The sequence below is a fragment of the Cupriavidus sp. 291-E7 genome (genome assembly GCF_057798835.1).
In genome coordinates this window covers 226391-282868 of sequence record NZ_JBYOJV010000002.1, presented here as the reverse complement: position 1 = coordinate 282868, position 56478 = coordinate 226391, and the positions used below count along the sequence as shown (strand labels likewise).

At 63.7% G+C, this 56478-nt stretch carries 55 protein-coding genes, 2 tRNA genes and 1 riboswitch (2 of these 58 only partly in view); of the genes, 32 read left to right on the top strand and 25 right to left on the bottom strand.

The window, feature by feature from the left end:
• The 12 genes from AC3FLX_RS04220 to ybgC form a co-directional block, all read right to left on the bottom strand.
• On the bottom strand, positions 1 to 1602 hold the 5' portion of the coding sequence (locus AC3FLX_RS04220; protein ID WP_488694152.1) for a diguanylate cyclase domain-containing protein. The gene continues 411 nt to the left of window position 1, outside the view; 1602 of the gene's 2013 nt are visible here — the first part of the coding sequence; its start codon is at positions 1600 to 1602; its stop codon lies beyond the left edge, outside the window.
• A gap of 126 nt (positions 1603 to 1728) precedes the next feature.
• Positions 1729 to 2622: a hypothetical protein gene (locus tag AC3FLX_RS04215; protein WP_488694150.1), complete on the bottom strand. Its 894-nt coding sequence runs from the start codon at positions 2620 to 2622 to the stop codon at positions 1729 to 1731.
• Positions 2623 to 2808: 186 nt separating this feature from the next.
• Positions 2809 to 2884: transfer RNA gene (locus tag AC3FLX_RS04210), tRNA-Lys, on the bottom strand.
• A gap of 60 nt (positions 2885 to 2944) precedes the next feature.
• Positions 2945 to 4060, bottom strand: a complete 1116-nt coding sequence (locus tag AC3FLX_RS04205; protein WP_488694148.1) for a YeeE/YedE family protein — start codon at positions 4058 to 4060, stop codon at positions 2945 to 2947.
• Between the two features lie 93 nt (positions 4061 to 4153).
• Complete coding sequence (queC, locus tag AC3FLX_RS04200; protein WP_488694147.1) at positions 4154 to 4837, bottom strand: 7-cyano-7-deazaguanine synthase QueC; 684 nt, start codon at positions 4835 to 4837, stop codon at positions 4154 to 4156.
• A 195-nt stretch (positions 4838 to 5032) separates the two neighbouring features.
• Positions 5033 to 5788, bottom strand: coding sequence for a tol-pal system protein YbgF (ybgF, locus tag AC3FLX_RS04195; protein WP_488694145.1), 756 nt, complete (start codon positions 5786 to 5788; stop codon positions 5033 to 5035).
• Positions 5789 to 5806: 18 nt separating this feature from the next.
• A complete protein-coding gene (pal, locus tag AC3FLX_RS04190; protein ID WP_488694143.1) occupies positions 5807 to 6316 on the bottom strand; it encodes a peptidoglycan-associated lipoprotein Pal in 510 nt (169 codons plus the stop codon).
• Between the two features lie 20 nt (positions 6317 to 6336).
• Complete coding sequence (gene tolB, locus AC3FLX_RS04185) at positions 6337 to 7677, bottom strand: Tol-Pal system beta propeller repeat protein TolB (protein ID WP_488694142.1); 1341 nt, start codon at positions 7675 to 7677, stop codon at positions 6337 to 6339.
• A 212-nt stretch (positions 7678 to 7889) separates the two neighbouring features.
• Positions 7890 to 8969 carry a cell envelope integrity protein TolA gene (gene tolA / locus AC3FLX_RS04180; RefSeq protein WP_488694140.1) on the bottom strand — a complete coding sequence of 360 codons (1080 nt, stop codon included), beginning with the start codon at positions 8967 to 8969 and terminating at the stop codon, positions 7890 to 7892.
• Positions 8970 to 8987: 18 nt separating this feature from the next.
• Positions 8988 to 9425: a protein TolR gene (tolR, locus tag AC3FLX_RS04175; RefSeq protein WP_488694138.1), complete on the bottom strand. Its 438-nt coding sequence runs from the start codon at positions 9423 to 9425 to the stop codon at positions 8988 to 8990.
• Between the two features lie 20 nt (positions 9426 to 9445).
• Entirely contained in the window at positions 9446 to 10129 is a 684-nt protein-coding gene (gene tolQ / locus AC3FLX_RS04170) for a protein TolQ (RefSeq protein WP_066731701.1), read from the bottom strand.
• On the bottom strand, positions 10126 to 10530 hold the full coding sequence (ybgC, locus tag AC3FLX_RS04165) for a tol-pal system-associated acyl-CoA thioesterase (RefSeq protein WP_488694136.1): 405 nt from the start codon (positions 10528 to 10530) through the stop codon (positions 10126 to 10128). The genes tolQ and ybgC overlap by 4 nt, the downstream gene beginning before the upstream one ends.
• Positions 10531 to 10697: 167 nt before the next feature.
• Positions 10698 to 10801, top strand: a riboswitch (ZMP/ZTP riboswitch).
• A gap of 180 nt (positions 10802 to 10981) precedes the next feature.
• Here ybgC and glyA point away from each other — a divergent pair.
• From glyA to AC3FLX_RS04085, 16 genes are all read left to right on the top strand, one after another.
• Positions 10982 to 12229: a serine hydroxymethyltransferase gene (gene glyA, locus AC3FLX_RS04160; protein WP_488694135.1), complete on the top strand. Its 1248-nt coding sequence runs from the start codon at positions 10982 to 10984 to the stop codon at positions 12227 to 12229.
• A gap of 159 nt (positions 12230 to 12388) precedes the next feature.
• Positions 12389 to 12856 (top strand): transcriptional regulator NrdR, encoded by a 468-nt coding sequence (gene nrdR, locus AC3FLX_RS04155; RefSeq protein WP_488694708.1) that lies wholly within the window; start codon positions 12389 to 12391, stop codon positions 12854 to 12856.
• A gap of 210 nt (positions 12857 to 13066) precedes the next feature.
• The gene (gene pilV / locus AC3FLX_RS04150) at positions 13067 to 13684 is read left to right on the top strand and encodes a type IV pilus modification protein PilV (protein ID WP_488694134.1); all 618 of its coding nucleotides are present in this window, start codon (positions 13067 to 13069) and stop codon (positions 13682 to 13684) included.
• Positions 13681 to 14619, top strand: a complete 939-nt coding sequence (locus tag AC3FLX_RS04145) for a PilW family protein (RefSeq protein WP_488694133.1) — start codon at positions 13681 to 13683, stop codon at positions 14617 to 14619. Before pilV ends, AC3FLX_RS04145 begins: the two co-directional genes overlap by 4 nt.
• On the top strand, positions 14616 to 15236 hold the full coding sequence (locus AC3FLX_RS04140; protein ID WP_488694131.1) for a pilus assembly PilX family protein: 621 nt from the start codon (positions 14616 to 14618) through the stop codon (positions 15234 to 15236). The genes AC3FLX_RS04145 and AC3FLX_RS04140 overlap by 4 nt, the downstream gene beginning before the upstream one ends.
• 42 nt (positions 15237 to 15278) lie before the next feature.
• On the top strand, positions 15279 to 19136 hold the full coding sequence (locus tag AC3FLX_RS04135; protein WP_488694130.1) for a pilus assembly protein: 3858 nt from the start codon (positions 15279 to 15281) through the stop codon (positions 19134 to 19136).
• A 14-nt stretch (positions 19137 to 19150) separates the two neighbouring features.
• Positions 19151 to 19606 (top strand): type IV pilin protein, encoded by a 456-nt coding sequence (locus AC3FLX_RS04130; protein WP_488694128.1) that lies wholly within the window; start codon positions 19151 to 19153, stop codon positions 19604 to 19606.
• 5 nt (positions 19607 to 19611) lie between these two features.
• Positions 19612 to 20157, top strand: a complete 546-nt coding sequence (locus AC3FLX_RS04125; RefSeq protein ID WP_488694126.1) for a GspH/FimT family pseudopilin — start codon at positions 19612 to 19614, stop codon at positions 20155 to 20157.
• A gap of 134 nt (positions 20158 to 20291) precedes the next feature.
• Entirely contained in the window at positions 20292 to 20708 is a 417-nt protein-coding gene (locus AC3FLX_RS04120; protein WP_488694124.1) for a hypothetical protein, read from the top strand.
• Positions 20705 to 21631 carry a PilW family protein gene (locus tag AC3FLX_RS04115; RefSeq protein ID WP_488694122.1) on the top strand — a complete coding sequence of 309 codons (927 nt, stop codon included), beginning with the start codon at positions 20705 to 20707 and terminating at the stop codon, positions 21629 to 21631. The genes AC3FLX_RS04120 and AC3FLX_RS04115 overlap by 4 nt, the downstream gene beginning before the upstream one ends.
• Positions 21625 to 22176: a pilus assembly PilX family protein gene (locus AC3FLX_RS04110; protein WP_488694120.1), complete on the top strand. Its 552-nt coding sequence runs from the start codon at positions 21625 to 21627 to the stop codon at positions 22174 to 22176. Before AC3FLX_RS04115 ends, AC3FLX_RS04110 begins: the two co-directional genes overlap by 7 nt.
• A 57-nt stretch (positions 22177 to 22233) precedes the next feature.
• Entirely contained in the window at positions 22234 to 24003 is a 1770-nt protein-coding gene (locus AC3FLX_RS04105) for a pilus assembly protein (RefSeq protein WP_488694119.1), read from the top strand.
• Positions 24000 to 24464, top strand: a complete 465-nt coding sequence (locus AC3FLX_RS04100; RefSeq protein WP_488694118.1) for a prepilin-type N-terminal cleavage/methylation domain-containing protein — start codon at positions 24000 to 24002, stop codon at positions 24462 to 24464. The genes AC3FLX_RS04105 and AC3FLX_RS04100 overlap by 4 nt, the downstream gene beginning before the upstream one ends.
• A 7-nt stretch (positions 24465 to 24471) precedes the next feature.
• A complete protein-coding gene (locus AC3FLX_RS04095) occupies positions 24472 to 25002 on the top strand; it encodes a GspH/FimT family pseudopilin (protein ID WP_488694116.1) in 531 nt (176 codons plus the stop codon).
• A 92-nt stretch (positions 25003 to 25094) separates the two neighbouring features.
• Positions 25095 to 26216: a bifunctional diaminohydroxyphosphoribosylaminopyrimidine deaminase/5-amino-6-(5-phosphoribosylamino)uracil reductase RibD gene (ribD, locus tag AC3FLX_RS04090; RefSeq protein ID WP_488694115.1), complete on the top strand. Its 1122-nt coding sequence runs from the start codon at positions 25095 to 25097 to the stop codon at positions 26214 to 26216.
• A 72-nt stretch (positions 26217 to 26288) separates the two neighbouring features.
• Positions 26289 to 26915, top strand: coding sequence for a riboflavin synthase (locus tag AC3FLX_RS04085; RefSeq protein ID WP_488694113.1), 627 nt, complete (start codon positions 26289 to 26291; stop codon positions 26913 to 26915).
• Between the two features lie 70 nt (positions 26916 to 26985).
• Here the strand turns inward: AC3FLX_RS04085 and AC3FLX_RS04080 are convergent, their stop codons facing one another.
• The 3 genes from AC3FLX_RS04080 to AC3FLX_RS04070 form a co-directional block, all read right to left on the bottom strand.
• Positions 26986 to 27840, bottom strand: coding sequence for an alpha/beta hydrolase family protein (locus AC3FLX_RS04080; RefSeq protein WP_488694112.1), 855 nt, complete (start codon positions 27838 to 27840; stop codon positions 26986 to 26988).
• Positions 27841 to 27939: 99 nt separating this feature from the next.
• Positions 27940 to 28128, bottom strand: coding sequence for a YjfB family protein (locus tag AC3FLX_RS04075; protein WP_488694110.1), 189 nt, complete (start codon positions 28126 to 28128; stop codon positions 27940 to 27942).
• 116 nt (positions 28129 to 28244) lie between these two features.
• A complete protein-coding gene (locus AC3FLX_RS04070; protein ID WP_488694108.1) occupies positions 28245 to 29276 on the bottom strand; it encodes a CaiB/BaiF CoA transferase family protein in 1032 nt (343 codons plus the stop codon).
• 259 nt (positions 29277 to 29535) lie between these two features.
• On the opposite strand from AC3FLX_RS04070, the gene ribBA reads away from it, so the two are divergent.
• From ribBA to AC3FLX_RS04050, 4 genes are all read left to right on the top strand, one after another.
• Positions 29536 to 30651, top strand: coding sequence for a bifunctional 3,4-dihydroxy-2-butanone-4-phosphate synthase/GTP cyclohydrolase II (gene ribBA, locus AC3FLX_RS04065; RefSeq protein ID WP_488694106.1), 1116 nt, complete (start codon positions 29536 to 29538; stop codon positions 30649 to 30651).
• 82 nt (positions 30652 to 30733) lie between these two features.
• Entirely contained in the window at positions 30734 to 31243 is a 510-nt protein-coding gene (ribH, locus tag AC3FLX_RS04060; RefSeq protein WP_488694706.1) for a 6,7-dimethyl-8-ribityllumazine synthase, read from the top strand.
• Positions 31236 to 31751: a transcription antitermination factor NusB gene (gene nusB, locus AC3FLX_RS04055; protein WP_488694704.1), complete on the top strand. Its 516-nt coding sequence runs from the start codon at positions 31236 to 31238 to the stop codon at positions 31749 to 31751. Before ribH ends, nusB begins: the two co-directional genes overlap by 8 nt.
• Before the next feature lie 120 nt (positions 31752 to 31871).
• On the top strand, positions 31872 to 33053 hold the full coding sequence (locus AC3FLX_RS04050) for a pyridoxal phosphate-dependent aminotransferase (protein ID WP_488694104.1): 1182 nt from the start codon (positions 31872 to 31874) through the stop codon (positions 33051 to 33053).
• Between the two features lie 96 nt (positions 33054 to 33149).
• Here AC3FLX_RS04050 and AC3FLX_RS04045 read toward each other — a convergent pair whose 3' ends face one another.
• The gene (locus tag AC3FLX_RS04045; RefSeq protein WP_488694102.1) at positions 33150 to 34235 is read right to left on the bottom strand and encodes a lytic transglycosylase domain-containing protein; all 1086 of its coding nucleotides are present in this window, start codon (positions 34233 to 34235) and stop codon (positions 33150 to 33152) included.
• A gap of 645 nt (positions 34236 to 34880) precedes the next feature.
• Here AC3FLX_RS04045 and ubiD point away from each other — a divergent pair.
• Together ubiD and AC3FLX_RS04035 are read left to right on the top strand one after the other, a co-directional pair.
• On the top strand, positions 34881 to 36398 hold the full coding sequence (gene ubiD / locus AC3FLX_RS04040; protein ID WP_488694100.1) for a 4-hydroxy-3-polyprenylbenzoate decarboxylase: 1518 nt from the start codon (positions 34881 to 34883) through the stop codon (positions 36396 to 36398).
• Between the two features lie 89 nt (positions 36399 to 36487).
• The gene (locus AC3FLX_RS04035; protein ID WP_488694098.1) at positions 36488 to 38488 is read left to right on the top strand and encodes an acetoacetate--CoA ligase; all 2001 of its coding nucleotides are present in this window, start codon (positions 36488 to 36490) and stop codon (positions 38486 to 38488) included.
• Between the two features lie 27 nt (positions 38489 to 38515).
• Here the strand turns inward: AC3FLX_RS04035 and AC3FLX_RS04030 are convergent, their stop codons facing one another.
• Positions 38516 to 39172 (bottom strand): glutathione S-transferase family protein, encoded by a 657-nt coding sequence (locus AC3FLX_RS04030; RefSeq protein WP_488694096.1) that lies wholly within the window; start codon positions 39170 to 39172, stop codon positions 38516 to 38518.
• 286 nt (positions 39173 to 39458) lie between these two features.
• On the opposite strand from AC3FLX_RS04030, the gene AC3FLX_RS04025 reads away from it, so the two are divergent.
• The gene (locus AC3FLX_RS04025; protein ID WP_488694094.1) at positions 39459 to 40685 is read left to right on the top strand and encodes a polyhydroxyalkanoate depolymerase; all 1227 of its coding nucleotides are present in this window, start codon (positions 39459 to 39461) and stop codon (positions 40683 to 40685) included.
• Positions 40686 to 40747: 62 nt separating this feature from the next.
• A complete protein-coding gene (locus AC3FLX_RS04020) occupies positions 40748 to 41641 on the top strand; it encodes an aldose epimerase family protein (protein ID WP_488694092.1) in 894 nt (297 codons plus the stop codon).
• A gap of 40 nt (positions 41642 to 41681) precedes the next feature.
• On the opposite strand, the gene AC3FLX_RS04015 is transcribed toward AC3FLX_RS04020, so the two are convergent.
• Positions 41682 to 42251 (bottom strand): DUF5594 family protein, encoded by a 570-nt coding sequence (locus AC3FLX_RS04015; RefSeq protein ID WP_488694090.1) that lies wholly within the window; start codon positions 42249 to 42251, stop codon positions 41682 to 41684.
• 70 nt (positions 42252 to 42321) lie between these two features.
• Between AC3FLX_RS04015 and AC3FLX_RS04010 the strand changes: the two genes are divergently transcribed.
• Positions 42322 to 42396: transfer RNA gene (locus tag AC3FLX_RS04010), tRNA-Gly, on the top strand.
• Between the two features lie 74 nt (positions 42397 to 42470).
• A complete protein-coding gene (gene trmB / locus AC3FLX_RS04005; protein ID WP_488694089.1) occupies positions 42471 to 43262 on the top strand; it encodes a tRNA (guanosine(46)-N7)-methyltransferase TrmB in 792 nt (263 codons plus the stop codon).
• Between the two features lie 59 nt (positions 43263 to 43321).
• Here trmB and AC3FLX_RS04000 read toward each other — a convergent pair whose 3' ends face one another.
• The 3 genes from AC3FLX_RS04000 to AC3FLX_RS03990 form a co-directional block, all read right to left on the bottom strand.
• Positions 43322 to 44203, bottom strand: coding sequence for an undecaprenyl-diphosphate phosphatase (locus tag AC3FLX_RS04000; protein WP_488694087.1), 882 nt, complete (start codon positions 44201 to 44203; stop codon positions 43322 to 43324).
• 79 nt (positions 44204 to 44282) lie between these two features.
• Entirely contained in the window at positions 44283 to 44849 is a 567-nt protein-coding gene (locus AC3FLX_RS03995) for a DUF1439 domain-containing protein (protein WP_488694085.1), read from the bottom strand.
• Between the two features lie 25 nt (positions 44850 to 44874).
• Entirely contained in the window at positions 44875 to 45162 is a 288-nt protein-coding gene (locus AC3FLX_RS03990; RefSeq protein ID WP_488694083.1) for a YkgJ family cysteine cluster protein, read from the bottom strand.
• A 197-nt stretch (positions 45163 to 45359) separates the two neighbouring features.
• Here AC3FLX_RS03990 and AC3FLX_RS03985 point away from each other — a divergent pair, with 197 nt between their 5' ends.
• The 4 genes from AC3FLX_RS03985 (at position 45360) to AC3FLX_RS03970 (ending at position 49107) form a co-directional block, all read left to right on the top strand.
• The gene (locus AC3FLX_RS03985) at positions 45360 to 46223 is read left to right on the top strand and encodes a TetR/AcrR family transcriptional regulator (protein ID WP_488694081.1); all 864 of its coding nucleotides are present in this window, start codon (positions 45360 to 45362) and stop codon (positions 46221 to 46223) included.
• A 239-nt stretch (positions 46224 to 46462) separates the two neighbouring features.
• The gene (locus AC3FLX_RS03980; protein WP_488694079.1) at positions 46463 to 47116 is read left to right on the top strand and encodes a protein-L-isoaspartate O-methyltransferase family protein; all 654 of its coding nucleotides are present in this window, start codon (positions 46463 to 46465) and stop codon (positions 47114 to 47116) included.
• A gap of 13 nt (positions 47117 to 47129) precedes the next feature.
• Positions 47130 to 47453, top strand: a complete 324-nt coding sequence (locus tag AC3FLX_RS03975; protein WP_488694077.1) for a rhodanese-like domain-containing protein — start codon at positions 47130 to 47132, stop codon at positions 47451 to 47453.
• A gap of 172 nt (positions 47454 to 47625) precedes the next feature.
• Positions 47626 to 49107: a TolC family outer membrane protein gene (locus AC3FLX_RS03970; protein WP_488694075.1), complete on the top strand. Its 1482-nt coding sequence runs from the start codon at positions 47626 to 47628 to the stop codon at positions 49105 to 49107.
• A gap of 24 nt (positions 49108 to 49131) precedes the next feature.
• On the opposite strand, the gene AC3FLX_RS03965 is transcribed toward AC3FLX_RS03970, so the two are convergent.
• The 4 genes from AC3FLX_RS03965 to AC3FLX_RS03950 all read right to left on the bottom strand — a co-directional run bounded on the left by AC3FLX_RS03965 (position 49132) and on the right by AC3FLX_RS03950 (position 53854).
• Positions 49132 to 49959, bottom strand: coding sequence for a DUF4377 domain-containing protein (locus tag AC3FLX_RS03965; protein ID WP_488694073.1), 828 nt, complete (start codon positions 49957 to 49959; stop codon positions 49132 to 49134).
• Between the two features lie 163 nt (positions 49960 to 50122).
• The gene (gene waaA, locus AC3FLX_RS03960) at positions 50123 to 51397 is read right to left on the bottom strand and encodes a lipid IV(A) 3-deoxy-D-manno-octulosonic acid transferase (protein ID WP_488694071.1); all 1275 of its coding nucleotides are present in this window, start codon (positions 51395 to 51397) and stop codon (positions 50123 to 50125) included.
• Entirely contained in the window at positions 51397 to 52488 is a 1092-nt protein-coding gene (gene waaC, locus AC3FLX_RS03955) for a lipopolysaccharide heptosyltransferase I (RefSeq protein WP_488694070.1), read from the bottom strand. The genes waaA and waaC overlap by 1 nt, the downstream gene beginning before the upstream one ends.
• Positions 52469 to 53854, bottom strand: coding sequence for a phosphomannomutase/phosphoglucomutase (locus AC3FLX_RS03950; RefSeq protein WP_488694068.1), 1386 nt, complete (start codon positions 53852 to 53854; stop codon positions 52469 to 52471). The genes waaC and AC3FLX_RS03950 overlap by 20 nt, the downstream gene beginning before the upstream one ends.
• Positions 53855 to 54280: 426 nt before the next feature.
• On the opposite strand from AC3FLX_RS03950, the gene AC3FLX_RS03945 reads away from it, so the two are divergent.
• Complete coding sequence (locus tag AC3FLX_RS03945; protein WP_488694066.1) at positions 54281 to 55600, top strand: sugar transferase; 1320 nt, start codon at positions 54281 to 54283, stop codon at positions 55598 to 55600.
• A 65-nt stretch (positions 55601 to 55665) separates the two neighbouring features.
• On the top strand, positions 55666 to 56478 hold the 5' portion of the coding sequence (locus AC3FLX_RS03940) for a glycosyltransferase (protein ID WP_488694064.1). The gene runs 288 nt beyond the window's last position; only the first 813 of its 1101 coding nucleotides appear in the window; the start codon lies at positions 55666 to 55668; its stop codon lies off the right edge, out of view.

The window sequence follows — 56478 nt, the reverse complement described above, 5'->3', positions numbered from 1 at the left end:
CGCCCGCGACACCGTCGCGCCCAGGCGCCGCTCGAATTCCAGCCGATTGACCAGTCCGGTCAGCGGATCGTGGCTCGCTTCGTAAGCCAGTTGCGCGGCATGGGCACGCTCCAGGCTGACGTCATGAAGCACGACGACGACGCCCATCGCCTGGCCACCCTTGTCACGAATCAACGCCACGGATGGCTTGACCACCAGCGTCGCACCCCCCAAGTCTGGCTCCCGGCGCATCAGAAGCATGACTACCTGGCTCGGGCAGTTGCCCGCCAGCGCACGCGGCACCAGGTCGGTCACCGGCTCGCGCGTGGCTTCGTCATGCAGCCGGCAGACCTGTTGCAGGAAACAGCCGGCGGCTTCCGCATCGTTCCACCCTGTCATGGACTCCGCCACCGGGTTGAGCGATTGGATGCGACCCCAGACGTCGGTGGTAATGACCGCGTCGCCAATCGCCTGCAGCGTGACCTGGGCGCGCTCCTTTTCAGCGAACAGCTGCGCCTCGAAGCGTTTGCGGTCGGAGATATCGCTGAGCGAGCCGGCCATGCGCATCGCCTTGCCAACCGCGCTGCGCACCATGCGTCCTCTTGCCCTGACCCAGACATAGCCGCCGCTCTTGCGACGCAGCCGCATCTCCACGTCATACGGCGTGCCCTTGCGCACGTGACCGACCAGACGTCGATCGAATTCGGAGACATCCGCCGGATGCATCAACGCCAGCAGCGTTTCGCGCGCGTGCGGCAGCTCGTTCGGCCCGTAGCCAAGCATCTCGGCGCAGCGGGGCGAGAAGTAAAGCTCGCCACGATGTGGATGCCAGTCCCATAGGCCATCAGTGCTGCCGGCCACCGCCAGTTGCAGACGCTCCTCGCTGATCGCCAGCGCCTGACGCAGTTGGCGGTGTCGGCGCATCATCCGGGTGGACATCCATGTGCCACAGCCCAGCAGCAGCAGGGGCAGCGCCGCCGCGCACCACATCAGCAGCATGCGCACCCGCCGCGAGGCCTTGCCCAGGGCGTTGGAGAACGCTTCTTCCATCGGCGTCAGCAAGGCATCGATATCGGCGACATCGCGCTGCAGCGGTGCAACGCAGGCGGCATCGCAACCATGTTCGCCCACGCGTTCGCGCAGGCGTCGCGCCAGGACATCGAGTCGCGCGATTTCCGCATCGGCGGCGGCCCAGATCGAAATTGCCTCATCGATCTCCGGTACCTGACGGAAATAGCGATAGAGGCGAATCATGGCCGGAATGTCGTCGGGATGATTGCCGCCGATCAGCAGCCCTTCCACGGCACGGGCGCGATCGTAGTCGGGCTTTTCGAGTTCGATGCGCGCCCGATGGTCGCCCAACGGAACGGCGATGGCCGCCAGATAGTCCTGGAAATCGGCATCGCGCCGACTTTCGGCATAGCGCAGCAGGTGCAGCACGGCGGCCTTCTGCCCCTTGGTCCAGCGACTTTCGCCGGCCACGAAACCGCGCGCGGCGGACAGCACGTCCACACTGGCGATGCAAAACAACGCCAACATCAGAACCACCGGGACAAACGGCCAGACGACACGCAGTACGTGCTCATTGGCCGGCAGGCTACCGCCACCACCAGCTTGCTGCATCTGAGACTTCCCGCGCCGGGTATTGCCCGGCTTTGTCGATGAATGCACCAAGGCCGTCCTGTTCGGGCAGCCTTGTCTGGTTGCATTGTCAATGAGGCGTTGCGGGGTGTCTCTAACTCAGACTGGTTAATTGATTCCTGGCAGATGCACGCCCCAACCGCCTAGCAGAACGACCAGCAACACACCGTTCAGCAAGGCCAGTCCGACAAGGACGAAAGCCAGCAGCGGCAAGGTTTTCAGCCATGACAACCCGGCCGATGCGGAGGCAAAAGCTGCGTCCAGATAGCGCCCGGCCTGCTTGCGGATGACCAGCCAGTAGAACCCGCCGCCACCGGCCAGCAACGCCACGAACCAGGGCAGCCACGCCAGCCCCGGCGGGAGCGATGCGGGCGCGGCACCCACCGCAGTGCGTGTTCGTGGGCTAACCGGCGGCAACGGCTGCAATGAATCGCGCAGGGATAGCATCGTGGGTTCGAAGCTCGGCGCGGGCGGATCGAGGTCCTCCGTTGCATCCATCGTTGAAGACCCTCTGGCAGGCGGCACCATGCTGCGCGACGCGACGGCGCGTGTCGCAGCATCCGCCTGCCCGGCGCGCCTGGACGGCGGCCTGCTTTCGGCAACCATCGGCTGCCTTGGCGGCGCTTCGCGCATGACGGGTACATTCGGCACGCTGCGCCAGTTTGCGAATAGCTGATCGAGACATCGCACCGTCGTGCACGCATCGCGCTTCCTGCGCCATGCGTCCAGGTCACTCTTGCGTAACGTCCCCGCGGATCGGCTGTACTGCTGCTCGGCGTAGATCCTTTCGTAGGTCTCATTGAGCATCGCGTATTCGCAGATCAGTTGCCGGCCATGCGGATGCAGCTGTGCGGGGGCGCCGCAGGACGCATTCGCCGGCGCAGAAACATCGCAGCGCGGCCGATAGTGTTGTGGACAGGCAATATCCGACGCCCACGCCACATTGGCGATCCACATGACCAAGGCGATGAAGAGGGCCAGGCGGCCTGCAATCCGGTGCATGGTGTCTGTGCATCGGCCTTTTCTATGAACCGAGAAGTTCATTCTAGGCAGCGACGCCGCACAATGCCGGATCTGTTATTTGCCTACGCGCATGGATGGGGCTGACCAGTGAAATTCCGCGACACGCAAAACGGCAGGCAAAACAAAAGGGCCCGTGACTTTCGCCACAGGCCCTTTTGGGAATACTGGTGGGTCGTGCGTGACTCGAACACGCGACCAACGGATTAAAAGTCCGCTGCTCTACCGACTGAGCTAACGACCCGAAAAAACTGAATCTGCGATTATAGGGAGCACCCTACAGGGTGTCAAGCATCCCACCCGGTCACACCATACGCTCCAGACGCCACATCTGATACTTGAACGCCAGCATCGCACCGACGACGATCGTTGCAAAAACGATGAACGAACCGATGGCCAGCGTCGACACGCCGGACAGCCCCTGGCCGATCGTGCAGCCCAGCGCCGTCACGCCACCGGCGCCCATCAGCATGCCGCCGACCATGTGGTTGGCCACGTCCTCGGCATTGCCGAAACCCTCCCAACGGAAGGTGCGCGACGTCAGCGCGTAGGCAGCGGCGCCGGCGATCACGCCGATCACGCTGACGATGCCGATGGTCAGCACCTTGCTCTTGTCGCTGAACATCATCAGCCAATCCAGCGTGTACGCATACGGCGCCACGAAGCTCAGGCTTTCCATGCGGCCGCTGTTGGTGCCGACGAACAGTTCTTCCAGCGTGTTCGGGTCCTCGGAAACAAAGCCGAGATGGCCGGATACGTACCACATGCCGACGATGATCAGCCCGACGGCCAGGCCACCCAGCAGATTGTCGAACGTACGGAAGCCGTTGCCGATCAGCGACCAGATCACGAGCACCGCACCGATCGCCACGCCCAGCACCAACTGCAACGTACCGCGCGCCATTCCGGTCGCCTGCGCGACTAGCGACGGAAGGTCCTGCGTCGACGGCAGCGTCACCGACACCGCGTCCACGGTGTTCACGCGCACCACGCCGAACAGTCCACGTAGCGTCATGTACGCAGACAGACCGAGGAACACGAACACCACCAGCGACTTCAGGTTACCGGCGCCGATGCGCACCAGCGTCTTGCTGCCGCAGCCCGACGCCAGCACCATACCGAACCCAAACATCAGCCCGCCGACGGCCGCCGACAGCCAGCCCAGTTTCGCCGCCGTGTAGATGGTCTTGGTCGGGTCGATCAACCCCGCCCACGCCAGCACTCCAGTACCGATCATCGCCACGCCGATGGCCATGACCCACATCCGCATGCGGCTCCAGTCGCCGATATTGACGATGTCCGAAATGGCGCCCATCGTGCAAAAGTGAGTGCGCTGAAGTACGGCACCAAACAGGAAGGTCAGAACGAAGGTACTCAGCAGTACGCTGTGCGTGAGCGCGGGGATATCAATATCAGGCATGTCTCGGCGTGGCTCGTGAAATTTCTATTTCTTCTCGGTAGTGCGCTTGAACGGGGGCGCTCGTTGGCGTCCCGCTATTGTTGGGGCGATGGTTCAGACGGACATCTGGTAGCGAGTCGGATCGGCAACGCCGGCCTGTTCGAAACCGGCCTTGCGAATGCGGCAGGAATCACAAACTCCGCAGGCGCGACCCTCGTCGTCCGCCTTGTAGCACGACACTGTCAGCCCATAGTCCACGCCCAGCTTCACGCCCGCGCGGATGATCTCGGCCTTGGTCATGTCGATGATCGGCGCGTGCACGCGGAAGCGGTCACCCTCGACGCCGGCCTTGGTCGCCAGATTGGCCAGCGTTTCATAGGCGGCGACATACTCGGGGCGGCAATCGGGATAGCCCGAATAGTCGACGGCATTGGCACCAAAGAACAGGTCGCGGCCACCGACGGCCTCGGCCCAGCCGAGCGCCAGCGACAACATGATCGTATTGCGTGCCGGCACGTAGGTAATCGGGATACCGCCGGTGGCACCGTCGGTCGGCACATCCAGCGTGTCGTCGGTCAGTGCCGATCCGCCAAAGCGGCGCAGGTCCAGGTCGATGATCTCGTGGCGCTTCGCGCCGAGCGCGGCCGCCACCTTCTTGGCCGCGTCCAGTTCGGACGAGTGACGCTGGCCGTAGCGCATCGACAGCGCATAGGTTTCAAAGCCGGCCGCGTTGGCCAGGGCAAGCACGGTGGCGGAGTCCAGGCCGCCGGATAACAGGACGATTGCGCGTTTGGTCATGATTCGGTTGCGCGCGGAACAAGCGCGCTGTAGTCACGCCTCAGTGGGCGAATCGCATATTTTAGCGCGCCGCGCACTCGGCTCACGGGTTTGCTCCCTCACCCGCGCGCGAATCAGGGGAGCAGGCGTCCGTCGGCCCAAAAAGAAAAAGCCCGCGAAACGCGGGCTCTCTCCTGACTGCCGTACTTCAGCCGGTTACTTCAGCGTCTTCAGCCGGTTGCTCGCGGCCTGGGCGCCTTCAGTACCCGGATACTTCGACACCACGGTTTCCAGCGTCTTCTTGGCCTGTGCCTTCTGGCCCGACTCCATCTGGTTGTTCGCGATGGCGATCATGGCGTCAGGAACCTTCGCATGCTGCGGGAACTGTTGCACCATGTTCTGCAGCACGTAGGTCGAACCCTTGTAGTCACGCTGCGCGTAGAGCGAATTGCCGAGCCAGAACTGCGCCAGCGGCAGATACGGGCTTTGCGGATACTTCTTCGCAAACGCCGAGAAGGCATTGCCCGCGCCCTTGAAATCGCCCGACTGGAACTGCTTCAGCGCCGCGTCGTACTCAGGCTTTTCGGTCGGCTGTGCGAGCCCTTCCTTGCCATCGACGGTCACCTGTTGCGGCTCGAACTTCTTCAGGCGCGCGTCGAGGTCGGCGTAGTAATCCTTCTGCTGTTTCTGCAGCGTGTCCACCGTGTTCTGCAACACCTCGTTCTGACCGCGCAGTCGTGCCACTTCCTGACGCAGGCCTTCCAGCTGGTTCTGCATGTCAAGTTGCTGACGGCTGTTCTGATCAATACGCTGCGATGCCGTGGCCTGGAAACCGTTGAACTGGTCCCGCAGTTGGATCACCGCCTTGCGCGCCTCGTCGTCGTCAAAGACGCCGGCGTGGGCGGAACTGGCTGCCAACAGGCCGCCAGATACAGCGGCCAGCCACAGCAGGGTGGAAACGCGAGCATTCATGAAGGATTATTCCGTGGATCAGTAGACGATGTCGGCGCGACGGTTTTCAGCCCACGAGGCTTCGTCGTGGCCGGTGGCCTTCGGCTTTTCCTTGCCCAGGCTCACAGCTTCCATCTGCGACTCGGGCACGCCCAGCGACGACATCGAGCGACGCACGGCCTCGGCACGCTTCTGGCCCAGGGCCAGGTTGTACTCGGAGGTACCGCGTTCGTCGGTGTTGCCCTGGATCAGGATCTTGCGGCTCTTGTTGGTGCCCAGGTATTGCGCGTGCGACTGCAGCACGTTCTGGTATTCCGACTTGACCGAGTAGCTGTCGAAGTCGAAGTACACGCTGCGCTTGGCCAGCGGGCTGTTCGGGTCGTTCAGCGGGTCGGCGGCAACCACCGGCGCCACGGCGCGCGGATCGGTCTGGGCGCCGCCCGTGCCGGTACCGGCCTTCGACGCGTCATCCAGCTTCACACCGGACGAGCAGGCGCCCAGGGCCAGCAGAGCGGCCAGGGCGAGCGATTTGGTCATCATTTGGGACATGGCGAGAGACTCCTCTTTTTCTACTGCATGAAAGGACCCCAGGACGGCTCACGAACCTCGCCGGACTGGAGTGACAGAACCTGTTTCGTTCGGCCGTCCGTGGAGACTGCCGCCAGAACCGAGCGGCCGCCCACGCGGGTGGCATACAGGATGTATTTACCGTTGGCGGCGAAGCTCGGGGCTTCGTCGTTCGACGTATCCGTGAGAGAAGTCACGTCACCGTTGGACAGGTCCTGCAGCTGCAGGCGGAAGCCGCCCGAACGCGAGATGTAGGCCAGGTACTTGCCGTCCGGCGAAATGCGCGGACTGACGTTGTAGTTGCCCTTGAAGGTCACGCGCTGCGCTGCGCCGGATTCCTCGCCAGAAGCCGGCATACGGTAGATCTGCGGCGCACCGCCGCGATCGCTGGTGAAATAGATGCTGCGGCCGTCCGGCGAGAACTGCGGCTCGGTATCGATCGCGCTGCTGCGCGTGATGCGACGCAGGCCGGAGCCGTCGGCATTGACCAGGTACACCTGGGTGTTGCCATCACGCGAGAGCGCCACGGCCAGACGCTGGCCATCGGGCGACCACGACGGCGCGCTGTTGTTGCCCTTCTGGTTCGACACCAGCGTGCGCTTGCCCGTGGCCAGGTCGTGCACATACACCACCGGCTTCTTGGCTTCGAACGAGACATAGGCCACGCGGCGGCCGTCAGGCGACCACGACGGCGAGATGATCGGCTCGGAGCTGGACAGCGCCACCTGGGCGTTCTGGCCATCCGAATCGGAAATCAGCAGCTGGTAGCGGTTGCCCACCTTCGACACGTACGACAGGCGCGTGGCAAACACGCCGCGCTCGCCCAGCAGTTTCTCGTAGATGTAGTCGGCGATCTTGTGCGCGGTCACGCGCAGCTGGCTCTGGTTGACGTTGAACGCCAGGCCGCCCAGGCTCTGACCCTTGACCGTGTCGTACAGGCGGAAACGCACCTCGTACTGGCCGTTGCCGGACGGGGTCACGCTGCCGGCCACGAAGGCGTCGGCGCCCTTGGCCTTCCAGCTACCCAGGTCCACCTGGGTCGATTCGGCCACGGTGGCGCCGGCCGGATCGACATTTCGGAATCGGCCGCTATTGGTCAGGTCGCTACGGATGATGGCCGTCAGGTTCTGCGGGGCCTGTGCCTCGCCCTGGAAGTTGGCCGTGGCCACCGGGAACTGGTTCGAGCCAACACCGGTGATTTCAACGTTCAGTTGCGCGTGCGCGGCGCCAGCCGACATCAGCGCCACCGCCAGCCAGGCCATCAGCGCATGACGGCCCTGGTCTCGGGTGATCTTGGTGGACTGGCGCCGGGACAGCCAGTTAGGGACCCAAAGCTTTCGCATGCTGCTCCTCAGTCGATTTTGGGATTCATCGGTACGGCGGGCACAGCAAGTCAGGCACACGGGCGGCATGCAGCTTGGCGCATGCGCCGTGCGTGTACGTCTTGCACAGTGCCGGCCGCGTCAGGCAACCGTTCATGGTAGCGATGGGACTGGCGGCCAACGATGAAGGTTGCATTATGTTGCAAATCATGGCGCTCTAGACACTCCGCTCGTCAGTCTTTGGGGCGGAACGTGATCGTGAATTCGAACGACGGCGCCTTGCCGTCCTCGTCACGCGGCAGCGGGTCCGAGCGCTCCACGGCGCGCAGCACGGCATTGTCCCATTCGGTATCGCCGCTGGACTTGGAGAGCCGCTTCGACAGGATCGACCCGTCCGGAGCCAACCGAACCGCTACGACTGCCGACGGATTGCCCTGCACCTCGCCGTTGAAGATGATGTTCGGCTTCACCTTGCGGCGCACGCGGTCCGAGTAACCCGGCGACGCCTTGCCGCCCGATCCCGCACCCGATCCTGCCGCATTGCCGATGCCACCACCGCTCGACGACGAATTGCCACCGCCGGCCAGCGCCTGCAGGCGTGCCAGTTCGCTCTTGCGCTGCGCGTTGGCTGCAGCGTCGTGCTTGGCCTTGGCATCGGCATCAGCCTTGGCCTTCGCCTGCTTCTCGGCATCCGCCTTGGCCTTGGCCTGCTTGTCGGCATCAGCCTTGGCCTTCGCGTCGGCTTCCTTGCGCTGCTGGTCGGCCTTTTCCTTTTCCTTCTCGCGGGCGATCTCGGCGGCCTTTTCCTTGTCAGCCTTTTCCTTGTCAGCCTTCTTCTTCGCGTCTTCCTTGCGCTGCGCCTCAAGCTGTTGCTGGCGCTGGTCTTCCTTGCGCTGGGCGTCCTTCTGTTCCTGCTCCTTGCGGTCGCGTTCGCGGCGCGCGGCCTCTTCACGCGCGGCAGCTTCCTCGGCCTGCTTGCGCTTCTTCTGCTCCAGCGCGATGTCGGCCTCTTCCTCGACCTTGCTGCGCACGGCCGGCTGCGGAGGCGTCGGCACGGGCTGCTCTATCGGTCGCGGCGGCGGAGGCGGCGTGACGTCGGGAATCTCTTCCCAAAGCTCCGCTTCGGCGCCTACCGGGGTGCTGCTCTGCCAGTGAACACCGTAATACAGCACGATGCCGAGCAGCAGGTGCATCAGCAGCGCGAGCAGGAACGACCGCGTCGTGCCGCGTTCCTTGACCGGCTGATACGGATAGGCGGCGGCCTTCGCGCGCGAAGGCCGTTGCTGCGGATGACGTGACGAGAGGCTGGCCACTTTGGGACGCGATAACGCTTACTTAGACTTGACCATCAGGCCGACGCGCTTGACGCCGTCAGCCTTGAGCACGGACATAACGTCCAACACCGCTTCGTACTTGACGGCTTTTGCGGCGGCAATCACCACCGGCTGGTCCGGATTTTCATTCTGGCGCTGGTGCACGAAATCGATCAGGCCGCGCTTGTCGAGCTTGCGCTCGAACGACCCGCCCGACGCGTCCTTGCCGCGCGCGGTCAGCTGACCGTCTTCATGCACGGTGACGATGATCGGCGGCGTCTGCTGCTGCGGCGTGGCGTTGGCCACCGACGGCAGGTCCACCACGGCCGGGTTCACGATAGGTGCCGCCACCATGAAGATGACGAGCAGCACGAGCATCACGTCGATATACGGCACGACGTTGATCTCGGCGCTGGCCCGGCGGCGCGAACCGCCGCGGCGCTGGATGGCTGCCATGACTGTGCTCCCCTGTCTGTTTAACGCGTCTGGCGTTGCAGGATGTTCAGAAATTCTTCCATGAAGCTTTCGAACCGGATGGCCAGGCGATCGATCTCGGTGGCATAGCGGTTGTAGGCAATCACGGCCGGAATCGCGGCGAACAGGCCGATCGCCGTGGCGACCAGCGCTTCGGCGATGCCAGGCGCCACCGAAGCAAGCGTAGCCTGCTGCACATTCGACAGCCCGCGGAACGCGTTCATGATCCCCCACACCGTACCGAACAGGCCGATGTACGGGCTGACCGAGCCAACCGATGCCAGGAACGGCAGGTGCGACTCCAGGACGTCCATCTCGCGCTGATAGGCCGCGCGCATGGCACGGCGGGCTGCGTCGAGCAGCGCGCCGGCGTCGTTGCTGCGCTCGCGGGCCTTCAGGAATTCACCCATGCCCGATTCAAAGATGCGTTCCAGCGCGCCGGTGTTGTGACGGTTGTTCACAGCGCTGTTGTAGAGCGCCTGCAGGTCGCCGCCCGCCCAGAAATCGCGCTCGAAGCCTTCGGTCTGGGTGCGTGCGGAGCGCAGCGCCAGGTGCTTGCGGAAGATGTAGGTCCACGAGAACAGGGACATCACCAGCAGCAGCGCCATGACGGCCTGTGCCAGCAGGCTGGCGTGAAGGACCAGCGAAATGATCGACAGGTCTTGTGTGACGGTCACCGGATTCATCGAGCGTTTTTAATAGTGGCGAGAACAGGGGCAGGAATCGGGGCCGGACGGAATGCGCCTTTATCAACACATCCCACACGGATATTGCCGCTGGCCAGCAGCAGATCCCCGCGCCAGGCTTCCTGGGCGAATTGGACAGACGCAGGCCCGACCCGTTCGATACACGTACGGATCTCCAGCTGGTCATCCAGCCGGGCGGGCGCATTGTATTCCACGGCGGTACTGCGTACGACGAAGACCACGCCGGATGTATCGGCAAGGGTCTGTTGTTCGATGCCGAGCGCGCGCAGCCATTCGGTCCGCGCCCGCTCGAAGAACTTGAGGTAGTTGGCGTAAAACACCACGCCGCCAGCATCGGTGTCTTCCCAGTACACGCGAAGCGGCCACACGAAATTTGACATGGGCCGCATTGTAACGGAGCGCACTGGTTAACCCGTATGCGACTTTGCAACAGCAAGTTGCGAGCCATAGACCACAAGCCCTTGACTGCACTGGCGGCGCGGGGCACGGCCGCGCCTGCCCCGGCTTGCGGCAACCGGCGCGTTCGCATAAACTCTGCCGCAACCATTCCACCTTGCGCGACTGGCGAAGTCAGTGGGTACTACCACGAGGAAGCGCAAGATCTTTGGGCGTGATGTTCAAAAACGCCTGTCGCTCGCCTGGGCAGCGAATGGGAAGCAGGGTGCGCCCTGCACCGGCCGGCCTTGTATGGCAGCCCGGTGCTGGACGCCAGTGCCTTCCCCGCGCGCCCTACCCGCGAAGTAATTCCCGCAACACCCCGGAACGCCGACCCGCAAACGATCTTCATATCGACATTGCCGTCCGCTTTCTTTTTTACAGACGAGTCACGCCATGTTTGAACGCAGCCGTTTCACGATCGAACAGATCGACCCCGAAGTCTTCGCCGCGATCCAGAAGGAAAACCAGCGCCAGGAAGACCATATCGAACTGATCGCCTCCGAAAACTACACCTCGCCGGCCGTGATGGCCGCACAGGGTTCGCAGCTGACCAACAAGTACGCCGAAGGTTATCCGGGCAAGCGCTACTACGGCGGCTGCGAATACGTTGACGTGGTGGAGCAACTGGCCATCGACCGCGTGAAGCAGCTGTTTGGCGCCGAAGCCGCCAACGTGCAGCCGAACTCGGGCTCGCAGGCCAACCAGGGCGTGTTCTTCGCCATGCTCAAGCCGGGCGACACCATCATGGGCATGAGCCTGGCCGAAGGTGGTCACCTGACCCACGGCATGGCGCTGAACATGAGCGGCAAGTGGTTCAACGTGGTGAGCTACGGCCTGAACGCACAGGAAGACATCGATTACGACGCGCTGGAAAAGCAGGCTCACGAGACCAAGCCGAAGCTGATCATCGCCGGCGCCTCGGCCTTCGCCCTGCGCATCGACTTCGAACGCATCTCCAAGGTTGCCAAGGCAGTTGGCGCCTACTTCATGGTGGACATGGCCCACTACGCCGGCCTGATCGCCGCCGGTGTCTACCCGAACCCGGTGCCGCACGCCGACTTCGTGACCACCACCACCCACAAGAGCCTGCGTGGCCCGCGCGGTGGCGTGATCCTGATGAAAGCCGAGCACGAGAAGGCCATCAACTCGGCCATCTTCCCGGGCATCCAGGGTGGCCCGCTGATGCACGTAATCGCCGGCAAGGCCGTGGCCTTCAAGGAAGCGCTGCAGCCCGAGTTCAAGGAATACCAGCAGCAGGTGGTGAAGAACGCCGCCGTGCTGGCCGAGACGCTGATCTCGCGCGGCCTGCGCATCGTGTCGGGCAAGACCGAAAGCCACGTGATGCTGGTGGACCTGCGCGCCAAGCAGATCACCGGCAAGGAAGCCGAGAAGATCCTGGGCGACGCGCATATCACCGTGAACAAGAACGCCATCCCGAACGATCCGGAAAAGCCGTTCGTGACCTCGGGCGTCCGCCTGGGCTCGCCGGCCATGACCACGCGCGGCTTCAAGGAAGAAGAAGCCCGCCAGGTGGCCAACCTGATCGCCGACGTGCTGGACAACCCGCACGACGAAGCCAACATCGCCCGCGTGCGCGAACAGGTTTCCGCCCTGACGCGCCGCTTCCCGGTGTACGGCTGATCGGCCGATCCGTTCTACGTTCTAAAGCGTATCTATAGTTAGTACGCACCAACGGCGCCGCCTGCCCTCGGCAGGCGGCGCCGGTTGACCCGCCACAACCCCGCAGCAGAACTCAAAGATGCAAAATGCGGGCTGGCATATTTCTTCAGGTGGTCAGGCATGAAATGCCCCTTCTGCGGTCATTCCAATACCCAGGTCCTCGATAGCCGCGTCTCCGAAGACGGTGAAACCGTGCGTCGCCGCCGGCGTTGCGAGGCCTGCGACCGCCGCTTCACCACCTACGAACGAATCGAGCTGTTCTTCCCGGCCATCGTCAAGAAGAACGGCTCCCGCGTGGACTACACCCGCGCCAAGCTCAAGGATTCGATGCGTCTGGCCCTGCGCAAGCGGCCGGTATCGGCCGAGGCAATCGACGAGGCCATCCTGCGCATCGAGGAAAAGCTGCTCGCCCTGGGCGAGAAGGAAATCCCGAGCAGCCAGGTGGGCGAGCTGGTCATGCGCGAGCTGCGCAAACTCGACAAAATTGCCTACATCCGCTTCGCTTCTGTTTATCGAAGCTTCGAAGATGTGTCGGAATTCCGCGACGTACTCGACGAATTTTCAACCCCTACCCCACGAAAGGGGTAGCTACTTCCACAAAAAAGCTGTCTAATCTGCACTAGCCTCCTTCGGGTAAGGAGGCCGGCGAGCAAGCACGCGTTTTAATCGCATCGAAGCACTGCAAAGTACAGCCGCCACGCGTCAACCGGACCCAGCAGAGGTCCGGACGCACAAGAAGTCCAGCGCGCCGCGCAAAGAACAAAAAAGAACTGTCGTTTTTTTGGACGGGAGTCACAAATGGGTCAATCTCGCTGCCGGGAGGCAGCTGGCTTCACCATGCTTGAAGCATTGGTAGCCATTGTCGTGCTCGCATTCGGCGTGCTGGCAGTGGCCAACTTGCTGCTCAAGTCATTCCGCTTCGCACAACAGTCTTCCTATGATGTCCTGGCCTTGCAACTGGCCAATGACATCGCGGACCGTATGCGTGCCAACGGTGCGCAGATCAACGCGGGCACATTCGACAACTTCGACACGAAGCTCGGCATTCCGCAGATTTCGGACGCGACCAATCTCTATAAGACCGCGTGTGCGAATACGCCGGCAAACTGCGGTCCTATTTCGGCAACATTCGATATCGCTGAATGGTCGCGCAGGGTCACCAGCAGCCTGCCGGGCGGCCGCGCCGTCATCTGCCGCGATGCGAACACTTGGACGGCGGGTTCTGGGTACACCTGGAGTTGCAACGCCGTGGCTGGCGGAAACGCGTCCACGAAAGACACCCCTCTGGTGGTCAAGATCGGCTGGCTCTCGCGCTTCAACGACTCCAGTGACACTGGCACTCCGGACGGCAACCAGGCCGACGGAACGGCTTCGGTACAGATTGTCGTGGTTGTCTCGCCAGGAGTCGCCAATTGAAGACACGCCCGACACCCCATCGCTCGCCAAACCGTCGCAGCGGAGGTTTCACGCTGGTCGAACTGATGGTGACGCTCGTGATCAGCCTGCTCGTGCTGATGGCCGGCATCTCGTTCTACATGATGAGCCGCAGTAGCTACGAGACGATCAACGACAATGCCAATCTCGAGGAACGGGGCAATTTTGCCCTGTCCGTCATGATGCGACTCATGCGCCAGACCGCCTATGTTCCGGTGGTCAATGACACCGGCGGCATGATGTCCGTCGCCGACCCCATGATTGTCGGCCTCGACAACTGCGCAAATCCGAATGACAGCGAAACCCTGGCGTGCGGAGCCAGCCCGGGCATCAATGCCAGCGACGCCGTCATCATCAGGTATTTCGGTGTTGGTCAGCAGGCCAACACCACCAAGCCGGATGAATCCGTCGTCGACTGTTCGGGTCAGGGCGTTGCCGGATACACCGACATCGACAGCGCCGCCTCGCAGCGGGGCCTCTCGATTCTCTACATTGGCAACGGCGCCAATGGCAAGCCATCGCTGATGTGCAAGTACCGCGAACGTGCCGCGAGTGGCCAGGAAAGCGCCACCGTCTTCCAGACCCAGGAACTCGTTCCGGGCGTGGAGAACATGCAGTTGATCTATGGCATCAGCACCAATGGCGACGATGTGCCGGACAAGTACGCCGCTGCGTCGGCAATAAACGCCGACGACTGGCGCAACGTCAAGACCGTAAAGATCGCCCTGATTGTTCGTGCCGATTCCGCCAGCGCGGATGCCGGCGACCCGCCTACGATCTCGCTGTTTGGGCCCCTCTATAACGGGGATAACGGCACCTACACCCCCACAGTTGATGTCAAGTCGGCTCGCAAACTGTACTACGCGACCATCCAGATCCGGAACTATCAGACTTGCGGAGATCCGTCTTGCTCATGACAGCCCAATCTTCCCGGGTCCGCCGCACCCAGCATGCACGCGGTATTGCATTGATCACCGCGGTGATCATGCTGCTCGTCATCACCCTGCTTGCGTTAAGCGGCGCACGCCTTGCGCTGGACACGAAGCGATCCACGCGCAACCAGCGCGACTTTGAAATTGCCTATCAGGCAGCCGAGGCGGCACTGTACGACGCTGAAATTGACATCGCGCAGGCAACCAAGCGGTCGAGCATCTTTCTGCCGACCAGCACTGCAGGATTTCTATCCGGCGATTGCAACACCGGCATCACCATGCCCTCGGCGTTTCTTGGAATGTGCGATACGAGCGGTAACGCCGGAGAACCCGTCTGGAACACGATCGACTGGACAGCCTCGAGCGGTAACAAGACCGTGGAGTACGGCACGTTCACGGGCCGCTCTTTTCCGACCGGCACCGGGCTGACACCTGCGCGCAAGCCCCGGTACCTGATCGAGATCTTGCCGGACAACGCGAATGGCTCTTCGGCCAGCAGTCCAACGCCGCGCTACAAGTATCGCATCACCGCCATCGGCTTCGGTCCGAATGACACGACGCGTGCGATCGTGCAATCGGTCTACCGCAAGGCCGACTCCTGATTCCGAACCTTCGTCTGCCCCCCTCCATCCGGGAAAGCATTCATGAAGATCCAACACCGCCTGTTTGCCGCATGCGCCATGCTCTGGTGCACGCTCCTATCCGCTGCGACCGTTCCTACGGTATCCATTTCGAGCACGCCGCTCTATGGCCAGTCGCAGAACATTCACCCCAACCTGATGCTGACGCTGTCGGTGGAGTTTCCGACGACCGGCGCCGCATATCGTGGAACCTACGACAAGTCGCTAGGCTACGTTGGCTACTTCAACAATACGAAGTGCTATACGTACAATTCCACCAGCGGCTACTTCGCCATCTCCGGCGATGCCACGAGCGCTCACGAGTGCTCGGGCGCGTTCAGCGGCAACTTCATGAACTGGGCGTCGGCGTCGGCAATTGACGAACTGCGGCTGGCGATGACTGGCGGCGACCGCGTGATTGACACACGTACGCAGACCGTACTTCAGCGCGCACTGCTGCGCTCGGACTTTTTCAAGAGTGGCAGCTACTTCCCGCTCAAGAGCATCAATGGCAGCGGAACGACCAGCGCACCCAACAAGGTAACGCCGTTCAGCTATGGCACGCTGTACATGGCGTCCTGCGGCAACCACATCTTCTTTTCGGATGCCGACGATTCGAAGGCGAGCTGCTCGAGCCTGGGCAAATATGCGGACGTCACCAAGAACGGCGCCGTCACCGAGCGGCGCGGATACCGTGTACAGGTTCAGGTCTGCGACAGCAATGAATCCGCCACCCGTAGCGACCTCTGCTACAGCTATGACGGTACGAACTACAAGCCTGTTGGCCAGATGCAGCGCAACGCAGACCGCGTCCGCTTCGCGGCCTTCGGCTATCTGAATGACCCCACGAACAACACCAGCAACCCGCAGAACGAGCGGTACGGTGGCGTGCTTCGTGCGCCAATGAAGTATCTGGGCGACAACGCGGTCAACACCTCGCTGAATACGATCACCAATCCCACCAAGGAATGGGATTCCTATGGTGTACTGGTCGCAAATCCGCTCAATGATGCCTCAGGCAATAGCGGCGTGATCAACTACCTGAACAAGTTCGGCCGGACGCTGGTGACTGACCTGGGCAAGCCCACGGATAACCCCGTCGGCAACTATAAGCAGTACGATCCGCTCGGGGAGCTGTACTACGAGAGCATCCGCTATCTGCAGAACCATCCGAGTGGGCCCACTGCCGAGGCAATCAACAACGTCACGACAGCCTATGCCGACAACTTCGCGTACTACACGTCGTGGACCGATCCGCTGCTGAACAGCTGCCAGCGCAACTATGTGCTGACCATTGGCGATATCAATACCCACCAAGACCACTATATCCCCGGCAACTCGGTTTCGAACCAAGGTGACCCGGCGCGCGCCACCGACACCTGGAGCAACTTCAATGTCGTCGACTGGACCAACAAGGTCGGCGCGCTGGAGACCAATACGCCGGCCGCGGGCAACTCAAATCCGCTTGACTCGTCGTTCACGACGCTCGGTACCAAAAACCACCCGACATCGAACTGGTCGACCTACTACATGGCAGGCGTCGCCTACTGGGCGCACACGTCGCCGTTCCGTCCGACCATGCCTGATGCACGCGTCACAACGTTCGGCATCGACGTCAACGAAAACGGCAACGGCACGGTGGGTGCCACACAGCGCCAAAGCCAGATCTACCTGGCAGCCAAGTACGGTGGCTTCAAGGAAGAAACGACCGACGGCGGCAACAAGGACGGCAACCCGTTCAAAACGCTGGGTTCCGGTGGTACGGTGGTAACCAACAATACGGAATGGGAGGCTGCTCCGACCGGCTCCAACCTTCCGTCGAACTGGTTCCTGGCAAGCCAGCCCGCCCAGATGATCAGCGCGATCAAGCAGATCTTCACGCAGATTACGAGCTCTGCCGGCACGCTATCTGGCGTGGCGCTCAGCAGCACGCGGATTGTCGACAATGGCAACGTGTACACGCCTGGCTTCGACCAACAATGGAACGGCAAACTGACCGCCTATCCGCTGACCAAGGCATCTGACGGCTCGGTATCGATTTCGAACACGCAAGCGTGGGAAGCTGGCGCGAAGCTGACGACGCGTGCATTTGCTACCCGCTCCATTTTCACGCTGAACCCCACTACTGGTGCAGGTGCAACGTTCACGTGGGCCACGCTGGCCAAAACCCAGCAGGACGCACTGAACCTGAATCCGGGTACCGGCACCAGCGACGGACGCGGCCAGCTGCGCGTGGACTACCTGCGCGGCGATCGCAGCCAGGAAGCCGACAGCCAGGGCAGCAACGGCGGCATCTTCCGCGGGCGCAAGAGCGTGTTCGGCGACATCATCAATTCCGGCCCCGTCTACGTCGGCACCCCTTCTTCAGCGCGGACCGGCAGTGACTACAGCACCTTCCTCACAAAGTACCTGCTGCGCACGCCGATGGTCTATGTGGGAGCCAACGACGGGATGCTGCACGGTTTCGATGCCACCACCGGTGACGAGGTGTTCGCCTACGTTCCCAATGCGGTGACAGGCAATCTGAACCAGTTGACCTCGACCACATACAACCATCGAGCCTATGTGGATGCAACACCGGTATTTGCAGAGGCGCAGGTTAACGGCAACTGGAAGACGGTACTCACCGGCGGCTTCGGTGGTGGCGCACAGGGCATCTACGCGTTGGACATCACTGATCCGGACGGCAAGAAGAGTGGAGCCGCCTTCAATGGGTCCAACGTCCTGTGGGAATTTACGGACAAGGACGATGCCGACATGGGCAACGTCATGGGAACGCCGGTCATCGTCAAGCTACTGAGTGGGTATGACTCCAAGAAGCTCCCGGTCTACAAGTGGTACGTGGCGGTTGGCAACGGTCTGAACACCAATCAGGCCGATGGCTCCGCGAATACCAACGCACCGAGCGTCCTCTTCATCCTGTCGCTGGACAAGACTGCCGGTGCCGCATGGTCGCTAAACGGCAACTATTGGAAGATTGTCACGCCCTCCCCTTCCACCACCGCGCTTGCCAATGGCATGAGCACGCCCGCGCTGGTTAATCAGGCTAGCGGCGCCGCATTGGCAATGTACGCAGGAGACCTCCAGGGCAACCTGTGGAAGTTCAATTTCTCCGGTCTGCCTGAAACGTGGAACGCATCGGGCGCGCTGCCCGCCTTCGGCGGTACGCCGGGCAAACCGATGTTCGTGGCCACTTCGCCCAGCAATGGTCCACGCCAGCCGATTACGATGCAGCCGCAAGTGGTTTATGCCCCCGGCGGATATATGGTGCTCTTCGGCACCGGCAAATACTACGAGCTAGCAGATACCGCTGCATCCCAGACCCAGTCGTTTTACGGCATCTATGACGGTGGCGGTACGAACTACGTATCGGACCGCAGCAAGCTCAATCAGCAGAAGCTGAGCTTGATCGACAGTGGCAAGTCGATCCAGTACTCGGGCAGCACGGCGGCACCGGGCTACACGTCGCCACGCAAGCCGGGATGGGTCATGGATTTTCTGGATACATCCGAGCGGCAGATCACGGCAGCGGTCGTGTCGAACGGACTCGTGTACTTCAATTCGATCTATACCGCGACGGGTACCTGCGGAACGACCGGCGGCAGCCGCAGCTACGCGCTTAACTCGCTGACGGGGGCGCCTACGACGGGCATCTCCGGCTTCCAGTCAAGCACCGGCATGCTGGGTGCGCCATCGATCATCATCACCAACGTCACGGTCGGCGATCGGGACTCGGTCGGCGGCATACAGCAGACAACCCGGACCCAGGTAATTTCGTTCGGCACGTCAGGCGCCGCCACTACGATGCCTCCGACGGATACGAACAGCCGGCCGGGCCGCATGAGCTGGCGCGAAATCCGCAACTTCAAACTTGCGAACTGACCACAAAGGCTGCCATGAATCATTACATTCGACGACGCCAGCACGGCTTCACGCTTGCAGAATTGATGGTGACGGTGACCATCATTGCCATCCTGAGCGCGTTCGCCTACCCGTCTTACCAGGAGTTCATTCTCAAAGGGCGACGTACTGAAGCCAAGTCGGCGTTGATGGGGAACATGCAGTTGCTCGAGCGGCACTACTCGCAAGTCAATACCTACAACACGTCGAATGCTGATACTACGATCTGGGGTGGCTACAAGACTTACTCGGGTGACAATGATTCGGGAAGCAACTACACGATCCGCGCCGTGCGCTGCCCGAACGCCGCTACTGACGGACAATGCATCGAACTGCAAGCGCTGCCGAGACGGGCCGATGCCACGTGCGGGACGCTGGTGCTGAGGACCAATGGCCAGAAGGATAATATGGCCAACGGCAGTACCTATTCGCAGACAGCCAACTGCTGGTGATCGACATGCCGAAATCCCCCCTTCGTCACGCCAGCGGCTTCACATTGCTTGAGCTGATCACCACCCTGGCCGTGGGAATCGTGCTCGTCGGCATTGCCGTACCAAACATGTCCGCATTTATGCGTAGCAACCGCGTCATGACGGCGGCCGACAGCTTCAACTCGGCTGTCACGAAGGCGCGAGCCATTGCCGCGGCCACCAACAGCTACGTCACGGTGGCGCCGATCGGCGGTGACTGGCAAAAAGGATGGCAGGTCTTCAACGAACACGCGTCGCCAAACGGCGAGTTCGACTCGGCCAATGACAATCTGATTGTCGAGTACGAGAAGCTGCCGTCCGACGTGACGATTACCTCGGCCACAACTCCGCAGGATGTCGGCTACATTTCATTCTCGCCCGTAGGCTATTCACAGACGAGCGACAAAAAGCAGATGGCGATGTCCGTGGGGTTCACGATAGGCACCGCGAAACGAGTGGTGGAGATAAGTTTGCTGGGCCGTTCGCGTGTCTGCAATCCCGAAGTAAATGCCTCGACCTGCGCCATGCCCTGAAAGATCCGAAGAGGCGTCAAACGATTCCGATCGCCTCTCGGACACACATTGACGCAACACCGCAACGTCCAGACACGTTTTAACCTCCTTCCCGCCGCTATCGTGGCCATCCGTTCCCATCGAACCGATGAGCCATGTCTCCTGCAGTTTCCCCTTCGCCGTCTTGCCGTCCTGCTCTTGCCCGTGGTGCGCTACGCCGCCGGGCTGAGGGTGACGTCCTCATTGAAGCACTGATCTGCATCGCCATCGTCGGACTGGGCGCCTTGCCACTGGCAATGCTCGGCAGTGCCTGGCTGCGTTGGGGCGGGCAGCACGAGCGATTGAACGCCACGCTGTTGCTTGCCACGGAACAAGCCGAGGCCGGCCAGGATCACTGGGCACTGATCAGCGGCGATGGCGCGCGCGTCGCGCTGTGCGATGCCGTGCCTGTCGATCAGGGCTGCGTTCCGGGTCAACGCATCGCATTGGCCAGCCTGCCGCCTTTGCCATCCTCCGGGTCAGTCGCAGGGGCCATGCCCGTCGCACACATCGCGCTGTGGATGCAGCCATGACAAGACACTGTCGAAACCGGGGCTTCACGCTGGCCGGCATGATGGTCGGCGTCACGCTGGGGATGATCGCCACGTTTGCCGCGCTGGCCAGTCTCCAGGTCATGCGCAACGCCTATGCCAGCGTCGTTGACAGCGTGCTGATCGAGGAACGAGGGCAACGCGCGCTCGCCATACTGTCCCACGCGATACGGCAAGCTGGATGGATTCCGGGCATTGTCGCGCTGGCGCCTGCGCATCCGACGCCAGCTCCGCCCGTCGAAGGCCGTGACGATTGCGCGCAGCCACGGTTCCACACGCAAATGCAATGCACACGCGCCGGCGTGAACGGCAGCGATGCATTGATGACTCGCGTTTCGGGCAGCGGCGTCGCTGACGATCCAACCTTGCCGGATGGCACGATGGGCGACTGTGGCGGATACGCGCTGCCAGGCCGCGCGATACGGGTGGGCGACGATCCTCTGCCCTACCATGCGTCGGCCAATTTCTTTTATATCGGCACGGCCAGTGATGGTGTGCCGCAACTGCTGTGTCGCTATCCCAGTCGGCAGGGAAGCCGGGTCCAGCCGGATAGCCATACCGCCGGCACGTTGGTGCGCGGGGTAGAGACGATGCAGTTGCGCTATGGCGTGGACACAGACGACGACGGCAAGGTCGACCGCTTCGTGCCTGCAAGCGCCTGGAACATACAGGGCGCGGCCGGCTGGCATCGCGTGCGTGCCGTGCAAATAGCGCTGGTGGTGCGTGGAGATCGCCCGACAGTATCGCCAGCCGCCACGCAGCCACTCAAGCTATTTCCATCCGACGATACGGAGGCCGCCAGCGACACCTTCCAGCCGACCAAAAATCTGCGGCAGCGCCGCCGCGTGTTCGCCACCACCGTCCGTTTGCGCAACCCATCCCCATGCCGGGAGGCCATATGCTGAGGCCGCGCCAATGCACCGGCGCCGCGCTACTCGCCTTCATCGCGGTGCTCGCACTGTTGATGGGTGGAATCGGCGTAGCCGCGACGCATTTTCTGCTGTCGGGAAGACAACTAGTCAGCCAGCCGCTGGACCGCGAGATCGCCTTCCGCGCAGCCGAGGCGGCACTGCACGATGCCGAGGCGGATCTGCTCGCCGCCATCGCCACGGATAGCCCTAGGCTTACCGCATGGCCGGCGCCGGGCACATGCGCCGAAGCGGCGCAACGCGGTATCTGTATGGCAGACGGTGATCGCAGCGCATGGCGGGCATGGCTCGATGGCGCGACGGCTACCGACCTCGGCGTTGCACTAGGCACGTTCACCGGTGCGGCACTTCCCTTGCTGTCAGCCAGCACCATCGGCGCCACGGTGCTGCCCCGCTATCTGATCGAAATCCTCGACGAGACACCGGCGCCTGACATGTGGCCGCGCATGCGCATCGTGGCGCTCGGCATCGGCCGCGACGCCGACGTTCGGGTGCTGCTACAGACGGAGTTCCAGCCATGAGCCTAGAATTTTGTCAGCCGCTGGCTGCTGGGCATCGCGCTGTGGGTAATTGCGCTGGTGAATGCATCGGCCACGCCAGGCCAATTGCCACTGGGGTATCGAATCTCGGCCGGCGGATATCCGTGGACGGGGCAACTCCATGCGCTTGCGTTCCGGACAGCGGCCTTGTCGGCGCCGGCCGCGCTGACACAATGGAGTGCGGGCGATCAGCTCGACAGGCAGGACATTCATGCGCGGCGTCTTTACCTTGGAGGCGACCGTCTCGAACCGCTGCGCTGGGACGCCATCGACAACGACGCACGGGCCGAACTTGACGACGTCGAACCAACCGGCCTTGGCCAGGCGCGATTGGCTTGGCTACGCGGGGACCTTCGGGACCGGACACTCAGGCCGCGCGATACACGCCTGGGAAATGCCACCGGTGCGCGCGTGCATGTGGTGCCACCTCCTGCATGGCAGCCGATGCAGCCGGGTCATGCGGATTTTCGGCAGCGCCATATCAGGCGATCGACCACGGTCTGGCTCGGCACGCGCGACGGACTGCTGCATGGCTTCGATGCCGTCGGCGGTCAAGAACGCGTGGCTTACCTGCCACGTGCGATGCTGCGGGCCGCCGCCTCGCTCACCGCATCGGCTGGTACCGTGCCCGCTGCACCATGCCCGCACCCACTCAGCGTCGATGCCGATCCGTCCGGCACATGGCGCACGCTGCTGCTCTGCGGCATACCGGCACGCGACACGCCGACGTTCCGTCAGACCGGCGCGGTGTTCGCGCTGGACATCACCACGCCCGACGAGGCAACACCAATCGGCCTGCTTTGGGAAGTCACCGCCAGCAACGCGCTGCGGCTGTCGGGAAGCGGGCCGATCGATGCGGCCATGTGGATCGAGCGCGGCGTGCGCCGTTGGGCTGCGGTGGCCATCGTCTCGCCCGATCCCGCGTCCGGCCAACGCGCATCACTGGTATTGCTGCCGCTTGATCGACCTCCCCAAAGCTGGGGTGCCTCGACACCAGTCCAACGCATCCAACTACCCGAATCGGGTTGCGATGCGCCAACAACATCCACACAACTGATGGCGGCAACCGTCGGGAGAGCAGCCAGCGGCGTCGCGCGCGCGGCCTACGCCACGGACAGGGAAGGCAGGCTGTGGCGATTCGCACTCGACCACTTGTCCACCGGTGCCATCGCCACGCCTGCAACGTGCATGCATCGCCAGCGTCGCGTTTCAGGGGAGAGCACCGAGGCGCCGGTCGTGGTGCAAACGGGCCACGGGCCGCTTGTCGTCTTTGGCACCGGCAACGAATTGAGCGCGATACCGGATCGTGCGCGTCCGCTCGGCACACCGGTCCGCATCGAGTCGCTGCCCAAGGGCGACGGCGTCGTGCTCCGCATGGAACGGGGCGAAGCCGACGCAGCGGCAAATGGCTGGACGCTGACGCTGCCCCATACCGGCGAGCGCATCGAAAGACTCTACAGCGCCAGTCCCGCCCATCTCGGCTTTACAACCGTAGACGCCCAAGGACGACAGCGCAGCTATCTTGTCGATGCGGCCCGGGGCGAATCAGCAATCGAGTCCGATGCCAATGGCACGCCCACGCACGCAATTACCGGACTGCCGTGGGAAGGCAGCACCGGCACGCCGGTCGGGGTGACATCGACGATAGCCAGCGGCGGACCTACGACACCAGGGACACTGCTGCGCGATACGTTCGAACTTGGGCTCTGGGACGTACAGGGCGACACGGCCAAGCCGTTGCAGCAGGTGCGCTGGCAGCAGCGCCGCGGACGGCTGGGCTGGCGTGAACTGGTGAGGTCGCCACAATGATTGCGCGTGCTCCGCAGCCCCTCTTGCGCCGTATTGGCTTCAGCCTGTTGGAACTGCTGGTCGTGCTGATCATCGGAGCCATATTGACGATGCTGGCCGTGCCAGCCTGGCAGCGCCACGCCGAACGCGGCTGGCGGATGCAGGCGCGCGCCGAGCTGGTGTCCGCCATGCTCGCGCTTGAACGTCATGCGCTGGTCACGCTCTCATTCGCCGCAACGCCTGGCGCAAAGGAGCCGGCCGGTGAATGGCCGAGACCGGTACCGCCGCCACCGGCCCGTGCACACCACTGGCTGACGGCTACCAGTTGCGAAGGCATCGATCTGTCCCGCTGCGTGGAAGTGCGGGCAGCCCCGGTGCGACACGACACCCGATGCGGCACGCTTGCGTTGCGCAGCACCGGCGAGTGGCTCTCTCTGCCCGTGCCGGACGGCGACGCCATTCCGCTTCCGCCGGAGTGCTGACATGCCCATGCCACCCAAACGACCTTCGCAACATGGCCTGACGCTGACCGAACTACTGGTCTGCCTGACGGTATCGGCGTTGCTGGCCGTGGTCACCTGGCCCACGATCGGCGCGATCCTTGCCGAATATCATGCTGGCCAGGCCTCGGACCGGCTTGCCGCATCGCTGGCGCTCGCGCGCACCACCGCGTCCGCCCGGCGCGCGGAAGTGCGGCTTGGCCCGATCGACGGCACCAACACCCTGAACCGAGGCTGGCAACTGACCGTCATGAGCGGCGGCTCCGACGACACGGCACCGCCTTTTCTGGTCGTCCCGCTACAAGAGCGCTGCCTGAGCATCGTGTTGCGCGCGCCGGGCGGCGTTGCATCCCGGCAAAGCCTGCGTTTGACAGCTGTGGGATACTCACGGTCTGAGCGTGGCGGCTTTCTTGCAGCCACATTCCAGGTGCGCTGTCACAACGCGCAGCGCCAGGTCCGGCTGGGCGCGCAGGGGCGCATCCGGATCTGCCGGCCGGGCGCCGATGCCGATTGCGACTGACGATGCGGCAGGCCCTGTCCGACACCCCGCTTTCCCGCTTACCGGACGCACGTTTGACCGGACGTACTCTTTCAGGCCCGACTCGCCATACCATGTTCTCCGATTCCGACCACACCGCAATGGAGCAGGCCCTCGCACTCGCCGCGCGGGGCATGTTCACCACCACGCCAAACCCGCGCGTCGGTTGTGTCCTGATGAAGGACGGACAGGTCATTGGTCAGGGCTACACACAGCCGGCCGGCCAGGATCATGCGGAGATCCAGGCCATGAAGGATGCCATTGCAAACGGGCACGATCCCGCTGGCGCCACGGCCTATGTCACGCTGGAGCCATGCAGTCATTTCGGCCGAACCCCGCCGTGCGCCGACGCGCTGGTACGTGCCCGCATCGCGCGCGTGGTGGCCGCGATGGAAGATCCGAATCCGAGCGTGTCGGGCCGGGGCCTGCAGCGGCTACGTGACGCCGGCATCGACGTGCGTTGCGGCCTGCTCGAAAAAGAAGCGCGTGACCTCAACATCGGCTTTATCTCGCGCATGACACGCGGCTTGCCCTGGGTGCGCGTCAAGGTGGCCGCGTCGCTCGATGGAGGCACGGCCTTGCACGATGGCACGAGCCAGTGGATTACCGGCCAGGCCGCACGCGACGATGGCCACGCCTGGCGCGCCCGTGCATGCGCCATCCTGACCGGCATCGGCACGGTCCGTGACGACAACCCTGCGCTGACCGTACGCGCCGTCGCCACCCCGCGCCAGCCGCAGCGCGTACTGGTGGATTCGAGGCTCGAAGTATCGCTGGACGCGCAGATCCTGCATCGGGATACGGGTGACTTCGCCAAACCGGTGCTGGTGTTCTGCGCCGTCGAGGACAAGGCCCGCCAACGCGCACTGGAAGATCGCGGCGCGGAAGTCGTGGTCCTGCCCAACCGCCACGGCAAGGTGGAGCTGCGCCGCATGCTCGAAGCGCTGGGCCAGCGTGGCATCAATGAACTGCATGTGGAAGCTGGCTACAAGCTCAATGGATCGCTGATCCGCGAGGGCTGTGCCGATGAATTGCTGGTCTATATGGCGCCGCGCCTGCTGGGCGATGCTCAGGGCATGTTCAACCTGCCGCCGCTGGCGAAACTGGAGGACGCAGTGCCGTTCCGCTGGCACGAGGTGCGGCAGATCGGAGACGACCTGCGTCTTATTGCGCGCCGGGCCGACAGCAAGGACTGAGCACGGGGCCGGGACTCGAATCCGGACTCGACACGAACCAACGCATTTATACGCATTCAGATAGAGGCAAGCATGTTTACAGGCATTGTGGCGGCAGTGGGCCGCATCGAAACCATTTCTTCGCTCGGCGACACAAACGCCGGTGTGCGCCTGCGCGTGGCTGCCGGTGACCTGGATCTGTCCGACGTCGGCATTGGAGACAGCATCGCTATCCAGGGTGCCTGCATGACCGTGGTGACGCTGGAAGCCGGCCACTTCGACGTGGACGTCTCGCGCGAATCGCTGGACAAGACCGTCGGCCTGGACCAGCCTGGCCGCGTCAACCTGGAAAAGGCCCTGCGACTGGCTGACCGCCTGGGCGGCCACCTGGTCTCCGGCCATGTCGATGGTCTTGGCGAAGTGGTTCGCTTTGCGCCGGTTGGCGAGTCGCACGAGCTGCGCATTCGCGCCCCGCGCGAGCTGGGCCGCTACCTGGCATACAAGGGTTCGGTGGTCGTCAACGGCGTGTCGCTGACCGTGAACACCGTCAGCGACGAAGCCGATGGCTGCGTATTCTCGATCAACCTGATTCCGCACACGGTGGAAGTGACCACGCTCAACGAACTGGCCGCCGGCAAGCGCGTGAATCTGGAGATCGACCTGATCGCGCGGTACGTGGAACGGATGCTGTCGGCATCCAGCGACGCTACGGCACGCTAAGCGCGTCGCACCCTAAGCCCCATCGCATTTGCGGTGGGGCTTAGGCCATCGCCTGCTTCGGCGGCGCGAATCACTCGTCGCCCTTCGCCCCGACGGTCTCCGTGACCTTGCGCGTGGCAATCCATTCGCCGATGGCCAGCATGACGGGCCGCTCGCGGCCCACGAAGCCGTGCTGCGAGAACGCCTCGCACGGTTCGCCACGCACGCCCTTCGCACCTTCCACCGTGATCAGCGGAATGTTGCCTCGGCGCGCGGCAATACTGCGATATTGCGTAAGCGGACACGGATCGTCGTGATGATGGACGAACAGTTGGTCCACTCGCGCGGCCGACCAATCGAATTCCCACATCGCCAGTCCGTGCACCGGACCCCGGCCCCGGCCAGCGCGGGGATCGGTGAAGGTTGAGGAGTGGATCGCGCCATCGATCCGGCCATCGAGCTTGCGCGCCAGGAATGCGCTCGACACCGTGCCATAGCTCGTACCGATCAGATAGATTCTGGCGACGCCCTGGTCGGCCTTGAGCTTGTCGATGACCGCACCGATATCGGCGGCATGCTGGTCCGACGTACGGTAGCTGTCATCACAGTTCGTCCAGCGATCCTTGGGGCAATCGACCAGGACTGTCATGACGCTGTCGCTCACCAGATGCCGGCGTGCGCGGACCAGGAAGTTGCCACGCAACTGGTACTCGGGCGCACCGCCGGCTTGCTGCTCGACTCTCAGTACGCCGGGATATCCGGGAAACAGCAACACGGCAGTGGTGGGTTTCGACCCCGGCTTCTTGCTGACCACAAGATTGAGTTCCGTGCCACGCGGCAAGCTGACCGTGGTGACGCCTTCCTCCAGCGCGACCTCCTGCGCGGAAGCCGCCAGGCCCAGACAGAGCCCGACAATCGCCAGGGCAATTCGTGCGAATCGCGGCATGGTATCCCCTCCTCTTGTTTTCCCGTCGGCCAATACAAGGCAAACGGCCTCCGGAGAGAATACCGGAGGCCGTTTGCGCCGGGAAACGCTTTCCCCGGCTTACACCTTGATATCGATGTTGTTACCGAGGTGCGGCGGGTTGCTGCCGCTCGAAACGGCCGGAGCCGCCTCGAGCAACTGGGCCACGCCTTGCGCCTGCAGATTCAGCGTCTTGCGCAGCATCAGCAGTGCTACCGGGTCGCTGCCAGCATCGGCCACGCCCAGCGAACTGACGAGTGAAGTCACCATATGGTTTGCCTGACAAGTTGATGAAGAATGCGGCCCCACGGCAGGTACTTCAATGCCATGTCTCCGCATCCATGTTGTCGGCAGCCACTGGCAAGAGCTTGAGCCGGCACTTCGGCTCAGGCATCGGCCGCGGAGAACCTCGGAGCCCCCGTGACGTCGAGTGTGCCGTCTTCACGTTCGACAAACAGGCCGCGCGCCACGTTGTGCGGATGATTGGCGGCTTCGGCAATGCTGAGCACCGGCGCATAGCAGACGTCGGTGCCACCCAGCAGCTTGTCCCAGTGTGCGCGCGGCTGGCCAAGGAACAAGTCCGTGAACCGTTGCTTCAAGGCTGGCCACGTTGCATGGTCGTACTGGCTGCCGGGATCGACGTCTTGCAGGCCAAGCTTTTCCAGTAGCAGCGCGTAGAACTGCGGCTCCAGTGCGCCAATCGTGATGAAACCGCCGTCAGCACAGGCATAGACGTCGTAAAACGGTGACTGATGGAACGGACTCGGTTCGTCCCCATCGAGCTGGCCGTTGTTCCGCACCCATAGCGCGATGCTGCCGAGCATGGCCACCATGTCGACGATCGCGCCATCCACCACGCGCCCGCGACCCGTGGCGCGGGCGTCGAGCATCGCGCAGACCATGCCAAATGCCAGACCCAGGGCGCCGCCGGCATCGCCCAGCACCGTAGGCGGCGTGATTGGCGCCTGCCCAGGCCGCGCCGAGAGCGACAGCATGCCTGTCAGCGCCACATAGTTGAGATCGTGGCCGGCCGTCTGCGCGAGCGGCCCGGTCTGACCCCAGCCGGTCATGCGGCCGTAGACCAGCCTCGGATTGTGCGCGGCGCATTCGGCCGGCCCCAGCCTCAGCCGCTCCATCACACCCGGCCGGTTACCCTCGATCAGGCCGTCGGCCGCGCCAACCAGGCGAACCGCCTCGGCCAGGTCGTCGGGCTGCTTGAGGTCCAGCATCACGATCCGCTTGCCGCGCCGCAGCGGGCTCGGCTTTTCCCCGCCCAGCTGCTCGGCCACCGCCCCCCGCTGGCGCCGGGCGACGACGGTCACCTCCGCGCCCATGTCGGCCAGCATCCGGCCGGCAAGCGGCCCCGGGCCGAGGCCTTCGAACTCGATGATGCGAATACCCTGCAGTGGTGGCTTCATGCGATGTCTCCCAGCTTTCCCGGCGGACGGCCGTGCGATCCTGACGATATGCCCCTTCATACACTTTCACGCAACCCGGACCAACCCGATCCCCGGGATGGGCGCATCGGCCAGCCCCCGGAACGGGGCGCCCAGGGACGGCTTGGCGTACAATAGCGGCCTTGATTTCGCCGGTATCGCGGCATCCGCCCCGGCCCTGCCCTGCCCGCCTGATTGCTCGCATCCGCACCCCGCCCGCCACTGAACGCCGTTCCAAGCCATGACTATCGCCCGTACTGAAGACATCATTGCCGACATTCGCGCCGGCCGCATGGTCATCCTCGTTGACGAGGAAGATCGCGAGAACGAAGGCGACCTGGTCCTGGCGGCCGACTTCGTGACGCCGGAGGCCATCAATTTCATGGCCAAGTACGGTCGTGGCCTGATCTGCCTGACGCTGACGGCGGAACGCTGCCGCCAGCTGGAGCTGTATCCGATGGTGTCGCGCAACGGCACCGTGCACGGCACGAACTTCACGGTGTCGATCGAGGCCGCCGAGGGCGTGACCACCGGCATCTCGGCCGCTGACCGCTCGCGCACCGTGCAGGCCGCCGTGGCCAAGGATGCCAAGGCGACGGACCTCGTGCAGCCCGGCCATATCTTCCCGCTGACGGCGCAGCCCGGCGGCGTGCTGATCCGCGCCGGCCATACGGAAGCGGGCTGCGACCTGGGCGCGCTGGCCGGCCTGACCCCGGCGGCGGTGATCTGCGAAATCATGAAGGATGACGGCACGATGGCGCGTCTGCCGGACCTGATCGAATTCGCCCGCGAGCACGACCTCAAGATTGGCACCATCGCCGACCTGATCCACTATCGCAGCCGCACCGAAAGCATCATCGAGCGGATGGGCGAGCGCGACATGCAGACGCCGTGGGGCAAGTTCCGCAGCGTGATGTACCGCGACAAGGCATCGGGCCGCGCCCACCTGGCCTTCGTCAAGGGACAGCCGCATCCGGAGAGGGAAACGCTGGTGCGCGTCCACGAGCCGCTGTCGGTGCTGGACCTGCTGGAAGCCAGCCGCACCACGCACTCCTGGAGCCTGCCGGCCGCGCTGGAAGTGCTGCACGGCGCCGAGCACGGCGTGATGGTGCTGCTGAACTGCGGCGATGCTCCCGAGCAGCTGTTCGAACAGTTTGCCGCGCTGGACACGCCGCAGGACCGCCCGCGCCGCAAGCCGGACCTGCGCACCTACGGGGTGGGCGCCCAGATCCTGCGCGATGTGGGCGTGGGCAAGATGCGCGTGCTGGGCTCGCCGGGCAAGATGCCGAGCATGACCGGTTACGATCTGGAAATCGTCGGCTGCCAGCCCATGCAAGGCGAGCCGAGCTGCGATTGAACGAAGCACCCGCCTGCCGTACGGAATTACGTGACATCGGCCGATTCCGCCGATGTCTGACCGAAACAATGGAGAACTGACAATGGATCACGGCTTCTACGAGAGCAACCTCGACGGTGAAGGCCTGCGCATTGGTATTGTGCAAGCCCGTTTCAACGAGCCCGTCTGCGACGAACTGCGCGAAGCCTGCACGGCCGAGCTGGAAAAGCTGGGCGTCGAAGGCGAAGACACGCTGCTGGTCACCGTGCCTGGTGCACTCGAAGTGCCTCTGGCCCTGCAGAAGATGGCCGAAAGCGGCCAGTTCGACGCGCTGATCGCGCTGGGCGCCGTGGTGCGCGGCGAGACCTACCACTTCGAGCTGGTCTCGAACGAATCGGGCGCCGGCATCACGCGCGTGGGCCTGGATTTCAATGTGCCGATCGCCAACGGCATCCTGACCGTCGACACCGACGCGCAGGCCCATGCCCGCACCCGCGAGAAGGGCCGCGACTGCGCCCGTACCGCCGTGGAAATGGCCAACCTCGTGGTAGCGCTGGATTCGCTGCGCGAGCACGATGGCGAAGATGAAGAAGACGAGGAAGATGATGAGTAATACTCCCGACAACGGCGACGCGAACGACGTTAGCGGCAAGCCGGCCGGCGCGAAGCAACGCACCGAACCCAAAGCGCCGCCCAAAAGCGCCCGCCGCCGCTCCCGGGAACTGGCCCTGCAGGGCCTGTACCAGTGGCTGCTGAATCGCAACGATATCGGTGCGATCCAGGCCCACCTGCATGACGCGCAAGGCTTCAACAAGGCCGACCGTGAACATTTCGACGCGCTGCTGGGTGGCGCCGTGCGCGAGGAATCGCGCCTGACCGCCGCGTTCGAGCCGTTCCTGGACCGTACCGTCGACGAACTGTCGCCCGTGGAGCGCGCAGCGCTGCTGGTCGGCAGCTATGAGCTGGTGCATTGCCTGGACATTCCGTACAAGGTCGTGATCAACGAAGCCGTGGAACTGACCAAGACCTTCGGCGGCGTGGAAGGCTACAAGTACGTGAATGGCGTGCTCGACAAGCTGGCCGCCCAGGTACGCGCTGCCGAGGTGGCGGCCCGCCGCTGAACGTTAGCCTTGATATTTATTGCGTTCCGACCGATGGCATCCCATGATGCCTTATGGCCGGCATGACACCCGCCCTGGCGGGTGTTTTTGTTTGAACCGCTGTTCTTTCAACCCTTTGTCATGGACCTTCAGCGCATCGCCACCGCATCCCGACTTGCCAATATCGAAGCCTTCCACGTCATGGAACTGGCCAAGCAGGCCGCGGACCTGGAACGTGCCGGCCGGCATATCATCCACATGGGTATCGGGGAGCCTGATTTCACGGCTGCGGCACCGGTCATCCACGCGGCCGAAGTCGCCATGCGGCGCGGCGTCACGCAATACACGGGCGCCCTGGGCATCCACGCGCTGCGCGAGGCGATTGCCGGCTACTACAAGACCGCGTACGGGCTCGATATTCCCGAGCGCCGCGTGATCGTCACGGCCGGCGCCTCCGGCGCGCTGCTGCTAGCCTGCGCGGTGCTGGTGGAAATCGGCGCCGAAGTGCTGATGCCGGACCCGAGCTATCCCTGCAACCGGCATTTCGTTGCGGCCTTCGACGGCCACGCCAAGATGATCCCGAGCGGCCCGGCCGAGCGCTTCCAGCTGACGGCCGCCCAGGTGGCCGCCAATTGGGGGGAGAAGACGCGCGGCGTGCTGCTTGCCTCGCCGTCGAATCCGACTGGCACGTCGATCCTGCCGGATGAACTGAAGGCGATCCTGGCCGAGGTGCGCGAGCGCCGCGGCTTTGCCATCCTCGACGAGATCTACCAGGGACTGTCGTACGACGCCCCGCCCGTGTCGGCGCTGGCGCTCGACGACAACGTGATCACCGTCAACAGTTTCTCAAAGTACTTCAACATGACCGGCTGGCGGCTAGGCTGGCTCGTGGTGCCCGACGCGCTGGTGCCAGCGTTCGAGAAGGTGGCGCAGAACCTGTTCATCTGCGCGTCGGCCGTGGCCCAACATGCGGCCGTGGCATGCTTCTCGCCCGAGGCACTGGCCATTTACGACGAGCGCAAGGCCGAATTCCACCGTCGCCGCGATGCGATCCTGCCCGCGCTCGAAGCGCTGGGGCTGCGCGTGCCCGTCAAACCCGATGGCGCGTTCTATGTCTATGCCGATTGCCGCCACGTGAACCACCCGGCCGCGGGCGACGCCGACAAACTGACACAGGCCATCCTGCACGATGCCGGCGTGGTGATGGTGCCGGGCACGGACTTCGGCCCGCATACGGCGCGCGATTACATTCGCATCTCGTACGCGACGTCGATGGCCAACATCGAGGAAGCAATGGACCGCATGCACCATTTCCTGCGCTGACACCTGACGCCCGATACCCGACGTCCACGGCGCGACAAAAAAGAAAGGCACCCCGAGGGGTGCCTTTCTTTTTGCAGGATCAGACCGACCGGAAGGTCAGGCCGCCTGCGCGGTATTGCCCGACGCTTCCAGCTTTTCGCCGTTCTGGTGATGCTCGGCCTGCGTCTTGGCATCGCCAGCCGCCTTGGCCGTCGCGGTGTCATTGCCGGACAGACCCAGCAGCGCACGCAGACGCGCCCGCTCGGCCAGCACCTTGGCGCCGTAGCCGCCATCGGTATTGGTCGTGGCGCCGACGTAGTACTTCAGCCCGCCTTCGATCGAACCGGCACGGGCGATGCAGTCCTTCAGCACCAGCGCACCGATCTTGATGTTGGCGTACGGATTCAGCGCAGCGGTCACGCCGCCGACGGCTTCGTACTTGTCCTGGTGGACCTTGGTCATGACCTGCATCAGCCCCTGCGCACCGACGCCGCTTTCGGCGTACGGATTGAAGCTGGACTCGATGGCAATCACGCCCAAAATCAGCAGCGGATCGATGCCGACCTCGCGGCCCGTCATATAGGCTGCCTTGACCAGTTGCGCGGTCGCCTGCGTCGCCACGCGGTACTTGCGGGCGATGTAGTCGGCCACGGCAGCCTGCTCACGTGCGGAGCCGAGCGCGCTCGTGTTGCGCGCGTCCAGCGCCACGCGCTGCACCGGAATCTGGGCGGCCAGGTGCGCTACCGAAGGAACCTTGCCCGCTGGGGTCTGGCTCCATTCGTCAACACCCGACACAGTCGGCAGGCCCTTGCTCTTTGCAGGAGCAGTAGCCAGCAGACGCGCCGCGGCCGCATCAGCGGACATCGCCGGTACCGCGGCACTCACCGTGTTTGCAGCTTCGGCGTTGGCCACGGCGGCGTCCACCAGCACGGCAGGCGCTTCATTGCCTGCCAGCGCGCCGGCAAGCGACGTCCGCCATTGCTGGCTGACAGTCAGAGTGACCGCAGCGGCCACCGACAACACCCCGAGACTGTTCAGGGTGTACTTCAAAGTTGTGCGGCCGCCGCGCAGCAACGCGCGACCTGCCACCGGATGGGCCAGGCGCACTTGCAGTGCACGGCTCACACCGGGTACCGGCTGTCTGAAGCGGACCTGCAATGCCCGCCCGATGCCGGGAAGATGAAGGGTTTTCCAACCGCTCATTCTTACCTCCATCCGTCGCCCGCTGCGCGCGCCTGACAACTGCGCTTGCCCGATCTCAACGTATTCAAGTAAGGATGCTGCGCCACCTAGCAGGGGTGTCCAGCATCTGTTGGCGGGCGCTCCCCATGCGCCCAACGAGAAACAGGGTACAGCTTGGGGAGCCGCACCCTGCCACTAAATACTCAATACGACCCCGGCCTCCCGCCAGGGGACTGCGCACCGGGCTCCTCCCTGGGGCCGCTTGGTGGCAATCGATGGGGCAAATTGACATTGCTTTTTTCGCTAACACCCTCTTGACACCAGGCGCAAAGCTATGTTGCAACGCAACACCCCATAGAGCAGACCGGATTGTAGGAACGCTTTTATAACCCGTCAAGAATAAGAAACCAAAAACTTCCTACTTTTAGAAATATGTAACAAGGCCTTTTACGGCACCTCCAGACTGGGTACTCCCCCCCAATCGCAAGCCCTACCTAGGCTGGCAATTGTCTGGACAAAGGCCGCAGCTCGTAAATTACTTACAATTTCGCTATACAACGCTAGTGCGATTTTTTTGCGCCTTTGAGGTGGCGTGTGTATCGTCACACACATCGCTGCGACGTGCCCCGAAATGGCGCGGCGCCACATTCCCGAACCGAATTCACCATGCAATACAAAGATTTACGCGATTTCATCGGCCAGCTGGAGCAGCGCGGCGACCTCAGACGCGTGACCACCCCGGTATCGCCAAACCTGGAAATGACCGAGATCTGCGACCGCCTCTTGCGCGCCGACGGCCCGGCAGTCGTTTTCGAACAGCCGCGTCGTGACGATGGTGGTATCTATAAAGTGCCTGTTCTGGCAAATCTGTTCGGGACGACACAAAGAGTGGCACTCGGCATGGGTGCGGCAACGCTGGAGGATCTGCGCGATATCGGCCGCGTGCTCTCGGCCCTCAAGGAGCCGGAGCCGCCACGCGGACTGCGTGAAGCAGGCAAGCTGTTTACGTTGGCGAAGTCCGTATGGGACATGGCGCCGAAACGAGTCAGCAGCCCGGCCTGCCAGGAAGTCGTTTGGGAAGGTAACGATGTCGACCTGGCGCGCCTGCCGATCCAGACCTGCTGGCCCGGCGACGCCGCGCCGCTCATCACCTGGGGCCTGGTCGTGACCAAGGGCCCGCACAAGAAACGACAGAATCTTGGGATCTACCGTCAGCAGGTCATCAGCCGCAACCAGGTGATCATGCGATGGCTCGCCCATCGTGGCGGCGCGCTGGACTTCCGCGAGCACGCGCTGGCCAACCCCGGCAAGCCGTTCCCGATCGCGGTGGCACTGGGCGCCGACCCGGCCACTATCCTGGGCGCGGTGACGCCGGTGCCCGATACGCTTTCCGAATACCAGTTTGCCGGCCTGCTGCGCGGCAGTCGTACCGCGCTGGCCAGCTGCATCACGCCCACGCTCTCCGAACTGTCGGTGCCGGCGTCGGCCGAATTCGTACTCGAAGGCCATATCCAGCCGGACCCGAACCATCCTTCCGGCTATCAGCACGCGCTGGAAGGCCCCTATGGCGACCACACCGGCTACTACAACGAGCAGGACTGGTTTCCGGTGTTTACGATCGACCGCATCACGATGCGGCGCGATCCGATCTATCACTCGACCTATACCGGCAAGCCGCCCGACGAGCCCGCGGTGCTGGGCGTGGCGTTGAACGAAGTATTCGTGCCGCTTCTGCAAAAGCAGTTTCCGGAAATCACTGACTTCTATCTACCGCCCGAGGGCTGCAGCTACCGCATGGCGGTCGTGCGGATGAAGAAGCAGTACGCCGGCCACGCCAAGCGCGTGATGTTCGGCGTCTGGAGCTTCCTGCGCCAGTTCATGTACACCAAGTTCATCATCGTGGTGGACGACGACATCGATGCCCGCGACTGGAAGGAAGTGATCTGGGCCATCACCACGCGCGTGGACCCGAGCCGGGACACCGTGATGGTCGACAACACACCGATCGACTACCTGGACTTCGCTTCGCCGGTGTCGGGCCTGGGGTCGAAGATGGGCATCGACGCCACCGACAAGTGGCCTGGTGAAACCACCCGCGAGTGGGGCACGCCAATCAAGATGGACCCGGCCGTGAAGACGCGCGTCGACGAGATCTGGGGCACGCTGTTCGAATCCGGCAAGTAGCCCCGGGCGCGCAATTGGATGGTCCGCTATCATTTGCGGACCGCCAATCACTCTAATGGCCTGCGTCAGACAGGCCGCGGAGGAGACAAATGACCCTTGCAGGGACGCTGATGTGGACGCCCTCGGCGGCGTTCGCCGAGAGCAGCCAGCTGGCTGCCTTCATGACCTGGCTGCGCCGCGAGCGCGCGCTCGACTTCGACGACTACGCCAGCCTTTGGCAGTGGTCGGTCGCTGATATCGAAGCTTTCTGGCAGGCCATCGTCGATTATTTCGACGTTCGCTTCGACACGCCAGCCAAGACCGTGCTGACCCGGCACATCATGCCCGGCGCACGCTGGTTCGAAGGTGCCACGCTCAATTACGTCCAGCAGGTGTTCCGCCACGCCGGCACAGGTCAGGCCCGCGCCCGCACAGCCATCCGCCATGCCGGCGAAGCGCAGCCGCTTGCCGATATCAGCTGGGGCGAACTCGAAAGCCAGGTGGCGTCGATGGCGCATGCGCTGCGGCAGATGGGCGTGACCCGCGGCGACCGCGTGGCCGGCTACCTGCCTAACATTCCCGCCACCGTCGTCGCGTTCCTGGCCACCGCCAGCGTCGGAGCGATCTGGTCGGGCTGCGCGCCAGATATGGGCCAGGTGGCCGTGATCGACCGCTTCCGGCAAATCGAGCCCAAGGTGCTGGTCGCCGTCGACGGGTATCACTACGGCGGTAAGGCCTATGATCGCGCGCCGGTGATTGCCGATCTCGTGGCCGCCCTGCCCTCGCTGACCGATATCGTGATCGTGCCCGCCATCGGCAGCCATGTCGAAGTGGATGCCCGCCTGCGGCGCCACGCGTGGACCGAAGTGCTCGCCCACGATGTGCCGCTGGTGGCGGAACCGGTACCGTTCGATCATCCGCTGTGGATCGTCTATTCCTCGGGCACAACGGGCATGCCGAAGCCGATCGTGCACGGTCACGGCGGCATAGTCATCGAGCAACTTAAGCTCATGGCGTTCCACAACAACCTGGACACCGACGACGTCTTCCACTGGTACAGCAGCAGCGGCTGGATCATGTGGAATGCACAGGTGGCCGGCCTGCTGCTTGGCACCACCATCGCGCTGTATGACGGCAACCCGGCCTGGCCCGATGCCGGCGTGCTCTGGCGCTTTGTCGACAACGCACGGGTGACGATGTTCGGGGCCGGTGCCGCATTCTTCACCAACTGCATGAAGGCCGGGATTGAGCCGGCGCAGATTGCCGACGTGTCCCGGTTGCGCGGCATCGGCTCGACCGGCTCGCCGCTATCCGAAGACGCCTACGCCTGGATCTACGGCCACGTGCGTGACGATGTATGGCTGGCGCCGATGTCGGGCGGCACCGACTTTGCCGGATCGTTCGTGGCGGGCTGCCCGATTCTGCCGGTCCATGCCGGCGAGATGCAATGCCGCTGCCTGGGTGCGAAGGTGGAAGCATTCGACGATAGCGGCCGCGCATTGATCGACGAAGTGGGTGAGCTGGTCTGCACCGAGCCGATGCCATCGATGCCGCTATTCCTGTGGGGCGACACCGACGGCAAGCGCTACCGCGACAGCTATTTCGACGTCTACCCGAATGCCTGGCGCCACGGCGACTGGATACGCATCACGCCGCGTGGCGGCGCGATCATCTATGGGCGCTCGGATGCCACGATCAACCGTCACGGCATCCGTATGGGCACCAGCGAGCTATATCGCGTAGTGGAAGAGCTGCCCGAAGTGCTCGACAGCATGGTGGTCGACCTCGAATACCTGGGCCGCGAATCGTATATGCCGCTGTTCGTGGTGCTGCGCGAAGGCATCGCGCTGGACGAAGCACTGCGCGATACCATGCGCGCACGCATCCGCACGGCATTGTCGTCGCGCCATGTGCCGAACGAAATCGTGCAGGTGCCTGGCGTCCCGCGCACGCTCTCGGGCAAGAAGATGGAAGTCCCAATCAAGAAGCTGCTGCTGGGCCACTCGCCGGACAAGATCGCCAATCCCGACGCCATGAGCAATCCCGATTGCATGGCCTGGTACGTGGCCTATGCGGCGGATTACCTGGCGCGCCAGCCTCGCGTGGCGTGACTGGCGCGCGCATGACGACGTGGGGTGTCAGAACTCCACGTCGAGTTCGCTGATCTCGTCGGGCTCCTCGCGCGCGGCGGCGATCCATTCCTGCATTTCCGGCATGGCCAGGATCGTCTTGCAGAATTCCACCAGTTGCGGCTCAAGCTTCACGCCATAGGTCACAAAGCGCGTGACCACTGGCGCATACATCGCATCGGCCACGGTGCGGTGCTCGCCGAACAGGTAGGGTCCGCCGTAGCGGGCCAGGCAATCGTCCCAGATCGCGGTGATCCGGTCGATATCCGCCTGCGCCCGGGACCAGACCTTGAGGCCGGGAAAATGGCCCTTCAGATTCATCGGTAGCGCCGCGCGCATCGCGGCAAAGCCGGAATGCATCTCTCCGCAGATGGCCCGGCAATGAGCGCGTGCCGCAAGATCCTCGGGCAACAGTTTCGCCTTGGGCCGAATTTCATTGAGATATTCGGCAATCGCCAGCGTGTCCCATACGATCGCGCCCTGATGGCGCAGACACGGCACTAGAATCGATGGCGATAGCAGCAGGATTTCCGCGCGCACCGCCGGATCATCCGGCGGCACCAATACCTCTTCGAACTCCAGCCCGGCAAAGCGCGCCAACAGCCAGCCGCGCAACGACCACGATGAATACGTCTTGCTGCTGATGGTCAGGGTTGTCTTGGCCATCGTGCCTCCTCCGCCCCCCCGGGCGTGATGTCCGCTTGCAGTATCGGCGGCGCGGACGCGTTTCGCCAGTGTGCACCCCAGCGGTGCGCGAACGCCCGCGCCGGCACCAGCCCGAAGCCACCCGTGACGTGCCACCTGACCGCCACGCGATGGCGACGCCACTCGTGCACCGTGCGTGTTCCGCCGCACGCAACGGTCAACACGATCCGCAACCTGCATGCCAACATACATGACGATGGCACATATATTGCGGCGCAAAAGATCGCAATAGCGAGGGGACCGAGCCATGCTTTACCAGGCCTACCAGACGTACGCAGACATGATGCAGCCGGCATGCTCGCTGGCCGACATCACGGCCACGCTGCTGGCCACATGGCAGCAAGCGGGACGATGCGAGCCACTACGCGCGGCGCGCGCCGCCTGCGAAGTATTGGCGCTGGCCCGACTCACTCACTATCGCCCGCCATTCGGCATCCACAGCGTACGCATCCGCGGAGAATCCGTACCGGTTGTGGAAGAGGTAATCGCCCGCACGCCGTTCTGCACGCTGCTACGCTTTCGCCGCGAAGGCGTGCCGCAACAGCCACGTGTGCTGCTGGTGGCGCCGATGTCAGGGCATTTCGCCACATTGTTGCGCGGCACCGTGGAAACCATGCTCCGCGACCATGACGTCTACATTACGGACTGGCACAACCCGCGCGACATTCCGCTCGCATGCGGCCGCTTTGGCTTCGATGAATTCGTACAGCACCTGATCACGTTCCTGCATGCGCTGGGTGGCAACACGCATTTGGTGGCCGTGTGTCAACCCACCGTGGCGGCGCTGGCCGCCGCGGCGTTGATGGCCGAGGATGGCGACCCGATGCAGCCGCCGAGCCTGACACTGATGGCCGGCCCCATCGACGCGCGCGTGAATCCGACCAGAGTCAACGAGCTGGCCACGAGCCGTCCCATCGAATGGTTCGAAGACACCCTGATCGGTTTTGTACCGCTGCGGTTTGCCGGTGCCATGCGGCGCGTATATCCGGGCTTCGTGCAACTGATCGCGTTCATGAGCATGAACCGCGAGCGGCATGAGCAAGCCCTGCGCGACCTGTACGAACTGCGCGCACGCGGAGAGCACGACAAGGCCGATGCCATCCAGGCGTTCTACACCGAGTACTTCGCCACGATGGATCTGACCGCGGAGTTCTACCTCGAAACGGTCAGCCTGGTGTTCCAGCGATTCCTACTTGCACAAGGATTGCTCGACGTTGGCGGCCGCCGCGTCTCGGCCCGGGCCATCCGCCGCAGCGCCCTGCTCACCATCGAGGGCGAGCACGACGATATCTGCGCCATCGGACAGACGATGGCCGCGCAAGACCTGTGCAGCAGCGTGCGTCCGTACATGCGCATGCATCATATCCAGACCGGCGTTGGCCACTACGGCGTGTTCAACGGCAAGCGCTGGGACACGCAGGTGTATCCGCTGGTGCGCGAAACCATCTACATGAGCGACGAGATCCACAGATAAGGTCCGCCGACGATAGCCGAAGATGCGCTACGCTTCGGCTTTCAGATCAACAGACGGCTACGATGACCACGACAGCGCGCTTCCAGGGCCAAGACCTGCTTCGCGTCGGCCAGGACGACAACTATCTGCTGCTGGCACCCGAGCATGGCGGGCGGCTCGTGCGATGGGTGTATCGAGACCAGGACGTTCTCTATTGGCCCGACGATGCTGACTGGACCCGCATCGCCAAGGTGCGCGGCGGCAATCCGTTGCTGTTCCCGTTCATCGGCCGGCATTTCGTTGACGGCGAAGCCGGAAAATGGCGCGATCGCGCGGGTACCGTTCATGACTTTCCGCAGCACGGATTCGCACGCGACCTGCCCTTCGATATTGCCGAGCGATCCGATACCGCCGTGAGCCTGTGCCTGACTTCGTCCGATGCCACGCGTACTGGCTACCCGTTCGACTTCGCCTTCACCGCCACCTATTGCGTGAAGCCCGACGGCATCGAGGTCACGCTACGCACGCGCAACACCGGCAGCGCGCCCCTGCCCTACTACGCCGGGCATCATTTCTACTTCGCCTTGCCGCACCACTCGCGCGGACAGGCTCGCCTTGCCATGCCGGCGGCCGCCCGCGTGCGCCAGCATGGCGATGGCAGTCTGACCGTCCCCGAGCCGGGCGAACCCGACTACCGCCTTGACGATCCGCGCTTGCAGGACACCTTCCACGTGTTGAGCAACCGCGCCGGAACTGTCCAGCTCGAACTGCCTGCGCGAACCATCGACATCACACTCGATGCCACGCCCGAGACGCCCTGGTATGCGGTCACGACGTGGACCGAGCGGGAAGATTCGGATTTCTATTGCGTCGAACCGTGGCTTGGCCTGCCAAACGCCATCCATCATGGCGCGGGCTTGCGATGGCTGGCTGGCGGGGCCGAAGAATCGGCGACTTGCCGGCTGACTGTGCGATAGCGATAGCGGCAGCGCATTCGCCTGCTGCAGGAGGCGTGCGTTATTTCGGCAGGCGCTCGAAATCGAGTCCGCCGATCAGCACGGTGGGGTCGGCCTGCGTACGCGAATTGAAATCGATCTTGCGCGGCTCCTGCCAGGCGCCGAGTTTGGCGGCCAACGCTTCAAGATACTCCGCAAAACGCGCGTCACCGCCGTCCGCGAACAGTCGATCGACTTCGATGCTGTCCCACGACAGCGTGATATCGACCGGATGCGAGTACCGGCCGCCGCTCGGCCGTGCTGACGCCCATACGCGCAGGCGCGCGGGCTGGTCCGACACCGCCGGCAGGATATCCGTATGCAGCGTGCCGCGGGATATCTGCTGCACACGTTCGGCGATGCGGGGCAGGAGTTCGGTGTTGAAGCGGTGGGTGGTGAGGGGCACGGGCAATTCGGCATCAAGGGCCGCTATTTTGTTGATCCAGTCTGTGACCTTCGAAATGGCTCCAAAGGCTTCCGCTGACTTCGACTCACCGACCCGGCGCCGGGATGGCAAGCATGCCATTTTGGACCAGAAAATAGTCAGGGCAATAGCGAGTTTCTTGCCGCTCGATGCAAGAAGGCCTGACAAGGCACCCTGACGGAAGCCTGGAAGCGAGGGCGCTGGCCACCATGCTACAATCCGCCCCCAGTAAGCCGTAGCGGGCGTCGTATAATGGCCATTACCTTAGCTTCCCAAGCTAAAGACGTGGGTTCGATTCCCATCGCCCGCTCCACCCCATATCTGACAAGCCGCCCTGGCACCCGGTCGACGGATGATCGGTAGTCCGCCCGGCGGTTTTTTGTTGCCATGCTTCCCCAAGACACGAACACTGACACGCTGCCGGGCGACGATGCCGACGGCGCCAGCGCACACCCTGCAGACGCTGACCAGGCAAACGCCCAACCCGGCGACGAAGTTGCGCATCCGCGCCGAATCCGCTCGTTCGTGCGACGTGCCGGACGAACGTCCACGGGGCAGCAGCGCGCCATTGACGACCTTGGCCCCCGCTTCATCGTGCCCTACCAGACCGAACCGTTGGACTGGGCTGCGACGTTCGGACGCCAGGCGCCGTCGATCCTGGAAATCGGCTTTGGCATGGGCGAGACCAGCGCGCACATCGCCAAGCTGCGCCCCGAGGACAACTTCCTGGGTTGCGAGGTGCATGAGCCAGGTGTCGGCGCGTTGCTGAAACTGATTGGCGAAAATGATCTGCAGAACGTGCGGATCATGAATCACGATGCGGTCGAGGTCATTGCGAACATGCTGACCGAGAACTCGCTCGATGGCGTGCATATCTTTTTCCCCGATCCGTGGCACAAGAAGCGCCATAACAAGCGCCGCCTGGTGCAAGCCCCGCTGGTAAAGGTGCTGGCCGGCCGCCTGAAGCCTGGTGGCTATTTCCACTGCGCGACAGATTGGGAAGAGTATGCGCACCAGATGGTGGAGGTGCTGTCCGGTGAAGCGGCACTGGAAAATACATCGCAGGCGCCGGGAGGCTTTGCCGAGCGGCCCGAATACCGCCCCGTGACCAAATTCGAGAAGCGCGGCTTGCGGCTAGGTCACGGTGTGTGGGACGTTGTGTTTCGGAAGAAGCAGTAGGATTTGTTTTTTGCGTTTTTTGCTCCCCGCCTCCGGTGCGAGAGGGGAGCAAAAAACTATCAGGCGTGCCAGGACACGATACCCGTCCACGCCGTCAGCAGCACGATAATCCCGAAGGCAATCCGGTACCACGCAAACGGTTTGAAATCGTGCGTGGCCACGAAGCGCAGCAGCCAGCGAACGCACAGGAAGGCCGACAGGAACGCAAATACGAAGCCGACGGCGAAAATACCCAGGTCATCGGCCGACAGCAGCGCTCTCGCCTTGTAGAGTTCGTAGACCGTGGCGCCGAAGATCACCGGAATCGCCAGGAAGAACGAAAACTCCGTGGCCACCTGACGCGACAGGCCGAACAGCATGCCGCCGATAATCGTGGCGCCCGAGCGCGAGGTGCCCGGTACCAGCGCAAAACACTGGGCGAGTCCCACCTTTACGGCATCGCGCCAGGTCAGATCGTCGATCGACTCGATACGCGGCGCGCCAGCCTTGGCGGCTTCCAGCAGCGCATTGCCCTGCGGATGCGAAACCGTACCCCGACGAGCCTCGCGCCATTCGGCCCACAAAATCACAACGCCGCCGACGATAAAGGCCATCGCCACCGAGATCGGGCTGAACAGATGGGCCTTGATCCATTTGCCGAACACAAGGGCCAGCACGATGGCCGGCAATGTGGCAACGATCACGTTGATGGCAAAGCGTTGCTGTTTCGGGTCCGACGCCAGGCCGCCCAGCGCCGCGCCGATGCGCCGACGAAACTCCCAGCAGACCGCGAGGATCGCGCCAAACTGGATCACGATCTCGAAGATCTTGCCCTTCTCGTCATTGAAATCCAGAAGCTGCCCGGCAAGGATCAGATGGCCGGTGCTGGAAATGGGGAGAAACTCCGTCAGTCCTTCGACGATGCCGAGAATGACGGCTTTGAGAGCAAGTGCAATATCCATGTGGACTCAAAAAGGTGGGCGCAAAGGCGGTTGATCCGCCTGCCATGCCGAGTGGCTTGGCATTATTGTTGATCTGGATTTACGGCCGATTAATCTTGACGTTGATACCGTCGGGCAGGACGGTGATTGTACCCGGCTCCACACTGGTGCCAGCCAGCCGCAACTGTTCCGGCTTGAACGTGTAAAGCGGATAGTCCTGCAGCAATTGTTCGGACAGAATCCCGCCCAGCGCATTCAACTGGCGCGCAAACTGTCCCGGCAAACCCTGCACGTCGAACTGCTTGACTTCGGGGTCCTGCAGGACGAGCGAATGGGTCGGTTGGTCGTAGCGCAGGGCGCTGTCCAGCGCAAAGCGTCCCGTCAGCGGCTGGCGGAAAAACAGGCGATTGTCGATCGTAGCGTCAAAACTCACGAGCACGCGGTTCCGTGTCGAGTCGAGCGCCAGCTGCGGATTAGCCAGCTGGATGTCGAACACTTCCATATAGCGCTTGTTGAACGGGAATTTCCGCGCCAGTGCGTCCTGCAACTGGCTTTGCGAAAACGTGTATTCGCTGCGGAATACGCTACAGCCCGCCAGCCAGCCCGTGGCGGCCAGCACGGCCATGCCGGTAGCTGCCAGCCAGCGCCGGCGCGTCATCGCGATCATGCATGCTCTCCATCAAACAGTACCGTCAGGCCGCCCGCGCATCCGGCGCCGTGGCCTGCTCCAGCCGGGTCAGCCAAAGCATGGCCGATTCCCGCGAATCCCCGCACATCTCGGCCGACGGCCGCAGACCACCGCAGAATCCTGGCCGCTCCGGCTGCCCGAACACTGCGCAGCGCATATCCGGCAGCAGTTGCGCGCATCGCTGCCCGGCCGCCTTGCCATCCGGCATGCCGGGCAAGGCCGACGTGATGGACGGTGCGATACAGCAGGCGCCGCAGCCGGCACGGCAGATGGATTCAGACTGACAGGACATGGTGAAGGTTCAGCGGCAGATGCCGACAATACACGGGGGCGGCATATACGCTGCCGAGCCGCCATTGTGCCTGACGCTGTTCCTTCGACCTGCAACAAAGGGCAACATGAGCGTTATGATGCACTTTTGCAGCTCGTCGCACGCCGCTTGACCGGGCAAGACCGGTCCTCTACATTACTGACCGACAAGTTATTAATATGCGACGCACCGTCCATGCGATCGCCTGTCCCGTGACTCCTGCCCTGCCCAAGAAAGATCCCGACACCCGCCGCTGGAGCCGCCGCAAGGCCGCGCGCCCGCAGGAACTGGTGGCGGCCGCGCTGACACTGTTCGTCGAGCGCGGCTATGCGACCACGCGGCTGGAAGACGTCGCCGCGGCGGCGGGCGTGTCCAAGGGTACTGTCTATCTGTACTTCGCCAACAAGGAAGAGCTGTTCAAGACCGTGGTCCGCGAGAACATGGTGCCGGCGCTGGCGAAGGGCACCGAAGTCGTCGACACCTTCGAAGGCTCCACGCCCGAACTGCTGCGTGAGCTGCTGCTGGGCTGGTGGGGCCTGATTGGCGCCACGCCCGTGGCCGGGCTGACCAAGCTGATCATTGCCGAATCAGGCAACTTCCCCGATATCGCACAGTTCTACCAGGACGAAGTCATGGGGCCCGGCGATGAACTCTTCGCCCGTGTGCTGGCCCGTGGTGTGGCGCGAGGCGAATTCCGCCAGGCGCCGCCCAACCCGACCACGACCCTGCTTTGCGCGCCGCTGGTGTTCCTGATGCTATGGCGCAGTGCTTTCAGCCAGGTGAACGTGCCGGTCGTCGACCCCGATGCCTTTATCGACCAGTTGTTGCAGGTGCTGCTGTTCGGGTTGACCACCGGCGTTGCGCGCGATACCCCGCTGCCCGCGCCGCAAGGTCCGTTCGTCTGGGAACGGATCCGCGACGAGTTGATGGCCGAGCGCGCCGCCGCCCAAACGGACCAAACGGACCAAACGGACCAAACGGAGCCAACGGAGCAGACCGACCAATCGGCCCGGGAAGACGACGTTCAGGCTACCCGGACATGAAGACACCCCGCCCCGCGTACCGGTCCGCGTGCCCCGGCGCAACGATAACGGTTTGTAAACATGCCAGGCCGATTCGCGGAGGTAAAATAGCGGGCTTTTGCGTAACATCCCGACGCGCGGCGGTGACAAGCCCGGTCGGGACCTGGAATACCCGGCATCAACCGAAATAACAGCGCTGACGGCAAGGTGGATACCCCGGCCGGCGGCGCACCCCGCAAGCTTCTGGAAGGAAAGGCAAGATGGATCTCGAAAAAGCCCGATTCAACATGATCGAACAGCAAATCCGCCCGTGGGACGTGCTGGACCAGGAAATCCTGGACCTGCTGGCCGTGGTCAAGCGTGAGGCGTTCGTGCCGCAGGCGTACGCCGGACTGGCATTCGTCGACATGGAGATTCCGCTGCCGGGCGGCGAGAACATGATGCCGCCGCGCGTGGAAGCCCGCATCCTGCAGGACCTGAACGTGCGCAAGCATGAAAACGTGCTGGAAATCGGCGCCGGTTCCGGCTACATGGCCGCGCTGCTGGCCAACCGTGGCCGTCACGTGCTGACCGTCGACATCCGCCCGGAACTGGTCTCGCTGGCCCGCCAGAACCTGGCCAACGCCGGCGTGACCAACGCCGAAGTGGCGGAAGGCAATGCCGCCGACGGCTGGGCCGTGGCCGCACCGTACGACGTGATCTGCATTTCGGCTTCGGTGCCGGAGATTCCGCAGTCGATCCTTTCGCAACTCAAGGTGGGCGGCCGTATCGCCGCCATCGTGGGTTCGGCACCCGTGATGGAAGCCCGCATCGTGACGCGCGTATCCGAGACCGAGTACCAGGTGGTCAACCTGTTCGAGACGCTGGCCAAGCCGCTGCAAGGCGCCACCCAGCCGTCGCGCTTCAAGTTCTGATCCGGAGCCAGCCATGCAGGTGATTACCGCCCCCGAACTGGCGCAGTGGCTGGCCGATGCCAGCCGCGCCAAGCCCGTGCTGCTGGACGTGCGTGAGGACCTGGAAGTCCGCACGGCCGCGATGCCGGGCATCACGCATATTCCGATGGGCCAGATTCCGGCCCGCCTGAACGATATCGACGAAGACGCCGAGATCGTCTGCATCTGCCACCACGGTGCGCGCAGCATGCAGGTGGCCAGCTTTCTGGAGCGCCAGGGCTATGCCAAGGTCTACAACCTGACCGGCGGCATCCATGCCTGGTCGACCCAGGTTGATCCGTCCGTTCCGCAATACTGATTCGGACCCGGTCCTGACCCTCGCGTCAGGACCGCTCCTCCGCGCAATACCCCGGCCGTACCGCAGTCCTCGCAGCATCCGCAATACCCGCAGCACCTCGCCCCTAGCCGTACCACCCGTCGACTTGAACCGAACGTTGGCCGCGCGCACCGCAGGCCGAGCTGGAGATGTCATGAGTTTTGCGCTTTCCGCCGTGTCCGTTGCGGCCAGGAAACCCCTGGTGCTCGCGGCTGCCCTGCTCACCTGGCTGCACATGCCGTCCGCGCTGGCGGCGGACCTGCTGCAGGTGTACCGCGACGCGCAAGCCAACGACGCCCAGTTCGCCAGTGCACGCTCGCAACTGCTGGCCACGCGCGAGAAGCTGCCGCAGGGCCGCTCGGGGTTGTTGCCGCAAATCGCTGGCACGGCCGGAGCGCAGCGGACGATGGCCGACTACAGCTCGCCGGTGGACGTCACCCGCTATTTCAACGCCAACACCTGGGCCTTGCAGCTGACGCAGCCGCTGTTCCGCTGGGATCGCTGGGAAACATACAAACAGGGCGAGCTGGCCGCGATGGCCGGTGAGGTTTCGTTCCAGCAGGCACAGCTCGACCTGATTACGCGCGCGTCGCAGGCCTATTTCGACGTGCTGGCCGCGCAGGACAATCTTTACCTGGCCGGCGCCCAGAAGAAGGCGATCGGCGAACAGCTCGAACAAGCCAAGCGCAATTTCGAGGTGGGAACCGCCACGATTACCGACGCCAACGATGCGCAGGCCCGCTATGACTTGGCCACGTCGACGGAAATCGCCGCGCAAAGCGCGTTGGAAGTTACCCGCGCCACACTGCAGCAGATCACCGGCAAACCCGTCGACGAACTGATGGGATTGCGTCCCGAGGCACAGATCCCCGGTCCGCTGCCGGCCGACGTGAACGCCTGGGCCTCGCAGGCGGAGCAGAGCAATCCGCAGGTCAGCCTGGCCAACTACAACCTCGAAACGGCGCAGCGCGAAACCAACAAGGCCAAGGCTGGGCATCTGCCTTCCGTGGACCTGGTCGCGTCATACGGCTACACCAATGCACAGGGCACGGCCACGCAGCTCAGCAACATCGGCAGCCGGTACAACTCCGGCGTGGTGGGCGTGCAGCTCAATATTCCGATCTTTACCGGCGGCCTGACCCAGTCCCGTGTGCGCGAAACACTGGCACTGGCGGACAAGGCAGCCAGCGACCTCGAATTCGCGCGCCGCACCGCCGCGCAACAGGCGCGACAGACCTACTCCGGTGTGTTCAACGGCCTGGCCCAGGTCAAGGCCCTGGAAGCGGCCGAACGCTCCGCGCAGAGCGCGGTGGAGTCGAACCAGCTCGGTTACGAGGTGGGCGTGCGAATCAATATCGACGTGCTCAACGCCGAGGCGCAGTTGTTCTCCACACGTCGGGACCTGGCCAAAGCCCGGTACGACACCATCATGAACGGCATGCGGTTGAAGGCATCGACCGGCACGCTGGCCGAAGACGATGTGGTGCGGATCAACACGCTGCTGACGTCGATGCCGGGAGCGATGTACAAACTCCCGGAAAAAGCCCGCCTTGGCGCGGCACCCGCACGGACGCCGGCGCGTGGCACCGGTAGCCGCCGCGAGAGCATGGCCCCGGGCGTCGCGCCGCGTTCGTAGCCGAGGCGCCCCGCGGGCTCGGTACTAGCCGGGGCGGCGGCGCTCCACGACTTCCAGAAGCTGCCACCGAATGGCCGAGGCATCGGCCGGCGGGTTCGGCACCTGATACTCGCGCACGCGAAGCTTGTAGCTGACGCCCGACTCGAATTCCAGGCCCTCGATTGGCCCGTACCAGAGCTGCCACGGTGCGTCGGGCGATTCGCGCCAGCGGTAGCACTGCAGCTTGCCGACGCCCGTGCATTCCACGCGCTGGGAATCGATATAGACGATTTTTTCCCGACCACCGGTGCTGCCCGTCGCCGGATCGACCTTGTCACCGCGCTGGCCCACGCCTTCGCGCTCCACGAACTGCAGCAGCTCGCCATCGGCCGTCTTCCAGACGACCTGCCGGCCTGTCGTGCCCGCCGACGGTTGCGTGCCCACCGTCGTGAACGGCGACTGCATGGCCTTCAACAGCGCCGATTCCACTTCCATGCGTGTACCGGGACACGCCATGCGCGTGCCGGCCACGCGGTCGAACCGGATACCCGTGGTGGTCTTGCCATAACCGCCAGTGAAGCGGTTGCAGCCGCTGGTACCGCTGACAGTGCCTTGCGACGAATCGATCCCGTCGCTGAAATTGAAGATGATCGGCTCGCCGTTGTCGCCGTGCGGGATATCGCGCAACGTCCCATCGGCGCGCTGCCAGCGCACCAGTTCCCAACGGCTGGGGCCGCTGGAGCGCGTTTCGTTGAGGGCGGGGCTGGCCGAAGTATTGTCGGGCATGGGGCCGGTGGCGCAGGCGGATATGACAGATACAGTCGCACAGGCCATCAGGGTAGCAACTGCACGAAAAAACGGACGACTCGGCATGGGGGCTCCTCGGCTTATCTGGAAGCGTCTTCGTTGTCCTGCCGCCCTGCCCTCTCCCCGGCCGCCACCCGCACGCGAGAGAACGGCAACCGGCGGCAAGGGAGCGCAAGCGGCACAAAGACCACTACCGCATCAGTCTAGCCGCCGGAAAACGATTTGTATGTCAGCGCAACACTGGCGCGAGCGCGCCGAGTGTCCGGGCCGTCGCACCGCGATGCAGGCCCGCAAACGTCAGCGCATTGGCGCGCATCTCAGCCAGCCGCTTTTCATCGTCCAGCACGCCCGCCGCCGCCGCCATCAATTCATCGGCATTAGCCACGCGCAGGCAAGCACCTGCTGCGATAGCGTCTTCCGTGGCCTGGGCGAAGTTGAACGTATGCAGCCCCATCAGCACGGGCGTGCCCACCGCGCAGGCTTCGATCAGGTTCTGGCCGCCAAGCGGGATCAGGCTCCCGCCGATATAGGCCATGTCCGAAGCCGCGTAGTACATCGCCATCTCGCCCATCGAATCGCCAAGCACGATGTCGGCGGTGATCGGTGCAGCCATCTGTTCGATGTCCAGCGCGCTGCGGCGCTGCACCGTGAATCCGGCACGCGTCGCCATCGCGGCAACCTCTTCAAACCGTTGCGGATGTCGCGGCACCAGCAGCAACGCGGGACGCACGGCACCTGGCCAGCGCGAGAACGCCTCCAGGATCAGCGGTTCCTCGCCCTCGCGCGTGCTGGCCGCGGCCAGCACCTGCCCGCCGCCAAACGCACGCCGCAGCAGCTCGCCACGCGCCATGCCCGCTTCCGGCGGCTGCATGTCGAACTTCAGGTTGCCGGTGATCTGCACCGCCTTCACGCCGAGCGCGCGGTAGCGCTCCGCATCGCCGGGGGTCTGTGCAAGCACCATCGTGAAATCGTTGTACAGCGCCGCCGCTGCCCCGCCGAAACGCGCGGTACGCCGATAGCTGCGCGGCGACAGGCGCGCATTGACCAGGAACAGCGGCACGCCCGCGCGCCGCGTCACATGGACGAGATTCGGCCACACCTCCGTTTCCATGATCAAGCCAGCGTCGGGGCGGAAGTGCGACAGAAAACGACGCACCATGTACGGCACGTCATACGGCAGATAGCACTGCTGCACGCGCGGATTAGCGCCGTAGAGTTGCGCGCCGGTCTGGCGGCCGGTCGGCGTCATATGCGTGAGCAGCAGCCGATGTTGCGGATAGGCGGCCAGCAAGGCGTCGATCAACGGTTGCGCGGCGCGCGTTTCGCCCACGGATACCGCATGCACCCACAGCCAGGGGCCATCGGACGGCAGATCGCCATATTGCCCCAGGCGCTCGCTCACGTGCTGGATGTAGCCCGGCTCCTTGCGCGACCGCCAGGCAAGGCGCAGCAGCGCCAGTGGCAGGATCACCAGCCACAGCAAGGTATAAATGATTCGAAGCATCAGATGCTGACTCCGCGCACGCGCCGTGCGGCGGCATAGACTTCATCGACGTTGGGCACGATGCCGTCGTCGCCCACATTGGCGATGCGATCCGACCAGTAGCCCTCGGTCTTCCAGCGCCACGTGGCCGTATAGATCTCGACGGTCGGCTTGCACAGCGCGGCCGCGATATGGACCAGGCCTGTATCGACGCCGATCACAATCTCGGCCCGGTTGATCAGTCCGAAACCCTGCATGACCGAGAAGCGCGGCAGCACCTGCGCCCCAGGCATGCCCGCGGCCAGCGCCTGGGCATCGCGCTTTTCGGATTCGCTGCCCCACGGCAGCAGCACGCTCAGCCCTTCCGCGTGGAGCTTCTGGCCCAGTGCATGCCAGCTCTCGACCGGCCAGCGCTTTTTTGCGCCGGCCGTGGCATGGAAGCACACCGCAAATCGTTCGGGCAGACCGGCCCAGAGCGGATCGTCCACGTGCAACGTGTTGGCCGCGGGGCCGAAGAATCGCGGCGGCTCCGGTGGCGTCATGCCAGTCAGCGCCGCGCCCAGCAGCCGCGAGCGTTGCACGGAATGCGTCTGGCGTGGCACCTTGACAGGATTCGTATAGAACAGCCGCGCCGCGGGCTCGTAACCCGAGCCTTGCGTGGCATTGCCCAGGCCGATCACCGGTGCATTCACGGTACGCGCTGCCGTGCGCGCGACGATGGCCGTCTTGAGCAGGCCCTGCGTTTCCAGCACGGCATCGTAGGCCTGTTCCCGGATGGCCGCGCGCAGCGCGCCCACCTCGGCCCACGTTTCACCCTGCCAGAAGCGTTTGCGCCAGCGGCGCAGTGCAAACGGAATCACGCGGCGCACTTCGGGCAGCAGCTTCACCAGGTCGACGTAGCCTTCTTCCACCACCCAGTCGATCTCGGCATCGGGCCAGCGCGCGCGCAGGTCATGCACCAACGGCATGTTGTGCACGACATCGCCCAGCGACGACACCTTGACGATCAGGATGCGCGGCCGCGCCGGCATGGCAAACGACGCCACCGCCGCCTGGGGCTGCGGTGGTGTCACGGCAGATGGCTGCGCGGTTTCAGAACGGGAGCTTTGCATCCGGCTTTTCTGCGAGGATCACGCGCTTGAACTCGGCCTGGATGCGCGCCAGTGCGGCATCGTTGTCGGCCTCGAAGCGCATCACCACGACGGGCGTGGTGTTCGACGGACGAGCCAGGCCAAAGCCATCGGGATACTCGACACGCACGCCATCGATCGTGATCACTTCCCTTGCGCCCTCGAACTTTGCATTCGCGCGGATCTTGTCGAGCAGCGTGAATGCTTCGCCTTCAGCCACCTTCAGCTGCAACTCGGGCGTGCAGGTGGAGTTCGGCAGCGCGTTCAGCACGGCGCTCGGGTCGGCGTGGCGCGAGAGGATTTCCAGCAGCCGCGCGCCCGTGTACAGGCCATCGTCAAAGCCGTACCAGCGGTCCTTGAAGAACACGTGGCCGCTCATCTCGCCGGCGATCGGCGCACCCGTTTCCTTGAGCTTGGCCTTGACCAGCGAATGGCCGGTCTTCCACATCAGCGGCTCGCCGCCATGCTCGCGGATCCACGGTGCCAGCTTGCCCGTGCATTTCACGTCGTAGATGACCTGCTGGCCGGGGTTGCGCGACAGAATTTCTTCGGCAAACAGCATCAGCTGGCGGTCCGGGAAGATGACCTCGCCATCCTTGGTCACCACGCCCAGACGATCGCCATCGCCGTCAAACGCCAGGCCCAGCTCGCAGTCGGTTTCGCGCAGGCACTTCATCAGGTCCTGCAGGTTTTCCACATGCGCGGGGTCCGGATGGTGGTTCGGGAAATGGCCGTCCACGTCGCAGAACAGTTCGACGACTTCGCAACCAAGCCCACGGAACAGGTCGCCGACGAACGCGCCAGCCACGCCGTTGCCGGCGTCGAGCGCGATCTTCATCGGGCGCGCCAGCTTGACGTCGCCAAGGATGCGATCGAGGTATTGCTGACGGACGTCCACGAGCTTGTAGCTGCCGCCGCCCTTCGTGAAGTTGCCGGCGTCGATGCGTTGGCGCAGGGCCTGAATCTGGTCCCCATAGATGGCCTTGCCAGCCAGGACCATCTTGAAACCGTTGTAGTCGGGCGGATTGTGGCTGCCCGTGACCATGATGCCGGACGTGGCGCGATGGCCGTCCAGTTCGATATTGGTGCCGAAATACACCATCGGCGTGGCAACCATGCCGAGATCGATCACATCGAGGCCGGCGGCCCGCAGGCCTTCGACCAGTCCACCCAGCAAATCGGGGCCGGACAGGCGGCCATCGCGGCCCACCACAACGGCTTTCTCGCCAAGTTCAACGGCAGCCGATCCGAAGGAAAGGCCGATGTAACGGGCCACTTCCGGGGTCAGCGTCTTGCCGACGATGCCGCGGATGTCATAGGCCTTGAAGATGGAGGGTTCAATTTGCATGAGCATTCCGTTGATTGAACGCGGGTTCACCACGGACGGTGAACCAGTGCAGTTTCGATAACAGGGCAGCATTGTGCCGGATTGTGAGGTCACGGTAACCACCAGCCGAGGCCAAGCCCCACCCAGCCGTGTCGTTTGCTGGCGCCATGCCGCACTTTGGCGCACATTCTTGGAATGTCCCGCCAGTGGCGCAGTTATAATCGGGCGCCGCAACAAAAAGCCCGATTCCCGGCCTCGATGGCCGGCACGGTCATGTTCCGCGCCCAAATTGCGCCCAATTATGCACCGCCGCCCAGCCGCCTTTAGCCATCATACCTGTAGGCCTGTCGTGACAGCGCCCCCTGCCAACTAATTGGCAGCCTGCATATCGGTGACCCTGGTCAATGGCAACCTGGATGGACGGCGGACGTATGGCTAAAACCGCGAATGACGAAAACCAATAGTATTCCCCGCTCGACACCAGCCGTGCGCGCCCGCGGATCCGAAGTCATCCGGCGTGCCAGCCGGATGGTCGGTTGGTCGCTGCTCGGCCTGGTCTTGCTGGGCCTGTTCACATTTGCCGTGGAAGTCTTGCGCCAGAAAACTGGCCTGGTCACGGGGCTGTTCACCGGCACGCTGCTATGGTCCGGCGCCGCCTACGTGTGCGCTTTCGCCTTGACGCTCCGGTCGTTGCACCTGCCCGCCGCCGAAGGCAATAGCGTGGTGGGGCTATCGGTCACCCTTTCGTTCGTTGCCATGCTGCTGGCGTTTGCCATCCTCCGGGTGGAATACTCGCGCGTGGCGTTGCTGCTGAGCTATTTCGGCACGCTGGCCTGGGCGTGGTTCGGATATCGCCTGTTTGTCCGCAACTATGTGCCGGTGTTCGGATACTTCGACCCGGCCGCGCTTGCCCAGCTCGAGACCATCCTGAGCATGCCCGGCGCGACTGCGCCCAGCGCGCACCACATCGAGCAGATCCACTCGCTAAAAGAGGCCACCGGCTGCGACGCGCTGATCGTGGACCGCAATGCCACGGCCGACCCCGAGCGCACCCGCTCGCTGTCGCAACTGAAGCTGACCCATGTCCGGATGTACTCGGTCGAGCGCATCGGAGAAATGCTGACTGGCCGCGTCGGCCTGGCGCATATCGACGAAAACTTCCTGGACGACTATGCCAAGCACTACTTCTACGGGTACTTCAAGCGCCTGCTCGATATCCTTGCCGCGCTGTGCCTTGCGCCCGTGGCCCTGCCGCTGAGCGTGTTCGTTGCGCTGGCGGTGCGGATTGAATCCACCGGGCCGGCCGTGTTCCGGCAGGCGCGGGTGGGTCTGTTCGGTCGTCCGTTCGTGATGCTGAAGTTCCGCAGTATGACCACCGAGGCCGACGCCCCCGCCCAGTTCGCCACGAAGCAGGACCCGCGTGTCACGCGCGTGGGCCGCATCATCCGCAAGTACCGCCTGGATGAAATTCCACAGCTCTGGAACGTACTCAAGGGTGATATGAGTCTGATCGGGCCGCGCCCGGAGCAGGTTCCGATGGTGGACCAGTTCTCGCACAGTATTCCCTACTATCCCTATCGGCATCTGGTACGTCCCGGCCTGTCGGGATGGGCACAGGTTCAGCAGGGCTACGTGGGTACCCATGAGGAAACCGTCACCAAGCTGAGCTACGACCTGTACTACGTGAAGCACTGCTCGTTCGCACTGGATCTGCTGATCGCGATGAAGACCCTGCGGACCCTCCTTACCGGCTACGGTGCACGTTGAACACACACGCATTGCCCTGCGCTGACAGGCCCCTGCGTATTCTCCTGATCACCACCGGTCTGCGCATGGGCGGGGCCGAACAGCAGGTGGCCGCGCTGGCACGCGAATTCCTCGCGCGCGGCAACCGCGTGGCCTTGATCAGCCTCACGCCGGATTGCGAAGTACCGATGCCGGATGGCGTGGAACGGCTGATGCTGGACATGCGCAAGACCCCGGCCTCGATGGCGCAGGCGCTTGCGGCGGCCCGACGCGTTGCCAGCCAGTGGCGGCCGGACATCGTGAACTCGCACATGTTCCACGCCAACATGTTTGCGCGCGTGCTCTCGCGCGTGGCCAGCCTTCCCCCGCTGATCTGTGCCGCGCACAGCTTCTCCGAAGGTGGCCGCCTGCGGATGACGCTGTATCGACTCACGAATCGCTGGTGCACTGTCACTACGCAGGTCAGCGAGACCAGCTGCGCCGAGATGATCCGTGCCGGCGCGGTGACGAGCGATCGCGTGCGTGTGATGTACAACGGCATCGATACGAACAAATTCCAACCCGATGCCGATCTCCGCGAGCGTACCCGCGCGCAGCTTGGCATTGGCGCCGACACGCGCCTGGTCCTCAATATCGGACGTCTGGCGGCGGAAAAGGCGCAGGTTGCGCTGATCGACGCCTTTCAGCAGATGGATCGTTCCGCACCAGCGCGCCTGCTGATCGCCGGCGACGGCCCGCAGCGGCCGGCACTGCAAGCCAGGATCGCCCATCACAAGCTGGGTAACCAGGTCGCGCTGCTCGGCACGCGCCACGATATTCCGGCACTGCTGAACGCGGCGGATCTCTTCGTGCTGTCCTCGCGCGTCGAAGGCATGCCCCTCGTGCTTGGCGAGGCGCTG

Bases quoted from the DNA above. Each gene is read 5' to 3' on its own strand.
- AC3FLX_RS04215 (WP_488694150.1), bottom strand. From the start codon at position 2,622: ATGCACCGGATTGCAGGCCGCCTGGCCCTCTTCATCGCCTTGGTCATG.
- AC3FLX_RS04205 (WP_488694148.1), bottom strand. From the start codon at position 4,060: ATGCCTGATATTGATATCCCCGCGCTCACGCACAGCGTACTGCTGAGT.
- queC (WP_488694147.1), bottom strand. From the start codon at position 4,837: ATGACCAAACGCGCAATCGTCCTGTTATCCGGCGGCCTGGACTCCGCC.
- ybgF (WP_488694145.1), bottom strand. From the start codon at position 5,788: ATGAATGCTCGCGTTTCCACCCTGCTGTGGCTGGCCGCTGTATCTGGC.
- pal (WP_488694143.1), bottom strand. From the start codon at position 6,316: ATGTCCCAAATGATGACCAAATCGCTCGCCCTGGCCGCTCTGCTGGCC.
- tolB (WP_488694142.1), bottom strand. From the start codon at position 7,677: ATGCGAAAGCTTTGGGTCCCTAACTGGCTGTCCCGGCGCCAGTCCACC.
- tolR (WP_488694138.1), bottom strand. From the start codon at position 9,425: ATGGCAGCCATCCAGCGCCGCGGCGGTTCGCGCCGCCGGGCCAGCGCC.
- tolQ (WP_066731701.1), bottom strand. From the start codon at position 10,129: ATGAATCCGGTGACCGTCACACAAGACCTGTCGATCATTTCGCTGGTC.
- ybgC (WP_488694136.1), bottom strand. From the start codon at position 10,530: ATGTCAAATTTCGTGTGGCCGCTTCGCGTGTACTGGGAAGACACCGAT.
- glyA (WP_488694135.1), top strand. From the start codon at position 10,982: ATGTTTGAACGCAGCCGTTTCACGATCGAACAGATCGACCCCGAAGTC.
- nrdR (WP_488694708.1), top strand. From the start codon at position 12,389: ATGAAATGCCCCTTCTGCGGTCATTCCAATACCCAGGTCCTCGATAGC.
- pilV (WP_488694134.1), top strand. From the start codon at position 13,067: ATGGGTCAATCTCGCTGCCGGGAGGCAGCTGGCTTCACCATGCTTGAA.
- AC3FLX_RS04140 (WP_488694131.1), top strand. From the start codon at position 14,616: ATGACAGCCCAATCTTCCCGGGTCCGCCGCACCCAGCATGCACGCGGT.
- AC3FLX_RS04135 (WP_488694130.1), top strand. From the start codon at position 15,279: ATGAAGATCCAACACCGCCTGTTTGCCGCATGCGCCATGCTCTGGTGC.
- AC3FLX_RS04130 (WP_488694128.1), top strand. From the start codon at position 19,151: ATGAATCATTACATTCGACGACGCCAGCACGGCTTCACGCTTGCAGAA.
- AC3FLX_RS04125 (WP_488694126.1), top strand. From the start codon at position 19,612: ATGCCGAAATCCCCCCTTCGTCACGCCAGCGGCTTCACATTGCTTGAG.
- AC3FLX_RS04120 (WP_488694124.1), top strand. From the start codon at position 20,292: ATGTCTCCTGCAGTTTCCCCTTCGCCGTCTTGCCGTCCTGCTCTTGCC.
- AC3FLX_RS04115 (WP_488694122.1), top strand. From the start codon at position 20,705: ATGACAAGACACTGTCGAAACCGGGGCTTCACGCTGGCCGGCATGATG.
- AC3FLX_RS04110 (WP_488694120.1), top strand. From the start codon at position 21,625: ATGCTGAGGCCGCGCCAATGCACCGGCGCCGCGCTACTCGCCTTCATC.
- AC3FLX_RS04100 (WP_488694118.1), top strand. From the start codon at position 24,000: ATGATTGCGCGTGCTCCGCAGCCCCTCTTGCGCCGTATTGGCTTCAGC.
- AC3FLX_RS04095 (WP_488694116.1), top strand. From the start codon at position 24,472: ATGCCACCCAAACGACCTTCGCAACATGGCCTGACGCTGACCGAACTA.
- ribD (WP_488694115.1), top strand. From the start codon at position 25,095: ATGTTCTCCGATTCCGACCACACCGCAATGGAGCAGGCCCTCGCACTC.
- AC3FLX_RS04085 (WP_488694113.1), top strand. From the start codon at position 26,289: ATGTTTACAGGCATTGTGGCGGCAGTGGGCCGCATCGAAACCATTTCT.
- AC3FLX_RS04080 (WP_488694112.1), bottom strand. From the start codon at position 27,840: ATGCCGCGATTCGCACGAATTGCCCTGGCGATTGTCGGGCTCTGTCTG.
- AC3FLX_RS04075 (WP_488694110.1), bottom strand. From the start codon at position 28,128: ATGGTGACTTCACTCGTCAGTTCGCTGGGCGTGGCCGATGCTGGCAGC.
- AC3FLX_RS04070 (WP_488694108.1), bottom strand. From the start codon at position 29,276: ATGAAGCCACCACTGCAGGGTATTCGCATCATCGAGTTCGAAGGCCTC.
- ribBA (WP_488694106.1), top strand. From the start codon at position 29,536: ATGACTATCGCCCGTACTGAAGACATCATTGCCGACATTCGCGCCGGC.
- ribH (WP_488694706.1), top strand. From the start codon at position 30,734: ATGGATCACGGCTTCTACGAGAGCAACCTCGACGGTGAAGGCCTGCGC.
- nusB (WP_488694704.1), top strand. From the start codon at position 31,236: ATGAGTAATACTCCCGACAACGGCGACGCGAACGACGTTAGCGGCAAG.
- AC3FLX_RS04050 (WP_488694104.1), top strand. From the start codon at position 31,872: ATGGACCTTCAGCGCATCGCCACCGCATCCCGACTTGCCAATATCGAA.
- AC3FLX_RS04045 (WP_488694102.1), bottom strand. From the start codon at position 34,235: ATGAGCGGTTGGAAAACCCTTCATCTTCCCGGCATCGGGCGGGCATTG.
- ubiD (WP_488694100.1), top strand. From the start codon at position 34,881: ATGCAATACAAAGATTTACGCGATTTCATCGGCCAGCTGGAGCAGCGC.
- AC3FLX_RS04035 (WP_488694098.1), top strand. From the start codon at position 36,488: ATGACCCTTGCAGGGACGCTGATGTGGACGCCCTCGGCGGCGTTCGCC.
- AC3FLX_RS04030 (WP_488694096.1), bottom strand. From the start codon at position 39,172: ATGGCCAAGACAACCCTGACCATCAGCAGCAAGACGTATTCATCGTGG.
- AC3FLX_RS04025 (WP_488694094.1), top strand. From the start codon at position 39,459: ATGCTTTACCAGGCCTACCAGACGTACGCAGACATGATGCAGCCGGCA.
- AC3FLX_RS04020 (WP_488694092.1), top strand. From the start codon at position 40,748: ATGACCACGACAGCGCGCTTCCAGGGCCAAGACCTGCTTCGCGTCGGC.
- trmB (WP_488694089.1), top strand. From the start codon at position 42,471: ATGCTTCCCCAAGACACGAACACTGACACGCTGCCGGGCGACGATGCC.
- AC3FLX_RS04000 (WP_488694087.1), bottom strand. From the start codon at position 44,203: ATGGATATTGCACTTGCTCTCAAAGCCGTCATTCTCGGCATCGTCGAA.
- AC3FLX_RS03995 (WP_488694085.1), bottom strand. From the start codon at position 44,849: ATGATCGCGATGACGCGCCGGCGCTGGCTGGCAGCTACCGGCATGGCC.
- AC3FLX_RS03990 (WP_488694083.1), bottom strand. From the start codon at position 45,162: ATGTCCTGTCAGTCTGAATCCATCTGCCGTGCCGGCTGCGGCGCCTGC.
- AC3FLX_RS03985 (WP_488694081.1), top strand. From the start codon at position 45,360: ATGCGACGCACCGTCCATGCGATCGCCTGTCCCGTGACTCCTGCCCTG.
- AC3FLX_RS03980 (WP_488694079.1), top strand. From the start codon at position 46,463: ATGGATCTCGAAAAAGCCCGATTCAACATGATCGAACAGCAAATCCGC.
- AC3FLX_RS03975 (WP_488694077.1), top strand. From the start codon at position 47,130: ATGCAGGTGATTACCGCCCCCGAACTGGCGCAGTGGCTGGCCGATGCC.
- AC3FLX_RS03970 (WP_488694075.1), top strand. From the start codon at position 47,626: ATGAGTTTTGCGCTTTCCGCCGTGTCCGTTGCGGCCAGGAAACCCCTG.
- AC3FLX_RS03965 (WP_488694073.1), bottom strand. From the start codon at position 49,959: ATGCCGAGTCGTCCGTTTTTTCGTGCAGTTGCTACCCTGATGGCCTGT.
- waaA (WP_488694071.1), bottom strand. From the start codon at position 51,397: ATGCTTCGAATCATTTATACCTTGCTGTGGCTGGTGATCCTGCCACTG.
- waaC (WP_488694070.1), bottom strand. From the start codon at position 52,488: ATGCAAAGCTCCCGTTCTGAAACCGCGCAGCCATCTGCCGTGACACCA.
- AC3FLX_RS03950 (WP_488694068.1), bottom strand. From the start codon at position 53,854: ATGCAAATTGAACCCTCCATCTTCAAGGCCTATGACATCCGCGGCATC.
- AC3FLX_RS03945 (WP_488694066.1), top strand. From the start codon at position 54,281: ATGACGAAAACCAATAGTATTCCCCGCTCGACACCAGCCGTGCGCGCC.